General features: G+C 66.9%; 60 protein-coding genes, 1 tRNA gene and 1 riboswitch (2 of these 62 running past the window's edge). Of the genes, 25 read left to right on the top strand and 36 right to left on the bottom strand.

Features of this window, described 5'->3' with window-relative positions:
- On the top strand, positions 1–559 hold the 3' portion of the coding sequence (locus LGM56_RS10435) for a LysR family transcriptional regulator (protein WP_011351110.1). The gene continues 389 nt to the left of window position 1, outside the view; 559 of the gene's 948 nt are visible here — the last part of the coding sequence; its start codon lies beyond the left edge, outside the window; it ends in the stop codon at positions 557–559.
- A 34-nt stretch (positions 560–593) separates the two neighbouring features.
- Here the strand turns inward: LGM56_RS10435 and LGM56_RS10430 are convergent, their stop codons facing one another.
- The 4 genes from LGM56_RS10430 to xdhA form a co-directional block, all read right to left on the bottom strand.
- On the bottom strand, positions 594–995 hold the full coding sequence (locus LGM56_RS10430; protein ID WP_226204470.1) for a polyketide cyclase: 402 nt from the start codon (positions 993–995) through the stop codon (positions 594–596).
- A gap of 88 nt (positions 996–1,083) precedes the next feature.
- Positions 1,084–1,701 (bottom strand): xanthine dehydrogenase accessory protein XdhC, encoded by a 618-nt coding sequence (gene xdhC, locus LGM56_RS10425; RefSeq protein ID WP_226204468.1) that lies wholly within the window; start codon positions 1,699–1,701, stop codon positions 1,084–1,086.
- Between the two features lie 84 nt (positions 1,702–1,785).
- Positions 1,786–4,149 carry a xanthine dehydrogenase molybdopterin binding subunit gene (gene xdhB / locus LGM56_RS10420; protein ID WP_226204466.1) on the bottom strand — a complete coding sequence of 788 codons (2,364 nt, stop codon included), beginning with the start codon at positions 4,147–4,149 and terminating at the stop codon, positions 1,786–1,788.
- Between the two features lie 18 nt (positions 4,150–4,167).
- Positions 4,168–5,718 carry a xanthine dehydrogenase small subunit gene (gene xdhA / locus LGM56_RS10415; protein WP_226204464.1) on the bottom strand — a complete coding sequence of 517 codons (1,551 nt, stop codon included), beginning with the start codon at positions 5,716–5,718 and terminating at the stop codon, positions 4,168–4,170.
- A gap of 338 nt (positions 5,719–6,056) precedes the next feature.
- Between xdhA and LGM56_RS10410 the strand changes: the two genes are divergently transcribed.
- Positions 6,057–7,271 carry an MFS transporter gene (locus LGM56_RS10410; protein WP_226204462.1) on the top strand — a complete coding sequence of 405 codons (1,215 nt, stop codon included), beginning with the start codon at positions 6,057–6,059 and terminating at the stop codon, positions 7,269–7,271.
- A gap of 100 nt (positions 7,272–7,371) precedes the next feature.
- Here LGM56_RS10410 and LGM56_RS10405 read toward each other — a convergent pair whose 3' ends face one another.
- From LGM56_RS10405 to LGM56_RS10385, 5 genes are all read right to left on the bottom strand, one after another.
- Positions 7,372–7,863, bottom strand: a complete 492-nt coding sequence (locus tag LGM56_RS10405; protein ID WP_144023037.1) for a hypothetical protein — start codon at positions 7,861–7,863, stop codon at positions 7,372–7,374.
- Positions 7,860–8,570 carry a M35 family metallo-endopeptidase gene (locus LGM56_RS10400; RefSeq protein WP_089494187.1) on the bottom strand — a complete coding sequence of 237 codons (711 nt, stop codon included), beginning with the start codon at positions 8,568–8,570 and terminating at the stop codon, positions 7,860–7,862. The genes LGM56_RS10405 and LGM56_RS10400 overlap by 4 nt, the downstream gene beginning before the upstream one ends.
- A 4-nt stretch (positions 8,571–8,574) precedes the next feature.
- Entirely contained in the window at positions 8,575–9,120 is a 546-nt protein-coding gene (locus LGM56_RS10395; RefSeq protein ID WP_089494186.1) for a hypothetical protein, read from the bottom strand.
- 10 nt (positions 9,121–9,130) lie between these two features.
- Complete coding sequence (locus LGM56_RS10390) at positions 9,131–9,790, bottom strand: PAAR domain-containing protein (protein ID WP_226204460.1); 660 nt, start codon at positions 9,788–9,790, stop codon at positions 9,131–9,133.
- 368 nt (positions 9,791–10,158) lie between these two features.
- A complete protein-coding gene (locus LGM56_RS10385; RefSeq protein ID WP_174946126.1) occupies positions 10,159–11,049 on the bottom strand; it encodes a DMT family transporter in 891 nt (296 codons plus the stop codon).
- A 135-nt stretch (positions 11,050–11,184) separates the two neighbouring features.
- On the opposite strand from LGM56_RS10385, the gene LGM56_RS10380 reads away from it, so the two are divergent.
- Positions 11,185–12,120 (top strand): helix-turn-helix domain-containing protein, encoded by a 936-nt coding sequence (locus LGM56_RS10380; RefSeq protein WP_089439334.1) that lies wholly within the window; start codon positions 11,185–11,187, stop codon positions 12,118–12,120.
- Between the two features lie 28 nt (positions 12,121–12,148).
- Here LGM56_RS10380 and LGM56_RS10375 read toward each other — a convergent pair whose 3' ends face one another.
- Positions 12,149–13,360 (bottom strand): pyridoxal-phosphate-dependent aminotransferase family protein, encoded by a 1,212-nt coding sequence (locus LGM56_RS10375; RefSeq protein WP_226204458.1) that lies wholly within the window; start codon positions 13,358–13,360, stop codon positions 12,149–12,151.
- 57 nt (positions 13,361–13,417) lie between these two features.
- Positions 13,418–13,696 (bottom strand): hypothetical protein, encoded by a 279-nt coding sequence (locus LGM56_RS10370; RefSeq protein ID WP_179254797.1) that lies wholly within the window; start codon positions 13,694–13,696, stop codon positions 13,418–13,420.
- Positions 13,697–14,113: 417 nt separating this feature from the next.
- On the opposite strand from LGM56_RS10370, the gene LGM56_RS10365 reads away from it, so the two are divergent.
- From LGM56_RS10365 to LGM56_RS10345, 5 genes are all read left to right on the top strand, one after another.
- Positions 14,114–15,097: a LysR family transcriptional regulator gene (locus LGM56_RS10365; protein ID WP_089494183.1), complete on the top strand. Its 984-nt coding sequence runs from the start codon at positions 14,114–14,116 to the stop codon at positions 15,095–15,097.
- Positions 15,098–15,127: 30 nt separating this feature from the next.
- Entirely contained in the window at positions 15,128–16,126 is a 999-nt protein-coding gene (locus LGM56_RS10360; protein ID WP_089430677.1) for a 2-hydroxyacid dehydrogenase, read from the top strand.
- Between the two features lie 180 nt (positions 16,127–16,306).
- Entirely contained in the window at positions 16,307–17,071 is a 765-nt protein-coding gene (bluB, locus tag LGM56_RS10355) for a 5,6-dimethylbenzimidazole synthase (RefSeq protein ID WP_226204456.1), read from the top strand.
- A 234-nt stretch (positions 17,072–17,305) separates the two neighbouring features.
- Positions 17,306–18,475, top strand: coding sequence for an MFS transporter (locus LGM56_RS10350; RefSeq protein ID WP_226204454.1), 1,170 nt, complete (start codon positions 17,306–17,308; stop codon positions 18,473–18,475).
- Positions 18,476–18,568: 93 nt separating this feature from the next.
- Entirely contained in the window at positions 18,569–19,729 is a 1,161-nt protein-coding gene (locus tag LGM56_RS10345) for an MFS transporter (RefSeq protein WP_089455672.1), read from the top strand.
- Between the two features lie 225 nt (positions 19,730–19,954).
- Here the strand turns inward: LGM56_RS10345 and fahA are convergent, their stop codons facing one another.
- The 5 genes from fahA to LGM56_RS10320 are packed head-to-tail and all read right to left on the bottom strand — an operon-like array spanning position 19,955 to position 25,884.
- Entirely contained in the window at positions 19,955–21,259 is a 1,305-nt protein-coding gene (gene fahA / locus LGM56_RS10340) for a fumarylacetoacetase (RefSeq protein WP_226204452.1), read from the bottom strand.
- Complete coding sequence (hmgA, locus tag LGM56_RS10335) at positions 21,256–22,590, bottom strand: homogentisate 1,2-dioxygenase (protein ID WP_226204450.1); 1,335 nt, start codon at positions 22,588–22,590, stop codon at positions 21,256–21,258. The genes fahA and hmgA overlap by 4 nt, the downstream gene beginning before the upstream one ends.
- Before the next feature lie 15 nt (positions 22,591–22,605).
- Positions 22,606–23,967, bottom strand: a complete 1,362-nt coding sequence (locus LGM56_RS10330) for an MFS transporter (protein ID WP_226204448.1) — start codon at positions 23,965–23,967, stop codon at positions 22,606–22,608.
- Positions 23,964–24,194, bottom strand: a complete 231-nt coding sequence (locus LGM56_RS10325) for a DUF2783 domain-containing protein (RefSeq protein ID WP_069247256.1) — start codon at positions 24,192–24,194, stop codon at positions 23,964–23,966. Before LGM56_RS10325 ends, LGM56_RS10330 begins: the two co-directional genes overlap by 4 nt.
- A 28-nt stretch (positions 24,195–24,222) precedes the next feature.
- Positions 24,223–25,884 (bottom strand): FAD-dependent oxidoreductase, encoded by a 1,662-nt coding sequence (locus LGM56_RS10320; RefSeq protein ID WP_226204446.1) that lies wholly within the window; start codon positions 25,882–25,884, stop codon positions 24,223–24,225.
- A 364-nt stretch (positions 25,885–26,248) separates the two neighbouring features.
- Between LGM56_RS10320 and LGM56_RS10315 the strand changes: the two genes are divergently transcribed.
- Positions 26,249–27,052 (top strand): EAL domain-containing protein, encoded by an 804-nt coding sequence (locus tag LGM56_RS10315; RefSeq protein WP_089424610.1) that lies wholly within the window; start codon positions 26,249–26,251, stop codon positions 27,050–27,052.
- Positions 27,053–27,257: 205 nt separating this feature from the next.
- Here LGM56_RS10315 and LGM56_RS10310 read toward each other — a convergent pair whose 3' ends face one another.
- Positions 27,258–27,668 carry a GFA family protein gene (locus tag LGM56_RS10310; RefSeq protein WP_089494175.1) on the bottom strand — a complete coding sequence of 137 codons (411 nt, stop codon included), beginning with the start codon at positions 27,666–27,668 and terminating at the stop codon, positions 27,258–27,260.
- Positions 27,669–27,800: 132 nt separating this feature from the next.
- Positions 27,801–28,592 carry an IclR family transcriptional regulator gene (locus tag LGM56_RS10305; protein ID WP_089494174.1) on the bottom strand — a complete coding sequence of 264 codons (792 nt, stop codon included), beginning with the start codon at positions 28,590–28,592 and terminating at the stop codon, positions 27,801–27,803.
- A gap of 360 nt (positions 28,593–28,952) precedes the next feature.
- Between LGM56_RS10305 and LGM56_RS10300 the strand changes: the two genes are divergently transcribed.
- The gene (locus tag LGM56_RS10300; protein WP_226204444.1) at positions 28,953–30,140 is read left to right on the top strand and encodes an acyl-CoA dehydrogenase; all 1,188 of its coding nucleotides are present in this window, start codon (positions 28,953–28,955) and stop codon (positions 30,138–30,140) included.
- A gap of 150 nt (positions 30,141–30,290) precedes the next feature.
- Here LGM56_RS10300 and LGM56_RS10295 read toward each other — a convergent pair whose 3' ends face one another.
- Complete coding sequence (locus tag LGM56_RS10295) at positions 30,291–30,929, bottom strand: peroxiredoxin (protein WP_069247250.1); 639 nt, start codon at positions 30,927–30,929, stop codon at positions 30,291–30,293.
- Between LGM56_RS10295 and LGM56_RS10290 the strand changes: the two genes are divergently transcribed.
- From LGM56_RS10290 to LGM56_RS10275, 4 genes are all read left to right on the top strand, one after another.
- A complete protein-coding gene (locus LGM56_RS10290) occupies positions 30,928–31,227 on the top strand; it encodes a hypothetical protein (protein ID WP_226204761.1) in 300 nt (99 codons plus the stop codon). The two genes, LGM56_RS10295 and LGM56_RS10290, sit on opposite strands and share 2 nt — an antisense overlap.
- 19 nt (positions 31,228–31,246) lie before the next feature.
- Positions 31,247–31,549 carry a DUF883 family protein gene (locus tag LGM56_RS10285; RefSeq protein WP_006494044.1) on the top strand — a complete coding sequence of 101 codons (303 nt, stop codon included), beginning with the start codon at positions 31,247–31,249 and terminating at the stop codon, positions 31,547–31,549.
- Between the two features lie 123 nt (positions 31,550–31,672).
- Positions 31,673–32,062, top strand: coding sequence for a phage holin family protein (locus LGM56_RS10280; protein WP_089494173.1), 390 nt, complete (start codon positions 31,673–31,675; stop codon positions 32,060–32,062).
- A gap of 43 nt (positions 32,063–32,105) precedes the next feature.
- Positions 32,106–32,549 (top strand): DUF3318 domain-containing protein, encoded by a 444-nt coding sequence (locus LGM56_RS10275; RefSeq protein WP_089494172.1) that lies wholly within the window; start codon positions 32,106–32,108, stop codon positions 32,547–32,549.
- Positions 32,550–32,603: 54 nt separating this feature from the next.
- On the opposite strand, the gene LGM56_RS10270 is transcribed toward LGM56_RS10275, so the two are convergent.
- The 7 genes from LGM56_RS10270 to glyA all read right to left on the bottom strand — a co-directional run bounded on the left by LGM56_RS10270 (position 32,604) and on the right by glyA (position 37,392).
- The gene (locus LGM56_RS10270; protein ID WP_089494171.1) at positions 32,604–33,050 is read right to left on the bottom strand and encodes a type IV pilin protein; all 447 of its coding nucleotides are present in this window, start codon (positions 33,048–33,050) and stop codon (positions 32,604–32,606) included.
- Positions 33,047–33,508, bottom strand: coding sequence for a pilus assembly protein (locus tag LGM56_RS10265; protein WP_226204758.1), 462 nt, complete (start codon positions 33,506–33,508; stop codon positions 33,047–33,049). Before LGM56_RS10265 ends, LGM56_RS10270 begins: the two co-directional genes overlap by 4 nt.
- 203 nt (positions 33,509–33,711) lie before the next feature.
- Complete coding sequence (locus LGM56_RS10260; protein ID WP_226204441.1) at positions 33,712–34,545, bottom strand: PilW family protein; 834 nt, start codon at positions 34,543–34,545, stop codon at positions 33,712–33,714.
- On the bottom strand, positions 34,535–34,945 hold the full coding sequence (locus LGM56_RS10255) for a type IV pilus modification PilV family protein (RefSeq protein ID WP_413226770.1): 411 nt from the start codon (positions 34,943–34,945) through the stop codon (positions 34,535–34,537). The genes LGM56_RS10260 and LGM56_RS10255 overlap by 11 nt, the downstream gene beginning before the upstream one ends.
- A complete protein-coding gene (locus LGM56_RS10250; RefSeq protein WP_226204439.1) occupies positions 34,942–35,505 on the bottom strand; it encodes a GspH/FimT family pseudopilin in 564 nt (187 codons plus the stop codon). The genes LGM56_RS10255 and LGM56_RS10250 overlap by 4 nt, the downstream gene beginning before the upstream one ends.
- Before the next feature lie 153 nt (positions 35,506–35,658).
- Positions 35,659–36,138 (bottom strand): transcriptional regulator NrdR, encoded by a 480-nt coding sequence (gene nrdR / locus LGM56_RS10245; protein ID WP_089424602.1) that lies wholly within the window; start codon positions 36,136–36,138, stop codon positions 35,659–35,661.
- 6 nt (positions 36,139–36,144) lie between these two features.
- Positions 36,145–37,392 carry a serine hydroxymethyltransferase gene (gene glyA / locus LGM56_RS10240; RefSeq protein ID WP_021157166.1) on the bottom strand — a complete coding sequence of 416 codons (1,248 nt, stop codon included), beginning with the start codon at positions 37,390–37,392 and terminating at the stop codon, positions 36,145–36,147.
- Positions 37,393–37,529: 137 nt separating this feature from the next.
- Positions 37,530–37,630, bottom strand: a riboswitch (ZMP/ZTP riboswitch).
- 180 nt (positions 37,631–37,810) lie between these two features.
- On the opposite strand from glyA, the gene LGM56_RS10235 reads away from it, so the two are divergent.
- The 9 genes from LGM56_RS10235 to LGM56_RS10195 all read left to right on the top strand — a co-directional run bounded on the left by LGM56_RS10235 (position 37,811) and on the right by LGM56_RS10195 (position 44,351).
- On the top strand, positions 37,811–38,557 hold the full coding sequence (locus tag LGM56_RS10235; protein WP_089445009.1) for an SDR family NAD(P)-dependent oxidoreductase: 747 nt from the start codon (positions 37,811–37,813) through the stop codon (positions 38,555–38,557).
- A 102-nt stretch (positions 38,558–38,659) separates the two neighbouring features.
- On the top strand, positions 38,660–39,145 hold the full coding sequence (gene ybgC, locus LGM56_RS10230) for a tol-pal system-associated acyl-CoA thioesterase (protein WP_089439317.1): 486 nt from the start codon (positions 38,660–38,662) through the stop codon (positions 39,143–39,145).
- Between the two features lie 130 nt (positions 39,146–39,275).
- On the top strand, positions 39,276–39,953 hold the full coding sequence (tolQ, locus tag LGM56_RS10225) for a protein TolQ (protein WP_021157170.1): 678 nt from the start codon (positions 39,276–39,278) through the stop codon (positions 39,951–39,953).
- A gap of 10 nt (positions 39,954–39,963) precedes the next feature.
- Positions 39,964–40,413, top strand: a complete 450-nt coding sequence (gene tolR, locus LGM56_RS10220) for a protein TolR (protein ID WP_011351075.1) — start codon at positions 39,964–39,966, stop codon at positions 40,411–40,413.
- Positions 40,410–41,462, top strand: coding sequence for a cell envelope integrity protein TolA (tolA, locus tag LGM56_RS10215; protein WP_089494168.1), 1,053 nt, complete (start codon positions 40,410–40,412; stop codon positions 41,460–41,462). Before tolR ends, tolA begins: the two co-directional genes overlap by 4 nt.
- 109 nt (positions 41,463–41,571) lie before the next feature.
- On the top strand, positions 41,572–42,867 hold the full coding sequence (tolB, locus tag LGM56_RS10210; RefSeq protein ID WP_043189432.1) for a Tol-Pal system beta propeller repeat protein TolB: 1,296 nt from the start codon (positions 41,572–41,574) through the stop codon (positions 42,865–42,867).
- 17 nt (positions 42,868–42,884) lie between these two features.
- Positions 42,885–43,397 carry a peptidoglycan-associated lipoprotein Pal gene (gene pal / locus LGM56_RS10205; protein ID WP_089424598.1) on the top strand — a complete coding sequence of 171 codons (513 nt, stop codon included), beginning with the start codon at positions 42,885–42,887 and terminating at the stop codon, positions 43,395–43,397.
- Between the two features lie 19 nt (positions 43,398–43,416).
- Positions 43,417–44,166, top strand: coding sequence for a tol-pal system protein YbgF (ybgF, locus tag LGM56_RS10200; protein WP_071333989.1), 750 nt, complete (start codon positions 43,417–43,419; stop codon positions 44,164–44,166).
- Between the two features lie 108 nt (positions 44,167–44,274).
- A tRNA-Lys gene (locus LGM56_RS10195) sits at positions 44,275–44,351 on the top strand.
- Between the two features lie 147 nt (positions 44,352–44,498).
- Here LGM56_RS10195 and LGM56_RS10190 read toward each other — a convergent pair.
- The 8 genes from LGM56_RS10190 to LGM56_RS10155 all read right to left on the bottom strand — a co-directional run bounded on the left by LGM56_RS10190 (position 44,499) and on the right by LGM56_RS10155 (position 51,737).
- Positions 44,499–45,446 (bottom strand): fatty acid desaturase family protein, encoded by a 948-nt coding sequence (locus LGM56_RS10190; RefSeq protein WP_226204437.1) that lies wholly within the window; start codon positions 45,444–45,446, stop codon positions 44,499–44,501.
- Positions 45,443–46,081, bottom strand: coding sequence for a phosphatase PAP2 family protein (locus LGM56_RS10185; RefSeq protein ID WP_226204435.1), 639 nt, complete (start codon positions 46,079–46,081; stop codon positions 45,443–45,445). The genes LGM56_RS10190 and LGM56_RS10185 overlap by 4 nt, the downstream gene beginning before the upstream one ends.
- Positions 46,057–47,214: a hypothetical protein gene (locus LGM56_RS10180; RefSeq protein ID WP_226204432.1), complete on the bottom strand. Its 1,158-nt coding sequence runs from the start codon at positions 47,212–47,214 to the stop codon at positions 46,057–46,059. The genes LGM56_RS10185 and LGM56_RS10180 overlap by 25 nt, the downstream gene beginning before the upstream one ends.
- Complete coding sequence (locus LGM56_RS10175; RefSeq protein ID WP_226204430.1) at positions 47,211–47,960, bottom strand: hypothetical protein; 750 nt, start codon at positions 47,958–47,960, stop codon at positions 47,211–47,213. Before LGM56_RS10175 ends, LGM56_RS10180 begins: the two co-directional genes overlap by 4 nt.
- Positions 47,957–48,973 (bottom strand): hypothetical protein, encoded by a 1,017-nt coding sequence (locus tag LGM56_RS10170; protein ID WP_226204428.1) that lies wholly within the window; start codon positions 48,971–48,973, stop codon positions 47,957–47,959. The genes LGM56_RS10175 and LGM56_RS10170 overlap by 4 nt, the downstream gene beginning before the upstream one ends.
- A 65-nt stretch (positions 48,974–49,038) precedes the next feature.
- Positions 49,039–50,103: a glycosyltransferase gene (locus LGM56_RS10165; protein ID WP_226204426.1), complete on the bottom strand. Its 1,065-nt coding sequence runs from the start codon at positions 50,101–50,103 to the stop codon at positions 49,039–49,041.
- A 139-nt stretch (positions 50,104–50,242) separates the two neighbouring features.
- Complete coding sequence (gene yiaA / locus LGM56_RS10160; RefSeq protein ID WP_069249222.1) at positions 50,243–50,686, bottom strand: inner membrane protein YiaA; 444 nt, start codon at positions 50,684–50,686, stop codon at positions 50,243–50,245.
- Between the two features lie 103 nt (positions 50,687–50,789).
- Positions 50,790–51,737, bottom strand: a complete 948-nt coding sequence (locus tag LGM56_RS10155) for a cupin domain-containing protein (protein WP_226204424.1) — start codon at positions 51,735–51,737, stop codon at positions 50,790–50,792.
- A 129-nt stretch (positions 51,738–51,866) separates the two neighbouring features.
- Here LGM56_RS10155 and LGM56_RS10150 point away from each other — a divergent pair, with 129 nt between their 5' ends.
- Complete coding sequence (locus tag LGM56_RS10150; RefSeq protein WP_011351062.1) at positions 51,867–52,196, top strand: carboxymuconolactone decarboxylase family protein; 330 nt, start codon at positions 51,867–51,869, stop codon at positions 52,194–52,196.
- A gap of 221 nt (positions 52,197–52,417) precedes the next feature.
- The gene (locus tag LGM56_RS10145; RefSeq protein WP_226204422.1) at positions 52,418–53,251 is read left to right on the top strand and encodes a class II glutamine amidotransferase; all 834 of its coding nucleotides are present in this window, start codon (positions 52,418–52,420) and stop codon (positions 53,249–53,251) included.
- Between the two features lie 24 nt (positions 53,252–53,275).
- On the opposite strand, the gene LGM56_RS10140 is transcribed toward LGM56_RS10145, so the two are convergent.
- The gene (locus LGM56_RS10140) at positions 53,276–53,956 is read right to left on the bottom strand and encodes a GNAT family N-acetyltransferase (protein WP_089494159.1); all 681 of its coding nucleotides are present in this window, start codon (positions 53,954–53,956) and stop codon (positions 53,276–53,278) included.
- A protein-coding gene (locus LGM56_RS10135) for an aminotransferase class I/II-fold pyridoxal phosphate-dependent enzyme (RefSeq protein WP_226204419.1) crosses the window boundary here: on the bottom strand, positions 53,953–54,598 show its end. The gene runs 683 nt beyond the window's last position; 646 of the gene's 1,329 nt are visible here — the last part of the coding sequence; the start codon falls outside the window, past its right edge — the gene reads right to left on this strand; the stop codon is at positions 53,953–53,955. The genes LGM56_RS10140 and LGM56_RS10135 overlap by 4 nt, the downstream gene beginning before the upstream one ends.

The raw sequence follows: 54,598 nt of genomic DNA, 5'->3' as shown, positions 1-54,598 counted from the left end.
GCATCTGGAAATCGATTCGCTGAATCCCGCGCTCGATCACGCGGGCGCGCTCGAATCGGGCGCGCTCGATCTCGTGATCGGCAACTGGCCGAAGCCCGACCCGCAGTTCGCACGCCAGGACCTGTTCTCCGACACGATCGTGTGCCTGATGCGCGATGCGCACCCGCTCGCACGCGTGCCGCTCACGCGCGAAGCGTACGCATCGGCCGCGCACGTCGCGCCGACGCCGTACACCGGCGACAAGCGCAACGCGATCGAGATCGGCCTGGCACGCGCGCGTCTCACGCGGCGCATCGTGACGACGCTGCCCTACTTCGGCATCGTGCCGCAGGTGCTGCTGCAGTCGGACCTGATCTTCACGACGACGCGCCGCTTCGCGACGCACTATGCGCAGTTGCTGCCGCTCGTGGTCGTCACGCCGCCCGTGCCGTTCCCGCGCATCAAGAGCTACCTGCTCACGCATCCGCAGCCCGACCGCCCGACCGACATCGCGTGGCTGTGCGCGCTGATGCAGAGCGTGTCCGACGAGCTGACGGTTCCTCGCAGCCGCAAGCGCTGAGCCGCGGCACAAAACGGGGCGCGGCCGCTCGGGTTCAGCCCGTGCAGAAGGTTTCCTGCAGATGGGTCCAGCGCACGACGCCCGCCGCGTCGCGCTCGAACACGGCGGTTGCACGCCGCGCGGGCAGCTCACCCGACGCCGCGTGCTGCGCTTCGAGATAGGTGACGGTCGCATGCGACGCATCGGCCGCGAGCACCCGGGTGTCCGACAGCGTGATGCGCAGCCCCGGCTTCGCGCCGGCGAGCTTGTCGAACAGCACGCGCGTACCGTCGTGATCGACCTCGCGGCCGTCGGTCAGGACCATCGTGAATTCGGTGGAAAACGCGGCGAGCAGCGCGTCGAGCGCCTCGGGCGCGGTATCGACGCCGGACAGCCAGCGCTCGATGGCGACGAGGCTCGCATCGAGCGTGTCGAGATAAACCTGATGATCGGACATGGCACGTGCACGGTAAGGCGCGGCCCGATGCCGCGCGTCGTCGTGCAGTGTATGCAAAATCGCGCGGCCCTGCGCCGGCCGCGCGTGACTACCGCGCGCAGGACACGTCGTCGCGCGCACGCCCCGAAGCAGCGGCCTTCGCGTCGGCCACCGGCATGCCCGAGCGCGCCTGCAGCAGCTCCGCGCACACGGCCACCGCGATCGCGCCCGGCGCCTTGTCGACGATGCCCGCGACACCGATCGGGCACACCATCTCCACGAGCCGCGCCGGATCGACGCCGCGCGCGGCAAGCCGGCGCTCGAACTTCACGCGCTTGGTGCGCGAGCCGATCATCCCGAAGTACGCGTAGTCGCGCCGCCGCATGATCTGCGCGGCGAGCGAGAAGTCGAGCGCGTGGTTGTGCGTCATCACGAGGAAGTACGCGCCGGGCGGCGCCGCGTCGACGACGGCCTCCGGCGTGTCGGTCGGCTCCGGCTGCACGTTCGGCGGACATTCGTCCGGGAACAGCTCGTCGCGCGTGTCGACCCACTGCACGACGCACGGCAGCGCACCGAGCAGCGTGACGAGCGCGTGACCGACGTGCCCGGCGCCGAACAGCACGATGTGCATCGGCGCCGGCGTGCCGGTCGCGCGATTGCGCTGGCCGGTGCCCGGCGCGAACGCCGGGTCCGACGCGGTGCGGCGCGAGCGGGCGGGGCCGTTCATGTCGGCCTCCGCCGGGCCGCCCCAAGGGGGCTGACCACTCCCTCGGGGGGCAATGAACGAAGAGAACGGGGGGGCCGTTTCATCTCAGCCTGCCTGACCGGCGCGTGCCGCACGCACCGCGCTGACCGCACGCAGGATCGACTCGCCGGTCGCCGGCGCATCGAGCGGCGGGTTCACCTGGTAATCGCCGACCGCGGCCACCGCATCGCGTACCGCGAAGAACACCGAGAACGGCAGCAGCAGCGGCGGCTCGCCGACGGCCTTCGACCGGTGAATGCTGTCCTCGACGTTGCGGTTGTTGAACAGCTTCACGTTGAATTCGGGCGGCGTGTCGTTCACCGTCGGGATCTTGTACGTGGACGGCGCATGCGTCATCAGCTTGCCGCCCTTGTTCCACCACAGCTCCTCGGTCGTGAGCCAGCCCATCCCCTGGATGAACGCGCCTTCGACCTGACCGATGTCGAGCGCCGGGTTCAGCGACGCACCCACGTCGTGCAGCGCATCGACGCGCAGCGTGCGCATCTCGCCCGTCAGCGTGTCGATCACGACTTCCGACACGGCCGCGCCGTACGAGTAGTAGTAGAACGGCCGGCCCTGCAGCTTCGACTGATCCCAGTACAGCTTCGGTGTCGCGTAGAAACCGTCGGACCACAGCTGCACGCGCGCGAGGTACGCCTTCGCGATCACTTCGCCGAACGGCACGCCGTTGCCGCCCACCCACACGATGTCGTTGGCGAACTTCACGTCGGCCGCATCGACCGTGCCGTCGCCGAACTGCTTCGCCGCGAACACCGCGAGCCGCTCGCGCAACTGGCGCGCCGCATCCTGCGCGGCCTTGCCGTTCAGGTCCGAGCCCGTCGACGCAGCGGTCGCGGACGTGTTCGCGACCTTGCTGGTGTCGGTCGCCGTCACGCGGATCCGGCCGAAGCGGATGCCGAGCTCGTGCGCGACGACCTGCGCGACCTTCGTGTTGAGCCCCTGCCCCATCTCCGTGCCGCCGTGGTTCACGAGCACCGAGCCGTCGGTGTAGATGTGCACCAGCGCGCCGGCCTGGTTGAAATGCGTGACGTTGAACGCGATGCCGAACTTCACCGGCGTGATCGCGATGCCCTTCTTCAGCACCGTGTTGCGTGCGTTGAATTCGCGCACGCCCGCACGCCGCGCGCGGTAGTCGCTCGTCGCTTCGAGTTCGCCGAGCAGCTCCTGCAGCACGTTGTCCTCGACCGTCTGCCCGTACGGCGTGACGTTGCGTTCGGTCTTGCCGTACAGGTTCGCATAGCGGACGTCGAGCGGATCGCGATCGAGCGCGCGCGCGATGTCGTCGAGGATGTACTCGATCGCGAACGCGCCCTGCGGGCCGCCGAACCCGCGGAATGCGGTATTCGACTGCGTGTTGGTCTTGCCGCAGTAGCCGGCGATGTTCACGTCGCCCAGCCAGTACGCGTTGTCGAAGTGGCACACCGCGCGCGTCATCACCGGGCCCGACAGGTCGGCCGAGAAACCGCAGCGCGACGTCATGTCGAGCGCGACGCCGTCGATGCGGCCGTCGTCGTCGTAGCCGACGTCGAAGCGGTAATGGAAGTCGTGCCGCTTGCCGGTGATCATCATGTCGTCGTCACGGTCCGGACGCAGCTTCACCGGGCACAGCAGCTTCCACGCCGCGAGCGCCGCGCAGCACGCGAACAGGCCCGACTGCGATTCCTTGCCGCCGAACCCGCCGCCCATCCGGCGGCATTCGACCAGCACGTTGTGCGACGCGACGCCGAGCACATGCGCGACGAGGTGCTGCATCTCGCTCGGGTGCTGCGTCGAGCAGTACACGTGCATCCCGTCGTCGTCCTTCGGCACCGCGTAAGCGATCTGCCCTTCGAGGTAGAACTGCTCCTGGCCGCCGAGCAGCATTTCGCCCGACTCGCGGTGCGGCGCGACGGCGAGCCGCGCGGCCGCGTCGCCGCGCGCGAGCTTCAGCGGCGGGATCACGTAGGTTTCGGCCGCGCGCGCCTCCTGCGCGGTGAGGATCGCCGGCAGCTCCTCGTAGTCGACCTGGGCGCGGCGCGCGGCGAGCCGCGCGGTTTCATGCGACGTCGCGACGACGATGAACATCGGCTGGCCGACGAACTGCACGATGCCCTTCGCGAGCACCGGATCGTCGTGGATGATCGGGCCGCAATCGTTGACGCCCGGGATGTCGTCGGCCGTGAACACGGCGACCACGCCCGGCGTCGCGCGCACCGCGTCGAAGTTCATCGACACGATCTTCGCGTGCGGTTTCGCCGACAGGCCGAGCGCCGCGTGCAGCGTGCCCGCGACGACCGGGATGTCGTCGGTGTAGGTGGCACGCCCGCTGACGTGCAGGTGCGCGGATTCGTGCGCGCGCGATACGTGGACCTGCGCGGCGTCGGCTTGCGGGTCGAGGGTGCTCAGGAACGGTTCTGCTTGCTGGTTCATGTTCTGTGTTCTCCGTCTTCAGACGCGCGCCGCGTCGGTGCCGAGTTCGGCGGCCACTTCGCGCACATTCAGGGCTTGCGGCGGCAGCGGGTCGTGCGGGCGCGTCTCCAGCCAGAATCGGTACATCAGGTTCTTCGCGGTATCGAGGCGGTACGTGCTCGTCGCGCGCATGTCGGACAGCGGCTGGTAGTCGCGCTCGAGCGCCTGCATCGCGGCCTGCGCGGTGGCTTCGTGCCACTGCGCGCCGTCGAGCACGGCTTCCGTCTGGGTCGCGCGCTTCGGCGTCGCGGCCATCCCGCCGAACGCGATGCGCGGCTCGCGGATCGTGTCGCCGTCCGCGATGAACGCGAACGCCGCGCACACGGCCGAGATGTCGGAGTCGAACCGCTTCGACAGCTTGTACGTGCGGAACCGCAGCTTCTCGCGCGCGCCGGTGCGGGTCGGCACCTTCAGGCCGACGACGAATTCGTGCGGCGCCATGTCCTTCTGCTGATAGCCCGTGTACAGCGCCTCGAGCGGCAGCTCGCGCACCGTGTCGCCGCCGCGCAGCACCACGCGCGCGCCGAGCGCGATCAGGCCCGGCATCGAATCGCCGATCGGCGAGCCGTTCGCGACGTTGCCGCCGATCGTGCCCGCGTTGCGGATCGGCAGCGACGCGAAGCGCTTCCACATCTCGGTCAGTTCCGGATACTGGCCAGCCAGCGCCGCATACCCTTTCTCGACCGTCACGCCCGCACCGATTTCGATCCAGTCGTCGCCGTGCACGATGTTCTGCAGTTCGGCGATCTGGCCGACGTAGATCAGGTCGTCGAGCCGGCGCATCTGCTTGGTGACCCACAGGCCGATGTCGGTGCTGCCTGCCAGGATGCGTGCGTCGGGCCGCTCGACCTTCAGCGCGGCCAGCGCGTCGAGCGTGCGCGGCGCCGCGAAGCGCGCGCCGTTGATCGTCGTGTAGTCGAACGTCTCGTCGCGCTTGAGCGACGCGAGCGTGCGGGCCAGCGCGGCCGTGTCGATCGGCACAGACGGTGCCGGCGCGTCGAACATCTGCACGGCCGCATCGACGATCGGACGATAGCCGGTGCAGCGGCACAGGTTGCCTGTCAGCGCATCGGCGATCTCGGTGCGCGTCGGCACGTCCTTCGCCTTCGCGCACGTGCCGGCACGGCCGCAGCCCTCGTGGCCGTGCTTCTCGTACAGCGCCCACATCGACATCACGAAGCCGGGCGTGCAGAACCCGCATTGCGAACCGTGGCAGTCGACCATCGCCTGCTGCACCGGATGCAGCGCACCGTCCGGCTGACGCAGGTCCTCGACCGTCAGCAGCGCCTTGCCGTCCAGCGTCGGCAGGAACTGGATGCATGCGTTGACGGCCTTGAACTCGACCGCGCCGGCATCGGTCAGCTCGCCGACGACGACCGTGCACGCGCCGCAGTCGCCTTCCGCGCAGCCTTCCTTGGTGCCGGTGCAATGCGCGTCCTCGCGCAGGTATTGCAGCACGGTGCGGGTCACGTCCGCGCCGCTGACTTCGCGGATCGCGTGACGATGGTAGAAGCGGATCGGCTCACTCATGTCTCGATGGTTCTTCAAATGGGGGGCAAGGCGGCCCGCGCTGTGCGCTCGACCGACGTTTTTCTGACAGTTTGCACGCTATCACCATCAAATTTCGCAACCCATAGCCCATCACGCATGGGGCCCATATAACTGCCGCGATATGAGCGCCGGGCCGGCCCGACGGCCTTTCCACACGGCGCTCCCAGCCCCTTCTCTGCTTCCCCGCAACCGCCCGGGATCCTGGAAAACAGGTCGCGATTAACTAAATGGTACCTGCGTGAAAACCGGTTCCATGGGAAAATCCCGATTCCCTTTTTCGCCGTCCTCTGCCCGTTTCGTTCATTCGTTCCGACCCCATGTCAACCGATTCCGCCACACCGCCGCGCAGCGGGTTCGCGGTCACGCTGCAAATCGTGTCCGTCGTCTGCTTCACGTTCATCTGCTACCTGACTATCGGGCTGCCGCTCGCGGTGCTGCCGGGCTTCGTCCATGACGACCTCGGCTTTTCCGCGATCGTCGCGGGCGGCGCGATCAGCGTCCAGTATTTCGCGACGCTCGCGTCGCGGCCGCTCGCCGGGCGCCTGGCCGATACGCTCGGCCCGAAGCAGACGGTGTTGCGCGGGCTGGTCGGTTGCGGCGTGTCGGGGGTGCTGCTGCTCGTCGCGCTGCTGCTCGCGCACTGGCCGGTCGCGAGCCTCGTGCTACTGGTCGCGAGCCGGCTCGTACTCGGCATCGGCGAGAGCCTGTGCGGCACCGGCGCGATCCTGTGGGGCATCGGCCGGGTCGGCGTCACGCACAACGCGAAGGTGATCTCGTGGAACGGCATCGCGACCTACGGTGCGCTCGCGCTCGGCGCGCCGGTCGGCGTCGCGATCGCGAATACGCTGAATCCGGCGCTGATCGGCGTGCTCGTAATCGCGCTGGCCGCAATCGGCTTCTACCTCGCGCGCCTGATCGCTTCGGTGCCGCTCGTGCACGGCGAACGGATGTCGTATGCGAGCGTGTTTACGCGGGTACTGCCGCACGGCCTCGGCCTCGCGCTCGGCTCGGCCGGCTTCGGCTCGATCGCGACCTTCGTCACGCTGTACTACGCGGCGCGCCACTGGCCGAACGCCGCCCTGTCACTGACCGTGTTCGGCACGCTGTTCATCGGCGCGCGCCTGCTGTTCGCGAACACGATCAAGACCTACGGCGGCTTCCGCGTCGCGATCGTGTCGTTCGCATTCGAATGTTCGGGCCTGCTGCTGCTGTGGCTCGCGCCGGTGCCGCACATCGCCCTCGTCGGCGCCGCGCTGACCGGCTTCGGCTTCGCGCTGATCTTCCCGGCGCTCGGCGTCGAGGCCGTCGCGCTCGTGCCGCCCGCGAGCCGCGGCGCGGCGCTGTCCGCGTACTCGGTGTTCCTCGACCTGTCGCTCGGCATCACGGGCCCGCTCGCCGGCTATGTCGCGGGCGCGTTCGGCTATCCGCAGGTGTTCCTGTTCGCGGCGGTGGCGGCTGCCGCGGGCGTCGCGCTGTCGATGGTGCTGTACCAGCGGCAGGCGCGGGTCGAAGGTAGCGGCGCGACGGCATAAGGACAGAAGAGGGTAATGATCGGCGAACGCTGTGCGGAACGCGTTCGCGAACCATCGCCCGCGAGTCAATGACGCCCGCTCTTTGCGGGCGTCATTGGCCTCACTGGATCGCCCGGCTTCGGGGCGTTACACGAGGGTCGTCACAAAGCTTTTGACATCCGCCCCGACACAGGGGAACCAGTTCGATATCAATCTGATACAAGTCTAGCGTTCCGTCGCTCTTTCGCACCATCTCATCGGTGAATGTCTTTTTTTCGACGACGATGTTTTCACTCTTGATTCCCAGTTGTTTTAGATATGCGCCAATTCCCATGGCGCGCTCATCTTTAAGCCGTTCACCGCTCCGTTCTTTCGTATAAGCGCCGGATATTATGACGGCTTGAATTTCGACGCCTGGCCAATTTTTTGCCTCGATTACTGCGTCGGCGATTCTTAGCCTGTCGGCATTGGAAACGGCAATGCCGTTTAGCGGCAACGAGATTCGAACCGACTCGCCTATGGTGCATGCGTGTGCAGGCGTGATGCCAAGGTATGCGAATAATGCCAGCATCGCTGATGCGCTCCGGATGGCATCTTGGATGTGAGTCTTCATTTCATGACCGTCCTGTCGAAGGTAGCAATGTATCCCGTAATGCTATCCGCGTTTCGGATCGCGCCATCGGGATTGCTCATTGCAAAAATTCTCAATCCGGATTCCGTATCGGAATACGCAATGTCATCCGAATCGAAAGTGTCGATATAGTGCGTGCATTCGTGAATGAGTGTCTTGACCTTCGCCGCCGTCCACAAGTCGCCGTTTGAAATCGTACAGAACTTCGAATAGATAGCAATAATTCGTTTTTCGGAGTCTGGCTTGCATACTCCAGCCGTGTTGCTGCCATTGTCGGGTATCACACCGCAGGTGAGTTGCTTGTTCATCGCGTCATCCCATCGAACAATTCTCTCCGGAACAAGCTCTTGCATCGCGTTGAGCAGCTTCGGAAGCCCGATCGCCAGGGCTGTTCGGATGTCGTCGTCGGCACGGCCGAAGTAGAGGCGGGCACGCGCCTGTTCCGCTACGTTCCACGTAGTCACACCCGCGATACGCTGTTGTATCAACGAAATCGCCGCATCGCGGGCCTTCATGACTAATTCCCTGAACGCCTTGTTGGTCATGTTCGCGCATATGGGTGTCGTGTTGATGGACACATAGACCATCGACCCCGGATTGGTATTGGTGACGGCCCCCGAATGGACGAGGACCCATTCTTCGTTTTCCTGAACTTCGAAGTCGTATTTATTTCCCGAAAAACCGCTCATTGCGTCAATGCCTCTTCGTATGGATTTTCAAAGATGCTGCGGCATCGGTGGCAATTCGCTCTGTTTGCCCGGCCGCGTCCGTGGTGCCTGCGAAGATCTGCCCGGTGTCGGTGACGATTCGATAGCGAACGTTGGCGAGCGGGCGGTGTGCATCATCGAGCAAGGTAAATTGCTCGTCATGTACGGCATCCGACGAGGCAAACGGCAGATGGGCTGCACCAGGTTTGCGCCCATTCAGCGTCGCAATTTCGCCCGCAGTAAAAGTCATCCGCATGCCGCGCTCAGCGTAGAAGATCGGCGGTGGGTTGCATCCGCAGACATTGATATCCCCGCTCAATGCCCACTGTTTGCCGTTCGGGCCGGTGCCTGGCCAGCGCGGCCCTTGCGGTGCGATATACCCTTCACGCTTGCAGGCCGAACAGTAGGTCTTCATATCCAGCGTGGCGATATGAACCATCGGCGGCGGATTGGAACAGGTCACGCGGTCGAGGCCTTCGACAATCACGGCTTCCCCGGCGCGGTCGCCTTTGGCAAGAAAGTAGCGAATCATGGACGCTACCTCAGCGGGGCATGGACGAGCGGGTGACGACGCTAAATACAACGGACGACGCCATGCCTTGTCGGTCGGGACTATCGGTGATCGTGTCGCCGTTATCGAGTTCGCTGCCAACGAAGGCGAGCGGCGCGAAGTCGGCCCGGTCGGCCAAACCCAGACCGGTCGTAACGCGCGCGGTTGAGCCGTCGGGATAGCGGATCAGGTCGCCCATCGTGGCAGCTTTGCCCAAGTGTGGCGCTACTTCCCATGTGCCGGACGGCTCGCGTAATGCACCGCCGCGCGCTGTTGTCGCGCCACGTACCGCCAATCTATAGGCATGCGGTGCGGGTGGCGGCACATAGGTGGGATCGAACAGGCCCGCAACGCTTTGCCCCTCCCGCACGTGAATGCCCCACGAAGTGCGCAGCGTTTCGGTAATGCGGTCGCCGTTGCTCAACCGGCTGCCCACTAACGCGAATGGCTTGCCTCCGCTATGGTTGTCTCCCGCGCCGTCGATAATCGCGGCCTCGCTACCGTCGTCGTAGGTCACTACATCGCCGACGCAGGCGACTTCCAATCCGGCCAATGTCAGGCCGCCGGTTGCGGTGGTGACACGTCCACCGCGTTCCGTGAGCGCGCCAACGGTGGCGAAAAGATGGGTCGGTGCTTTGAGTTCGTTTTTCATCCGGCTTCCCTGTCTCAGTAAATGGAATGGCTGCCTAGAGACGCTATTCCAGATCAGAAACGTCGATCAATCGGACGAATATGATTCGGCACCCATAACAGATGTGAATTGTTCTGTTTTACCGTTTGAATCGACCTAGCGCGGGAATACGCCGGGGGGATCGGTGCGATAGCTTGATTTCTTCGGGGTTGCTTTCCATCCGGCAGCCAACTTGCTCATCCCGGCCGGGTGCGCTTGCCGGTGATTCGGTCTCAAGTCGAAAACCAATCATTCACACGTGAGGGAACACCTTCCCCATCGGAGGGTCGTCCTCCGGATAGAACGTCGGATAACCGCGCTCTTGCGCGTCGCGGTACCCGGCACGCCGATCACGCCGCCCGCAGAAACAACCGCCGCGTCAGGTCGAACGCGACCAGGTTGCCGGCCACCACCAGCAGCAGCCCGACCACCGCGAGCGGCGACCACTGGTAGCCCTCGAACACCGTCGACACGGCCAGCGCGACGATCGGGAACAGCACCGTGCAGTACGCGGCGCGCTCCGGCCCGATCCGGCCGACGAGGGTCAGATACGCGGTGAAGCCGATCACCGAGCCCGGCACGGCGAGATACACGAGCGCACCGAGATAACGCGGGCTCGTGTCGAGCGTGAACGGCATCCCGGCCACCACGCTGCCGACGGTCAGGATTGCCGCGCCGATCAGCATCGCCCAGCCGTTGGTCGCGAGCGGGTGCAGCCCCATCGACTGCATCCGGCTCGACAGCAGGTTGCCGATCGAGAAGCACATCGTGCCCGCGAACGCGATCGCGAGCCCCGTCCACGTCGCGTGGTCGTCGAGATGGCCGGCCATCTGCTGCCAGAACAGGCACGCGATGCCGGCCAGCCCGAGCAGCGCACCGGCAATCGCCGACGGCCGCAGCGGACGGCCCATGAACAGCCGTCCGTTGATCGAGTTCAGCAGCGGCGCGGTCGAGAAGATCACCGCGACGAGGCCGCTCGGCACGACCTGCTCCGCATAGTAGAAGCACAGGAAGTTCAGGCAGAACAGCGCGAAGCCCTGCGCGAGGAGAAAACGCCACGCTTCGCGCGGCGGGCGCACCGGCCGGCGCATCACGCGCAGCAGCGCGAACAGCACGGCGGCCGCGAGCCAGAAGCGCCAGGCGATCGACACGGGCGGCGGCACGGCGCCGAGCTGCCATTTGATCGCGATCCAGGTGGTGCCCCAGATCAGCACGGTGACGAAATAAAGCGACAGGTTCATGGCGGCAACGATCCAAAAGGCAGGTGAAACGGATCCCGACTATGCCGCCGCCCGGCGTGCGCCGATTGTCCGGAATTGCGGTCTTTTTCGGGCCGCCGCACGCGGCGCCGCGCGCCCGCTTATACTCGGCCCATCATGAGCCTCTCCCTTTCCGCGCCCCCCGTCGACCACCCTACCGCCCTGGCTGGCGGCGATCTGCCGTTCGGCCTGCAGTCGGTCTGCCGCACGCTCGCGGACGCGAACGCGACGCTCGAGCGCTTCGCGTGGCTCGGCGACCATCTGGCGATCGCCGAATGGACGCGGATCACCGACGAAAGCGAGACGGTCTACGAGCAGCCGGGCCACCACACGCTGTCGTGCTACCTCGACGGCGGTTACCGGACGGAACGCCAGCGCGTGCCGCGCTACGGCGCGCCGAGCCTGCTGTGCGCGCTGCCGGGCGACCACGAATCGCGCTGGTGGGTGCGCGGCGAGATGCACTTCATCCACCTGTATTTCCTGCCCGAACACTTCACGCAGCGCGCGATCCGCGAACTCGACCGCGAGCCGCGCGAGCTGAAGCTCGCCGACCGCACTTACTTCGAGGATGCGCGCGTCGCCGCGCTGCTGCGCTCGCTCGCGCTGGACGGCTGGGACGATGCCGACGAACGGCTGCGCGTGAACGAGACCGCGCACGAGGTGCTGAGCCTGCTGCTGCGCGGGCAGAGCACGACCCGCACCGACACGTCGTTCCGCGGCGGGCTCGCACCGGCCGTGCGCCGCCGCGTGCGCGACTACATCGATACGTACCTGACGCAACCACTAACGCTCGGCGAACTCGCCGACGTCGCCGCGCTGTCCGAGTACCACTTCTCGCGGATGTTCCGGCTGTCGTTCGGCCGCGCGCCGCACGCGTGGGTGGCCGAGCAGCGCCTCGCGCGGGCCCGCGAGCTGCTGCGCACGACGGCGCTGCCGCTCGCGCAGATCGCGGCCGACTGCGGCTATGCGAACGCCGGCCACTTCAGCCATCGCTTTCGCGACGCACATGGCACGACGCCGAATACGTACCGGCGCGCGATGCAGGGCCGCTGAGCGCGGCCCCTTTTTCCCGTTTCCCCGCTTACGCGCCGCGCCGCGACAGTTCCTGTTCGAGCGCCGCGACGCCGGCCGGCAGGTCGACCGGCACCTTCAGGTCGACCATCGTGCGGCCGAACGCATGCAGCGTGCGGAACAGGTTGTGTTCGCGGCACTGCTCGCCCATCTGCCCGATCCGTACGATCGGCAAGCCGAACGAGCCCGAAATCTCGACCTGGTACTGCTTCGAGATATGGCCGCAGACCATTCCCGGCGTAAGCCCTTCCGGCGTCTCGATCCCGACCACTGAATTGAGCCGGCAGTCCTTCGGCGCATAGAGCTTGAGCCCCATCGACTCGACGCCCGCCTGCAGCGCGAGCGAGCAGCGCAGGTGGCGCGCGAAGCGGCTTTCGAGCGTCTCCGCGCAGACGAGCCGCAGCGCTTCGTGCAGCGCGAGCACGCCGGACACGGGCGCCGTGTAGTGATAGCCGGCGTTGTGCCAGAAGTTCTCCGCGAGCGCCATGTCGAGGCACCAGTGCGCGTTCGGTTCGGGGCGATGCTTCATGCGCTCCCATGCGGCGTCGGAGAACGCGATCAGCGACACGCCCGGGATCGACGACAGCCCCTTCTGGCCGCCGGTGATCACCGCGTCGATGCCCCACGCGTCCATCTCGAGCGGCATCGTCGACAGCGTGCACACCGCGTCGACCACGACCAGCGCGCCGGCCGCCTTCGCGAGCGCCGCGATGTCGCGCAGGTCGCGATTCCACACGGTGTTCGACGTCTCGCCCTGCACGATCGTGACGATCTCGGGCCGCTCGCGCGCGATTGCGTCCGCGATCTCGTCGAGGCTGGCGACCGCGCGGTCGGCCACTTCGAGCGTCGCGACGTCGGCGCCGACGCGCGTGGCCATCTCGGCCATCCGCGCGCTGAAGAAACCGTTGCGGATCGACAGCACGCGCGTGCCGCGCCACGCGAGGTTCGAGATCGCCATTTCCATCGCGGCCGAACCGGGGCCCGCGACGCCGAGCACCCACTTCGTGCGGGTCTGGAACACGTAGCGCGCCATCTCCTTCACCTGCTCGACGATCTTCGCCATCGTCGCGCCGAGGTGGTTGATCACGACCGTGTTCGCCTTCGCGACGGCGGCCGGGATCGGGACCGGGCCGGCCCCCATCATCAGCAGCGGTTCTTCGGGCAGGATCGCGTCGAGCGGCACGACGACGGGACAGGGAATCGGCGAGTAATCGATGGACATGGCTGGTAAAAGGTGAGGAAAGGAAGGGCACGGACGCCCGCCGCGCTGCATGGCGAACTAATCGATCATTCCGCGTTCCGCCGCCTCGCGCAAGAGGCACGCGCGGCCGGACAGCGCGATGGTGGCCCGGTCGCCGAACCGGGCCAGCCGGCCGTGCGCGGGTCGCACACCGGTCATCCGGATTGAAAACGGATTGCCGGCCAGGGTGTGAAACGGTTCCACTCGAGCGCCAAGCGCACGATTTTCTCCGCCAATAACACCGCACTCCGTCAACGTCGCCGCTTCAGCGCGACTTCCGTATCGATTGAAATAGACCAGATCCGTGATGAAAATCATCACGCGGAATCCGATACGCAAAACCCTCGCACAATCCAAAACATCCATTATTGCGGCATGAATTGGGGCGCGCTTCCTTCCAATACCTGAAGAAACTCACACAAATAGCTCACAACTCGTTGAATTAAATAGACAATATTTGCATCCAACATGCTTGCCGAATATCGTGCCACCTTTGAACGGCAGGCATGCCAGACAGCACTACGTTTAACGCGTTACTCCCGATTTCGATTTTCCGCAACCCGCCGCTTTTCTCAGGTTGACGGATATCGCGCTGTATTGAACAATCATCTGCGGAATCGAAGAAAACGATTTTTCGATACGACGGAAAACTGAGGGCCGCGCGATGCGCTTTCGATGTCGCGCGGCGTAAAGCCACAACCATAATCAATCAACCGGGCCAGAAATACGCAAGCCATGAACCAGATTCAGACCATGCGTGTATTCGTCTGCGTCGCCGAGCAACAGAGCTTCCGGCGCGCGGCGCACCATCTCGGCGTGTCCAATGCACTCGTCACGCGTTCGATCGCGATGCTCGAGGGCCACCTGAACACCCGGCTGATCCACCGCACTACGCGGAACCTGTCGCTCACCGAGGCCGGCGTGCGCTACCTCGACGGGTGCCGGGCGCTGCTCGAGGAATTCGATCACCTCGAATCGTCCGTCGCGCATGCCGTGCGCGAACCGGCCGGCACGCTGCGCGTCGTCGCGTCGGGCCTGCTGTCGCCGCTTGCGCTGACGCCGCTCGTCAGCAGCTTCCGGCGCCGCTACCCCGAGTTGCGCGTGCAGCTGACCGTCGCCGAGGGGCCGCTCGACGTGCTCGATTCCGGGTACGACGTCGGCATCGTCACGGGCAACCGGCTCGACGGCAACCCGACGCTGATCGGCCACGCCCTTTCGCCCAACCCGTTCGTTGCGGTCGCGGCGCCGGCCTATCTCGAGCGACGCGGCGAGCCGCGCCTGCCCGACGACCTGCCGGGCCACGACTGGGTCACGCTCGCGCCGCACCAGCATGCGCCCGCGTGGCAACTGGTCGGCCACGACGGCGTCGCGCATTCCGTCACGGTGCGCCCGGCCTGCACGGTCAACCAGCTCGCGCTCGTCCACGCGGCCGCCGTGGCCGGCGCGGGCATCGCGGTGCTGCCCGAGCCGTGCGTCGCCAGCGCGCTCGCCAGCGGCACGCTCGTGCGGCTGATGGCCGGCTACCGGATCGACGATCCCGACACGCAACTGTCGCTCGTCTACCCGAATCGCCAGTACGTGCCGGCGCGCACGCGCAGCTTCGTCGAGCACGCGCTCGATCACTTCAGCGCGCAGCCCGCCCGCGAACGCAGCGATTACGGCTTCCTGCGGCCGTCGCGCGGGCCCGACCGCTCCGACATCGTCACGGGGCTGCAGTAAACTGCGCGCGTCAGCCTTCGGAGGTGCAGCGTGCGCGTGATCCTGTTCAGCAGCCGGCAGTACGACGACGATTCGTTTGCTGCCGCCAACCGGCGGTTCGGCTATCGGCTGCACTTCCAGCCGTCGCACCTCGACGCGGAAACCGCGATCCTCGCGCATGGCTATGACGTCGTCTGCCCGTTCGTCAACGACACCGTCGACGCGGCCGTCCTCGAACGGCTGGCGGACGGCGGCACGCGCCTGATCGCGCTGCGCTCGGCGGGCTTCAACCACGTCGACCTGGCCGCCGCCGAGCGGCTCGGCATCACGGTCGTGCGCGTGCCCGCCTATTCACCGCACGCGGTTGCCGAGCACGCGGTCGCGCTGATCCTCGCCCTCAACCGCCGCCTGCCGCGCGCCGTCGCGCGCACCCGCGAAGGCGACTTCTCGCTGAACGGCCTGCTCGGCTTCGACCTGCACGGCAAGACCGTCGGCGTGATCGGCACCGGCATCATCGGCAGCGTGTTCGCGAAGATCATGATGGGCTTCGGGATGCATGTGCTCGCGCACTCGGTGCCGCCGTACAACGACGAGCTGATCGCGTTCGGCGCGCGCTATGTCGCGCTCGACGAATTGCTGCACCACGCCGACATCGTCAGCCTGCACTGCCCGCTGCTGCCGTCGACGCACCATCTGATCAACGAGCGGACGCTCGCGCGGATGAAGCACGGCGCGATGCTGATCAACACCGGGCGCGGCGGCCTCGTCGATGCGCAGGCGCTGGTCGACGCGCTCAAGAGCGGCCAGCTCGGCCATCTCGGGCTCGACGTGTACGAAGAGGAAAGCGGGCTCTTCTTCGAGGATCACTCCGACCTGCCGCTGCAGGACGACGTGCTCGCGCGGCTGCTGACGTTCCCGAACGTGATCGTCACGTCGCACCAGGCATTCTTCACGCGCGAGGCGCTCGCCGAGATCGCGCACACCACACTGTTGAACATCGAGGCGTGGCATGCCGGCACGCCGCAGAACGTCGTGACCGCGAATCGCTGAGAAATCGACGAAACCGGCTCGTTTCATGGCTGCAAGCGATACCGCAATCGTTTGCTTTTGATCGCCGCTGAAAACACGACCTTTTGCATCAACAATTTCGCGCTTTGTTTCAAATGATGTAACGCGGTGCGTGCGCCGTCTGCTATCGTTGCGCCGACGTTATCCCGCCTCCTCCCGTCCATGCGTTTCGACGATTCCGACATCGCCGCCGTCTACCGCGCCATTTTCGAACGGCGCGACATGCGCCACTTCACGCCGGCACCCGTCGATCCCGCCGTGCTCGCGCGCCTGCTGCGCGCGGCGCATCACGCACCGAGCGTCGGCTTCATGCAGCCGTGGCGCTTCATCCGCATCACCGATCCGGCGCTGCGCACCGCGATCCATGCGCTGGTCGAGGCCGAGCGCCGTGCGACCGCCGACGCGCTCGGCGAGCGCCAGGACGAATTCATGCGGCTGAAGGTCGAAGGCGTGCGCGAATGCGGCGAGCTGCTGGTCGTCGCGCTCGCCGACGGCCGCGAGCGCCACGTGTTCGGCCGTCGCACGCTGCCGGAGATGGATCTCGCGTCCGCGGCTTGCGCGATCCAGAACATGTGGCTCGCGGCCCGCGCCGAAGGGCTCGGGATGGGCTGGGTTTCGCTGTTCGACGTCGATGCGCTGCGCACGCTGCTGCGGATGCCCGACGGCGCCAAGCCGATCGCGGTGCTGTGCGTCGGACACGTCGACGCGTTCTATGCGAAGCCGATGCTCGAGCAGGAGCGTTGGGCCGCGCGGATGCCGATCGAGGCGTGCCTGTTCGAAAACGGCTGGGACGATCCGGCCGCGATCGATGCCGCAAGGTCGCCTTCGTCACCTGCGGACAGGGCGGATGCGGCAACGGAAACGGGCACCGACCTGGCAAGCGCATCGACCGAAAGCGTCGACGGCTCCCGCGAACGCATCGCCTGACGAGCCTCCCGCCGTCATCGTTCCGCCCCCGCCATTCCCCCGCCGCAAAGCCCGCCGAATCCCACACTGTGAGCGCGACGCGGGCAATCCCGTCGCTCGCCGGCAACAACCGTTTTGGCCCCAAGCATAGGGGTTTTCACTGAAGTAGAATCGCGGCTGTCGTTCGCCTTACCGCCCGCCCGTCCCGCGCATCCTGCGCCAGCCCGAGCGGCGGCTTTTCCCGAGCCCACCGCGATGCCCTTACCTCTTTTCGCCCTCGCCGTCGCCGCATTTGGAATCGGTACCACCGAGTTCGTGATCATGGGGCTGCTGCCCAATGTCGCGCGCGATCTCGGCGTGTCGATCCCGGCCGCCGGCATGCTCGTGTCGGGCTATGCGCTCGGCGTGACGATCGGTGCGCCGATCCTCGCGATCGTCACCGCGAAGATGCCGCGCAAGCGTGCGCTGATGGGCCTGATCGGGCTGTTCATCGCGGGCAACCTGTTCTGCGCGACCGCCCCGGGCTATGCGGTGCTGATGGCCGCGCGCGTCGTCACCGCGTTCTGCCACGGCGCGTTCTTCGGGATCGGCTCGGTGGTCGCGAGCAACCTCGTCGCGCCGAACCGTCGCGCGCAGGCGATCGCGCTGATGTTCACCGGCCTCACGCTCGCGAACGTGCTCGGTGTGCCGCTCGGCACCGCGCTCGGCCAGGCATACGGCTGGCGCGCGACGTTCTGGGCCGTCACCGGCATCGGCATTGCCGCGGCCGCCGCGCTTGCCGTCTGCCTGCCGAAGCATCTCGCGATGCCCGACACCAGCATCACGCGCGAATTCAGCGTGCTGAAGCATCCACAGGTGCTGATGGTGCTCGGCATCAGCGTGCTCGCCTCGGCCAGCCTGTTCAGCGTGTTCACGTACATCACGCCGATCCTCGAGGACGTGACGGGCTTCTCGCCGCGCCAGGTCACTTACGTGCTGCTGCTGTTCGGCCTCGGGCTGACGGTGGGCGGCACGCTCGGCGGCAAGCTCGCCGACTGGCGCCGGATGCCGTCGCTGATCGCGACGCTCGCGCTGATCGGCGTGGTCCTCGCGCTGTTCGCGGGCACGATGCACCTGCCGTTCGCCGCACTCGCGACGATCTTCGTGTGGGGCATCCTCGCGTTCGCGATCGTGCCGCCACTGCAGATCCTGATCGTCGACCGCGCCAGCGACGCGCCGAACCTCGCGTCGACGCTGAACCAGGGCGCGTTCAACCTCGGCAACGCGACCGGCGCATGGCTCGGCGGGATGGCGATCGGCTCCGGCGTGTCGCTCGTGAACCTGCCGTGGGTCGGCGTCGCGATGGCCGTCGCGGCGCTCGCGCTCACGCTATGGTCGGCGTCGCTCGAACGTCGACCGGTGGCCGTACCGACCGAGTATGTATGACGCAACCCTGCTGAAATCGTTGCGAGCACAACTCCACTCAAAGCTGATGGCCTTCATGGACCTTTCAAGGTCCGCGGTGTAGCATCCCCGCCGATGAAAGCCATTCTTAATCGCGATTTCCTCGCACTCATCCTGAGCGTCGCGGTCGTCGGTCTCGGCACCGGCGCCACGCTGCCGCTCACCGCACTCGCACTGACCGAAGCCGGGCACGGCACCAACGTCGTCGGCATGCTGACGGCCGCGCAGGCCCTCGGCGGCCTCGCGATCGTCCCGTTCGTCACCGCGCTCGCGCGGCATATCGGCTCGCGCCGCGCGATCGTCGTGTCGGTCGTGCTGCTCGCGGCGGCCACCGCGCTGATGCAGTTCACGTCGAACCTGATCCTGTGGGGCGCGCTGCGCGTGCTGTGCGGCGCCGCGCTGATGCTGCTGTTCACGATCGGCGAGGCATGGGTCAACCAGCTCGCCGACGATTCGACGCGCGGCCGCGTCGTCGCGATCTACGCGACCAATTTCACGCTGTTCCAGATGGCGGGCCCCGTGCTCGTGAGCCAGATCGCGGGCGCGACGAGCATCCGCTTCGCGCTGTGCGGCGCGCTGTTCCTGCTCGCGCTGCCGACGCTTGCGACGATCCGGCGCGCGCCGCTCGCCGGCGACGACGCGCATCACGAAGCGCACGGCCGCTGGCTCGACATCCTGCCGCGCATGCCCGCGCTGATCATCGGCACCGGCTTCTTCGCGCTGTTCGATACGCTCGCGCTGTCGCTGCTGCCGCTCTATGCGATGGATCACGGCGTCGCGAGCGCCACCGCCGTGCTGCTCGCGTCGATCATGCTGTTCGGCGATACCGCGATGCAGTTCCCGATCGGCTGGCTCGCGGACAAGCTCGGCCGCGAACGCGTGCACCTCGGCGCAGGCTGGATCGTGCTCGCCGGCCTGCCGCTGCTGCCGTTCGTGATCGCCAATCCGTGGCTGTGCTGGCCGTTGCTGTTCGTGCTCGGCGCGGCAGCCGGCAGCATCTACACGCTGTCGCTCGTCGCGTGCGGCGAACGCTTCCGCGGTGCGGCGCTCGTCACCGCGAGTTCGCTCGTGTCGGCGTCGTGGAGCGCCGCGAGCTTCGGCGGCCCGCTGGTCGCCGGCGCGTTGATGGAACAACTGGGCAGCCACGCGCTGGTCGGCGTGCTGGTCGTCTGCGTCGCGGCGTTCGTCGCGGCCGCGCTGTGGGAGCGCCGCGTCGCGCTGCAGCGCGCGGTTTGATGCAGATTGGCGTTGGCGTTGGCGTTGGCGTTGGCGTTGGCGTTGGCGTTGGCGTTGGCGTTGGCGTTGGCGTTGGCGCGCAGCATCATGCCCCGATACGCGTCAGCCCGCTCGCGTCCCTCCCGCGGTAAACGAAAACGGCCCGCGCAACGCGGGCCATCCTGTCCTTCCGGACTACGCGCGATCGACACGTGACCTACGCGTAACGTTTCGCGCTGCGATCCGTCACGCGCTATGCGCCGGCAAAATCTTCCCCGCACACGTGCCGAAGCCGACCCGATAACCGTCGCCCTGGCACCACCCGGCGAGCGTCAGCTCGTCGCCGTCCTCGATGAACGTGCGGCTGCCGCCACCGTTCAGCGCGACCGGCTCCTTGCCGTTCCACGTCAGTTCGAGCAGGCTGCCGAACGAATCCTTCGTCGGCCCGCTGATCGTGCCCGAACCCATCAGGTCACCCACGCGCGTGTTGCAGCCGGCAACCGTGTGATGCGCGAGCTGCTGCGCCATCGTCCAGTACATGTGCTTGAAGTTCGTGCGGCTGATCGACGTGGCTTCGGCCGCCCCTTCCGCGCGCAGCGTCACTTCCAGCGCGATGTCGAACCCATGCTTGCCCGCGTGCTGCAGATACGCGAGCGGCTGCGGCGACTGCTCCGGCTGCGCGACGCGGAACGGTTCGAGCGCGTCGAGCGTGACGATCCACGGCGAGATCGTCGTCGCGAAGCCCTTCGAATTGAACGGCCCGAGCGGCACGTATTCCCACTGCTGGATGTCGCGCGCGCTCCAGTCGTTCAGCAGCACCATCCCGAAGATATGCGCTTGCGCGTCCTCGCACGCGATCGGCTCGCCGAGCGCGTTGCCCTTCCCGACGATGAAACCCGTCTCCAGCTCGATGTCGAGCTTGCGGCACGCACCGAACACCGGGCGATCCTGGTCGGGCAACTTCAGTTGCCCGTTCGGGCGCCGCACCGGCGTGCCGCTCACGACCACCGACGACGCGCGGCCGTTGTAGCCGATCGGCATCTCCGACCAGTTCGGCAGCAGCGCATTCTTCGGATCACGGAACATCGAGCCGACGTTGGTCGCGTGCTCCTTCGACGAATAGAAATCGGTATAGCCGGGAATGTCGACCGGCAGATGCAGCGTCGCGTCGCGCTGCGCGACGAGCACCTGTGCGCGCAGCGCCGTATCGTCGCGCAACCGCGCGTTGTCGCGCGAGAACAGGTCGGACAGCTGCACGCGCACGCTACGCCATGCGTCGCGGCCGAGCGCGATGAATGCATTGAGCGCCGGCGCGGCGAACACGTCGGCGCCGGCCGGCAGCGTCACGAGGCCCGCACGCGCGAGCGCAGCGAGATCGACGATCTGATCGCCGAGCGCCACACCCGCACGGCGCGACGCTTGCTTCGCATCGCTGAAGATCCCGAACGGCAGGTTCTGGATCGGGAAATCGCAGGCGGCGTCGTTCGCCGTCTCGACCCAGCTCTTGCGGGCCGGGTCGAGCGTCGCGCGCCAGTCTTGGGTATCGCTCATTTTTGCTCCGGATTGAAATGTTTCTTGATGCCTTGCCAGCATTCGAAGTAGTCGGCCTGCAGCTGCGCGGTGTCGAGCGCGTAGCGCGTCGGCCGGATCAGCGTGCGGGTTTCGAACATGAACGCCATCGTCGCGTCGACCTTGTGCGGCTTCGTCGTGTCGCTCGCGGACGCCTTCTCGAACGTATCCGCGTCGGGCCCGTGGCCCGACATGCAGTTGTGCAGGCTCGCGCCGCCCGGCACGAAACCTTCGGCCTTCGCGTCATAAGCGCCGTGCACGAGCCCCATGAACTCGCTCGCGACGTTGCGGTGGAACCAGGGCGGGCGGAACGTATCCTCGGCCGCGAGCCAGCGCGGCGGGAAGATCACGAAGTCGATCGTGTCGACGCCCGGCGTGTCGCTCTGCGACTGCAGCACCAGGAAGATCGACGGATCGGGATGGTCGTAGCTGATCGAGCCGATCGTGTTGAACAGGCGCAGGTCGTACTTGTAGGGCGCGTAGTTGCCGTGCCACGCGACGACGTCGAGCGGCGAATGGCCGATGTCCGCGCGCCACAGCCGGCCGTTCAGCTTCGCGATCAGCTCGAACGCGCCTTCGCGGTCTTCGTAAGCGGCGTGCGGCGTCAGGAAGTCGCGCGGGTTCGCGAGACCGTTCGAACCGATCGGGCCGAGATCCGGCAGGCGCAGCTGGGCGCCGAAGTTCTCGCAGATATAGCCGCGCGCATCGCCGTCCGGCAGCGTGACGGCAAAACGCACGCCGCGCGGGATCACCGCGATCTCGAACGGTTCGACGTCGACCCGGCCGAATTCGGTCGCGATGAACAAGCGCCCCTGCTGCGGCACGATCAGCAGTTCGCCGTCCGCGCTGTAGAAGAAGCGGTCCTGCATCGAGCGGTTCGCCGCGTACAGGTGGATCGCGCAGCCGTTCATCGCGGCGGCCGAACCGTTGCCGGCCATCGTCACGAGCCCGTCGACGAAATCGGTCGGCTCGACCGGCATCGGCAGCGGATCCCAGCGCAGCTGGTTCGGCGGTGTCGGCGGCACGTCGGCCGAATCAGCGAATTCCGACACGAGCCGCTGCGGGCCCGCATACGGCTCGAACGGCCGGTGCACGGCCGCCGGGCGGATGCGGTACAGCCACGAGCGGCGGTTGTGGCCGCGCGGCGCGGTGAACGCCGTGCCCGACAGCTGCTCCGCATACAGCCCGTACGGCGCGCGCTGCGGCGAGTTGCGGCCATGCGGCAGCGCGCCGGGCAATGCCTCGGTCGCGAATTCGTTCGCGAAACCGCTCTGGTAGCCGGCGGTTGCCGGTTTCGACAGGTCAAGCGTCATCGTTTCCTTTCTCCCTCAATTCATCGCGGCGTTCGGCGCCTGCGCACCGCTTCGCCGCGTCACACCGGCAAGCCCCAGGACGAACAGCGCCGAGCACAGCACCGGCACCGCGGCCGCATGGAACAGCGCACCGTTCGACCAGTTGAGCGCAATCAGTTGTCCGCCGACGAGCGGCCCGAGCACCGAGCCGATCCGGCCGATGCCGAGGCTCCAACCGATGCCCGTCGAGCGCAGCGACGTCGGGTAATACTGGCCCGCGAGCGCGTTCACGGCCGGCTGCCCGCCGACCACGCAGAACCCGCCCGCGAACACCACCACCAGCAGCCACGGCAGCGCATGCGCGACCGAGCCGATCAGTCCCACCGACACGGCCGCGCACGCGAAGCAGGCGAACAGCACGCGCACGAAGCCGTAGCGTTCGATGAACCAGCCGAGCGACAGCGTGCCGATCACGCCGCCCGTCTGCAGCACCGTGCCGACGATCACGGCCGTGCCCGGCGAATAGCCCGCGTCGCGCATCACGGTCGGCAGCCAGTTCGACAGGAAGTACAGATCGATCAGGTTCATGAAGCTGATCGCCCACAGCAGCAGCGTGACCGGAAGGCGGCCGTGGCTGAACAGCTCGGCGACCGGCGCGCCGGTCGCGGCGCGCTCGCGCACGACGATCCGCGTGTTCGCATCGATGCCGGCCTGCGGCGCGAAACGCGCGAGCCACGCGCATGCCTGCGCGACGTGCCCTTTCAGCACCAGGAACTGCAGCGACTCCGGCAGCCGCGCGACCATCGCGATCGTCAGCACGAGCGGCACCGCGCCGCCGACGAAGAACACCGACCGCCAGCCGAGCGCCGGAATCAGCGCGGCGCTGATGAAGCCGCCGATCGCCGCGCCGAGCGTGAAGCCGCACGACACGATCATCATCCGCTTCACGCGATGCGCGGCCGGGCTGAACTCGCCGACCAGCGCCATCGCGTTCGGCATGATGCAGCCGAGGCCGAGGCCCGTGACGAAGCGCAGCGCCATCAGCACCGGGATCGAACCTGCGAACGGCGTCGCGAGCATCGTCACCGCGAAGAACAGCGTCGAGCCGATCAGCACCGGGCGCCGCCCGATCCGGTCGGCCAGCACCGACAGCCCGAGCGCGCCGAGCAGCATCCCGAACAGGCTCGCGCTGAACACGGGCCCCAGCGCCTGCTTCGGCACGCCCCATTCGGCGATCACGCTCGGTGCGACGTAGCCCATCGCCTGCGCATCGAACCCGTCGATCACGAGGCACAGCCCGCACAACACGAGCAGCATCCAGTGGAAGCCCGGGCGATGGGTCTCGTCGATCACGCGCTCGACTTCGAGCACGCGCGCGTCGGCCGGCGCCGCGCTCATTGCGTCACCTCGGCAGCCGGATGCACGGGCGGCGTCACGCCCTGGCGCGCGAGCGCCATCGCTTCGCGCAGCACGTCGGCGTCGCCGATCTGGTTCGCGAGCAGCAGGATCAACTTCGCGTTGACGAGCTGGCTGTCGGCGTCGGACAGGTCGCGATGCATGTCGATCAGCGCTTCGTAGAACGCGTCCGGATCAGCCAGGCGCGGGCGGGTGTCGAGTGGGGGCATGACGGAGTCTCCGGTGTCTTTATCGTTTTCAGCGTGCGCAGGTCGCGCGCGCCAGTGCGTCGGCCAGCGACTGACGGTCGAGCGTGCGCGTGCGCGCGCACACGTGCTGGTCGGGACGCAGCAGGTAGAACGTGCCGGGCTTCGCGTCGTAGCGTTGCGCGGCGAAGCCGTCGACGTCCTCCACGACGACGACACCCGCGACCGCTTGTGCGTGCCCGGCCGGCACGACGAGCACGGGCCGCACCGGCAGCGCGAGGCCGTCGAGCGCATGCGCAAGCGCGGCCGCATCGCCCGGCAACCCGAACAGCATGCCAGTGAAGCCGCTGCCCAGATGCTGCAGCAGCCAGCCCGACGCGCCTTGCGTACGCACCGGCGCATCGGCCGCCGCCGCGCCAGGCCGCATTGCGCCCGCGAAGGCGTCGCCGTTGCGGTCCGGCGTGTTCAGCGGCGAATCGGCGAGCACCGCCGGCACCGACAGGCGGCCGCTGTTCACGAGCTTGCGCGCGAATTCGCAGTCGCGTGCAAGCTTCAGCGTCGCGTCGCGGAACACGCGCGACACCGGGCTCTTCGGCGTGATGAAGTCGGTCGAGCGCGTCGAGTTGCGGATGTTCTCGTCGGCTGCGAATTCACGCTCGCTCGCATACGTGTCGAGCAGGCTGTCGGCCGACCGGCCGTCGAGCACGAGCTTCAGTTTCCACGCGAGGTTGTCGGCATCCTGCACGCCGCTGTTCGCGCCGCGCGCGCCGAACGGCGACACGCCGTGCGCGGAATCGCCCGCGAACAGCACACGGCCGTGCCGGAACGTGTCCATCCGCTGGCAGCGGAACGTATAGACGCTCACCCATTCGAGCTCGAACTCGACGTCCGGCCCGAGCAGTGCACGCACGCGCGGGATCACGCGCTCCGGCTGCTTCTCGGCGACCGGGTCGGCATCCCAGCCCAGCTGGAAGTCGATGCGCCATACGTTGTCGGGCTGGCGATGCAGCAGCACCGACTGATTCGGGTGAAACGGCGGGTCGAACCAGAACCAGCGCTCGGTCGGAAACTCGGCCTTCATCTTCACGTCGGCGATCAGGAAACGGTCCTTGAACGTGCGGCCGTGGCTTTCGAGGCCCATCATCGTGCGGATCGGGCTGCGCGAGCCGTCGGCCGCGATCACGTACTGCGCGCGCAGCGTCGTGACGCCCTCCGGCGTTTCGATCGTCAGCACCGCGTGTTCGGCCGACTGGTCGATGCCCGTGACCTTGTGCTTCCAGCGGATGTCGATGTTCGGCAGCGCGAACGCGCGGTCGGCCAGGTAGCCTTCGACGTAGTACTGCTGCAGGTTGATGAACGCGGGGCGCGCATGCCCTTCCTCGGGCAGCAGGTCGAACGCGTACAGCTGCTCGTCCTGCAGGAACACCTTGCCGACGTGCCAGCTCACGCCCTTGTCGACGAAGCGCTCGCCGCAGCCGAGCCGGTCGAAGATCTCGAGCGTGCGCTTCGCGAAGCAGATCGCGCGCGAGCCGGTCGACAGCGTGTCGTCGTCGTCGAGCAGCACGACGCTCACGCCCTGCTGCGCGAGGTCGATCGCGGCCGCGAGGCCCACCGGGCCCGCGCCGACGACGATCACCGGGTGAACGGTCGTGTCCTGCGCACGCGGGCGGTAGTCGAACTTCAGCGTCTGGTAATCGATGCTCATGGTCGCCATCCGCTCCTCAACCCTGCCGGGCGCGGGCCGGCACGCCCGTCATCCCGCCCGTCGCCTGCCGGCGCGCCGCGCCGCTCTCCCGCGTGCCATTCCTGTCAACCGCCACGTCTCGCTCCTTGCTTCCTGTTGATTCGTGAACGGCGCCGTTTCGCGGCGCCCGCATGCCGCATTTCTTGATCGGCGACAAATCCTGGATTTACGAATAGTAAAACCAATTACGAATAGTGAAATCAACGTAAACCCTAGGCGAAGCGTCGACGACGGGATAACCATATGAACGAAACGCCGAGCCGAGCTTGGCCGGCGCTGCTAATATCAAGCTACGAGGCGGCCCGTTCGGCCGCCGTTTTTCCTTCTTACGCCGATGATTCCGCCCACCATTCCCGAGCTGGTCGCCCGTGCCGGGCAACTGCCGTATCTGCGGGATCACCTCGCGCTCGCCGATGGCGGCACCGCAAGCGCGAACCTGCCCGAGCGCACGCTCGGCAGCGCCTACGAACCGATCTACGACGTGACGATGCCGGGCGCACCGCAATCGACGTCGTTCGCCGACGCGATCGAGCGCTACGGCGACGAGCTCGGCTTCCAGGCCGTGACGGTCGTCACGGGCGCGCCGCACGATCCGGTCGACTCGGCCGTCGACGACCAGACGCTCGTCGCGATCGACCGCCTGTCGCGCGCGCTGCACGCGATCAATTTCTTTGGCGCGCAGCGCCATGGGCTGCTGTTCCTGCGCGTGCACGAACGGCTGCTGAAAAGCGTGAAGTACGACCACGGCAAGCACTTCTCGTCGGTGCTGCAGCGCTTCGGGCTGCCGGCCGAGCGGATCGTGATCGAGCTACCGGCGGTCGCGGTCGCGCACAAGACCTTCCTCGGCTACCTGACGCGCAGCTATCAGCATCACGGCTTCAAGGTCGCCGACAAGCTGCCGGACCCGGGCCGCATCCTCGCGGTCGAATCGGAGATGGCGCGCCCGGACTACATCAAGATGGATGCGGGCATCGCGTTGCGCGACGGAATGGTCAAGGCGCTCGTCGCCTATGCGCAGCGCGTGCGGATTCCGCTGATCTTCGACGGTGTCGTCGACGAAACGCAGTGCGAGCTGCTGCGCCAGTACGACGTCCGGTTCATGCAGGGGCCCGTGTTTGCGAAGGTCGTGACGGCCTGAGCCTCGGTGGATGAGGGGGTTCGCACACGCGGGGCGTCGCGTGCCGACAGTGGAATGCAGGTGATGTAACGTGGGGATCGGGCCGCCTGGCTCGCCCCGTCGTCCAAGGTTCGGCGGGCGGTTGCCGGCCTCGTGGAAAGACCGGCTTAGCGGGAACGCGCGCGCCTCGTTGCCGGCACGGTCGATGGCGGCGGTGACCTACCGCTTACGCCCTTCCACCGTCATCGTACTTGGGCAGATCGTCGTCGATCTCGATGCCCGGGAAGCGATCCCCATACCAGACATGCCAGGCCGGACGTAGCCGCGACGGCTCGTCGAGCGTCGCGTAATTGATCTCGACCGTCCTGGGTGCATCACTGAGCCGGTAGTCGAGCTGCGCGCCGCAACGGCCGCAAAAGCGCCGCTCGCCCCACGCGCTCGACGCATATACGGTCGGCTCGCCTTGCAGGTATTCGAACGCGTCGATCGGCACCGATGCCGACGCGACCACCGCCGCGCCGGTCGTGCGCTGACAGAGCCGGCAGTGGCAAAAACCGGCGTCGGCCGGAACACGGGTGATCCGGTACCGGATCGCGCCACATGCGCATCCGCCTTCCATCGATTCTGCGTGAGACATGGCAAACCTCTTCGTCGGTGAGCTGGCGAACGATCATGCGCGCGGTTCGTTCGTGGCACAACCGGCGGCGGTGTCACGCCCGGGCGCTGCCGACCGTACCGGCGACGGCACCCCACCGCGCGCGCCCGTCGCTCAGGCCGTCTGCCCGAGCCGCTGCGCGAGCGCCTTCAACTTCGGCCCGACCTGCGTACGGAACACGTCCTCGTCCATCGACGATGCAGGGCCGCTGCAGCTCAGGATCAGCCAGCGCCCCTCGCGCGGTTCGCGAAACGGGACGGCCGCCGCGTTGACGTCCATGTGCCACGCCCGGAACGAATAGCAGCAGCCCCCCGCCGAGAACTCGGCCACCGCCTGCTGCGCGGCGGCGACGAGCGCATCGGCGTCGGCCCCGCCGCCGGCCGCACGATGCAGCTCCGCATAAAGCGCGCGGCGCACGTCTTCCGGCTGCACGGCCAGGTACGCGCGCCCCATCGAGCTCGTCAGCATCGACAGCCGCGAACCGGGCGCAAGCCCGAGCGTCAGCGCCGTCTCGCTGCGGATCGTCTCCAGGTAGATCATGTCGAGCCCGTCGCGGCAGCCAAGCGACACGGCCGCGCCGATGTCGCGCGCGAGCGCCTGCATGTGCGGCCGCGCGAGGTCGATCGTGCCCGAGCCCGACAGCAGCGCGTAGCCGAGCGACAGCACGCCGGCGTCGAGCGCATACTTTCCGAGCGTCTCGTCGTAACGCAGGTAGCCGAGCACGGTCAGCGTGTAAGCGAGCCGGTTCACCGTCGCCTTCGGCAGCCCCGTGCGCTCCGCGAAGTCGCGGTTGCCGAGCATCGTCTCCCCGGGCCGGAATGCGCGCAGCAGGTCGAGCCCGCGCGCGAGCGCGACGACGAACTTGCGTTCGTCGATCGTGGTTTCGTCGATGGTTGAAAGTGTCATCTGGTGCTACACTGGGTTCGATTTGCAAAACATTGTTCCGCACAGCGGAACTTCCGTCAAGCAAACTCTCAGGTAACAAACCCGGCTGAATCAGGGACCGACCGTACAGCGTGGGATCCGGGGAAGCGCTGAAGTGCCAACCCGGGTCGACCGCAAAGCATGGGACCCGGGGAAGCGCTGAAGTGCCAACTCGGGTCGACCGCAAAGCATGGGACCCGGGGAAGCGCTGAAGCGCTAACTCGGGTCGACCGCAAAGCATGGGACCCGAGTAAGCGCTAAAGCACTAACTCGGGTCGACCGCAAAGCATGGGACCCGAGTAAGCGCTAAAGCACTAACTCGGGTCGACAGGAGATGAGACGATGAGTGCTGCAACTTTTCATTGGGACGACCCGCTGCTGCTCGACCAGCAACTGACCGAAGAAGAGCGGATGGTGCGTGACGCCGCGCAAGCGTACGCGCAGGACAAGCTCGCACCGCGCGTCACCGAAGCGTTCCGCCACGAACGCACCGACGCCGAAATCTTCCGCGAAATGGGCGAAGTAGGCCTGCTCGGCCCGACGATTCCCGAGGAATACGGCGGCCCCGGCCTCAATTACGTGAGCTACGGCCTGATCGCCCGCGAAGTCGAGCGCGTCGACTCGGGCTACCGGTCGATGATGTCCGTGCAATCGTCGCTCGTGATGGTCCCGATCCACGAATTCGGCTCCGACGCGCAGAAGCAGAAATACCTGCCGAAACTCGCCACCGGCAAATGGATCGGCTGCTTCGGGCTGACCGAGCCGAACCACGGCTCCGATCCGGGCAGCATGGTCACCCGCGCGAAGAAAGTGCCCGGCGGCTACTCGCTGTCCGGCGCGAAGATGTGGATCACGAACTCCCCGATCGCCGACGTGTTCGTCGTGTGGGCGAAGCTCGAAGAGAACGGCAAGGACGCGATCCGCGGTTTCATCCTCGAGAAAGGCTGGAAAGGCCTGTCGGCGCCCGCGATCCACGGCAAGGTCGGGCTGCGCGCGTCGATCACCGGCGAGATCGTCCTCGACGAGGTGTTCGTGCCGGAAGAGAACCTGATGCCGAACGTGAGCGGCCTGCGCGGCCCGTTCACGTGCCTGAACTCGGCGCGCTACGGGATCGCATGGGGCGCGCTCGGCGCCGCCGAGTCCTGCTGGCACACCGCGCGCCAGTACGTGCTCGACCGCCAGCAGTTCGGCCGGCCGCTCGCCGCGAACCAGCTGATCCAGAAGAAGCTCGCCGACATGCAGACCGAAATCACGCTCGGCCTGCAAGGCGTGCTGCGCCTCGGCCGGATGAAGGACGAAGGCACGGCGGCCGTCGAGATCACGTCGATCATGAAGCGCAACTCGTGCGGCAAGGCGCTCGACATCGCACGACTCGCGCGCGACATGCTCGGCGGCAACGGTATCTCCGACGAATTCGGCGTCGCGCGCCACCTCGTGAACCTCGAAGTGGTCAACACGTACGAAGGCACGCACGACATCCACGCACTGATCCTCGGCCGCGCGCAAACGGGCATCCAGGCATTCTTCTGATCGTCCGGATGCGGCGAGCGCGGCAACCGCGCCGCGCCGTGCTCGCGCAAAAGACACGGCCCGCCCGGCAGTCATGCCGGACGGGCCGTTTTTCATCGGATCCGCGCACCGTGCCGCCGGCCCGGTAGCGCGTTCCTCTGCAGCCGATGCTTACTTGTTCGGCTGGGGCGTGAGGCGCAGATACGGACGCACCGCGTTGAAGCCCTTCGGGAAGCGCTTCTTCAGCTCTTCCGGATCCTGCAGCGACGGGACGATCACGACGTCGTCGCCGTCCTTCCAGTTGCCGGGCGTCGCGACCTTGTAGTTGTCGGTCAGCTGCAGCGAGTCGATCACGCGCAGCACTTCGTCGAAGTTGCGCCCCGTGCTGGCCGGGTACGTGATGGTGAGCCGCACCTTCTTGTTCGGGTCGATCACGAACAGCGAACGCACCGTCAGCGTTTCGTTCGCGTTCGGGTGGATCATGTCGTACAGCTGCGAAACCTTGCGGTCCGCATCGGCGATGATCGGGAAGCCGACGACCGTCGACTGCGTGTCGTTGATGTCGTTGATCCAGCCCTTGTGCGACTCGACACCGTCGACCGACAGCGCGATCACTTTTACATTGCGTTTCTCGAATTCGCCCTTCAGCTTCGAGGTCAGCCCGAGTTCGGTCGTGCACACCGGCGTGTAGTCGGCCGGATGGGAGAACAGGACGCCCCAGCTGTTGCCGAGCCATTCGTGAAACTTGATCGGGCCCAGGCTCGATTCCTGCTCGAAATCCGGTGCGATGTCGCCAAGACGCAGACTCATGATGTTCCCTCCTCGAACGATGCTGGTTGAAACCGCGCCCGGATCGGCGCGGGAAAGTCTGTCAGCTTACGGGAAGCAATGGGGCGTGCGAACGATTATTCCGTTTGATATTCATACTTTTTTGTCATTTTTGCCTGGTGCCGGTGCCGGACAGGCGGCCGCAGGGAAACTTTTCACCTCGTTTGCCGCTCTGTTCATGATTACAAGTCGTTTACCATGCGGTCTTGCACTGCCGTTGTGTGTCTTCCCGGCTCGCCAGCAGGCAGGCGTTTCGCTACGATGTGAACCTGCAGCATGACAGCACGAAGGGAGTTGCAATGTCGGAAATCAACAAGGAGAAACTGATGTCGGATATCAAAACCGTTCTCTCGGACGCCGAAGACCTGCTCAAGCAAGCTGCGAGCAGCACGGGCGACCGTGCGGCCGAGCTGCGCGAGAAAGCCATGTCGCGCCTCAAGCAGGCCAAGGAAAAGGCGGCCGACGTCCAGGTCGTGGTGGTCGAGAAGGGCAAGAAGGCCGCACGCGCGACCGACGACTACGTGCACGAGCATCCGTGGACGTCGATCGGCGTCGCCGCCGGCGTTGGCGTGCTGATCGGCCTGCTGATCAACCGCAAGTAACGCGCTCTGCGCTGTTTCGTCCCGTGGGCCGCGTTGTGCGGCTTGCGGGCGTCGAGGCCAGCCGGCGGTTTCCGCCTGCCGGCTTTGTCCTGGCTGCACACTGCACGCGCACGCACCTTACCCATGACGACAGACACCCCCTCGCAGCCGTCCGGCCAAGGACCGCTGCGCCGCCTCGTCGGCTCCGCGATCGGCCTTCTGCAAACGCGCCTCGAACTGGTGGGCATCGAGCTTGCCGAGGAGAAGGAGCGCCTGATGGGCGTGCTGTTCCTCGGGCTCGCCGCGATGATGCTCGCCACGATGGCGCTCATCAGCCTGACCGTGCTCATCGCGATCGCGTTCTGGGATACCTACCGATGGCAGTCGCTCGCGGCGATCACCGCGCTGTATGCCGCAAGCGGGATCGCATGCGCATTGAAGGCCCGCTCGGGCCTGCGCGACGCGCCGACCGTATTCGAGGCGACGCTCGCCGAACTCGAGAAAGACCGCGAACTGTTCCGCGGCAAGCCGTGAACGCAATCGCGCTCACCCCTCCCACCTACTTCGCCGACGCGCCATGAGCCAGAACGTCACGGGCAATCCACCCCGCTCCCATTCGTCGCGATCGAACTGGAGCGCGTCGCAGCATCGCGCGCTCCGCAAGGAACTGCTGATCCTGCGATCCGAAGTCGAGCGGCTCGAACTCGCGGAAGCCGCCGGCGACATGCGCCGCGCGGTGACGCGCTTCAGCTGGCTCAAGGTGTTCATCCCCGGCCTGTCCAGCAACAAGTTCAGCCAGTCTGCCAAGAACCTGAACGCGAACCTCGGACAGCTCGTCAACCAGTATCCGATGCTGAGCTCGCTCGCATCGCTCGTGCTCGCCAAACCCGTTCGCTCGCTGCTGCGCGCGAGTGCGGGCCCCGCGCTGAAGTGGGGCACCCTCGGTTTCGCTGCATGGGAGGTCTACCGGATCTGGAAGCAGTCCCGCGACGAGCGTGGTCTCGACACGCACGACGACTGACCGTCGTCGGCATCCCGCGCGCACGGCCAAGCGCAGTGGCGCGCCTTGCCGCACTCAACGCACGCCCCAGCACGCCGCGATCTGTCCGTCGGCGCCGCCACTTCGCACATTGCCTTTCGTCCCGTCCGAACGCAGCGTGAATGCACCGCACGCGTCGTCGTGCATCGGGCCCGTGTCGAGCGGGATGGCCTCCAGGTCATAGCTCACCGGCGAATCGTCGCGGTCCGGCCGCCTGATCGCTAGTCGATAGACTGCGCGCCCGTCCGGCGGCGCTTGCGTGAGCGCCATCGGCAATGCCGATGGCGGCACACCGTCCAGTGTTTCGAGATATTGGGCCGCGCGGTACAACGCGGCGACCGCCGACGCGCGATGAACTCGCACGACATGCTCGCGATACGACGGGACGCCCCATCCGGCCAACACTGCAACGATCGCGAGCACGATCATCAGTTCGATCAGCGTGAATCCCGCCGAGCGGTACACGGACGCGCGACCATTCATCGAAGTACCGTCGCGACGCGACGCCAGTGCAGGGCGACGATGTGTCCATCACGGATCGCGACCTGGTGCTGCAGCCAGACTGCGCTCGATGCATGCGCACCGACGCCACGCGCGGTGACGACGTAAGCGCGGCCGCCGGCCGGCCCCGCCCCGCGCCACGCTTCGATCAGGCATCGCGGCGGTTGAACGGTCATCGGCCATCCGGCGAACGGCGCGAACGCTTCGGCGGCCACCAGCGCCGGCATGCGCCGCCACGCGTCGGGCTCCTCGTGCGACTCGCCTGCGCTCACGTACGGCGCCGCGCCACGGCGCAATCGCGCGGTGCACGCTGCCAGCGCGGCATCGGCTGCGTGGAATGCGACCAGCCGATCGGATAATGCGCGCGTGCGGCGCGATTCCGTCAGTGCTGCTTCGAACCACGTGCCGGTCAGCGCCGCCACCGCCGCGCCAACCGCGATCACCGCAGGCAATGCGAGGCCCGCGTCGCGACGCCACTCGCGGCTGGCTGACCGCAAATGTCTGTACGGCGCTTGCTGGCTCGCTGTTTGGACTTTCGCACCTGCAGCCTGCCGCGGACCGTCACAGCGTGTATCGATTCGCTCATGCATGTTGCGTGTCGCAACGCACCGCGACCTCTTGCGCGCATATTGCCTCGCTCCGTTCATCGCGGTACCTCGCGTTCATCCGTGGCATCACGCGACGTATCGTCGAATGTGCGCGCGGCATTGCGCAACGCGACGATGCGATCGAGCGTCAGACGCACGCGGCCGTCTTGCGCAACGACCGTGCGGCCGTCGCAGTCGACGTGCCGCACCGGCTCGCCCGTCGGTTCGCCGCGCGCCCGCACGCAGACATGCACGGCCACGACATCGCGCCAGTCGTCGCCGTGCAATGCGTCGGCCTCGACGAACTGCGTGCCGCCGCGGCGAAGATAGCGCACCCGTAACTGATCGATTCCCGACACGACCGGCTGCGGCGTGCCCGGACGGCCGCTTCCTTCGCAATACAGTTCAGGCTCGCCCGTCGACGGACTGGTGTGCACATCGAAGCGGTTCTCCACCGGCGCACGTTCGCCGGACACGCCGACACCCTGCCCGAGGCAATCCGACACCTGGCCGCTCACGGTGAGCCACGTCGACACGGCATCGCCGACATAGCGGATCAGCAACGCGTCCGACGCACCGCGCACGGGCTCGCACCGTACCTGCGCGCCCGCTCCCCTCACGCGCGCCATCGAACAGCCGAACACGGGCGGCAACGACGTGACACCTTCCAAATCGAGCGGCCGAAATCCGGCCATCTGGATCTGCTGGCCGATCAGCATCAGTGCGGCGCCAGCCGCATCGCGCATCCGGAATCCGTCGTCCGCGCGCCGCTGTGCGACGCGCTGCGCGTGGTACAGCGCACCGGCCGCCGCGAGCACGAGCAGACCGACGGTCATCGCAATCAACACTTCAAGCAACGTATGTGCACGCATGCGGCGATCAGCGTTCATCGGATTCCGCCTCCCGATACGGAATCCGGACGCACGACGGCGGCTGCGCCGAGCTTCCCGCCGCTTCGCATCGCGGCCCGGTGGCCGCATTGCCACCGCGCCAGCCGACAACCGTGTAGCGAACGCCGTCCGGCCCATCACCGCGCGTCATCGCGCCGCCGGGCAGCGACGCCGTGGCCCACGCCGCGAGGTCATCACCGGCCTCCGCAGCAACGTGCAAGCGCTCGATACGTGCATCGGCCAGCCACAGCGCGCGTTCACGCCAGATCGTCGCGCGCTGCGCACGCGCCATCGCAAGCTGGCTGCCCGCTACAGCCAGCATAACGGTCGCGAGCAGCGCGATGGCCAGCATCGCTTCGATCAGCGACGTGCCGCGCATGGCGTTGCGCAGGACGCTCACGCCGCGCCGCAACGGCCGGCGACAACCCGGGCCCGCCCGCCTGCCGCGATCCGCACGCAACGCGATGCATGCGCATCGTCCGCACCCGGCACGTCGCGTCGCGGACGCAATTCGAAGCGCCGGATACCACCGATTGCCTGACCGACCGGCGGTGCGAACGCGAGATCGTGCGCGGCACCCGCGACGGCCACTTCGGCATCGCGCGGATAGCGCCGCAGCACGCGCGACTGCCCGTCGACCTGCCCGCTGACGATCCAGTCACACGACCATTCAGCCGGATCACACCGTTCACCCGCACGCAGACAGGTGCCGGCGCTACCCGCCCGGCACAGCGTGACGCGCACGCCGAGACGCGTCGCCTCGGTACGTGCAAACGACAGCGCGCCGAGCAACGCGCGCGAGCGTGCATCCACGCGTTCGCGCATGCGCCACTGGTCGAACGCAGGCGCAGCATAAAGCGCGAGCCCGGCCGCCAGCGAGATGGCAACCATCAGTTCGACGAGCGTGAATCCGCCCGCACGTCGCAATACATTTTTCAGGGGTTGAGCGTGCAGTCCCATCGCAGTCGTCCTTCACCAAGATGATGCGACGACTGTAGCGACACGTGCGGACACGCACCATTTGCCGAATGGCTGACTGGCGGCATGCGATCGCGACCGACACAATCGGCGTGAACTGACCCAACGGAGAAGACGATGAACGAACGCAGCGCGTCAGCGCTTACGGGGAGTCTTGGCGGGAGAGGCGCGACGGAACTCTTCGATCACGTCGGCAAATTCGGAAACGTCCTCGAACCGGCGATACACCGATGCGAAGCGGACATAAGCGATCGTATCGAGCCCGCGCAACTCGTTCATCACGAGTTCGCCGAGTTTCTCGCTACGCACTTCGCGCTCGCCTGTCGCGAGCAGTTGATATTCGATGCGGGCGACCGCCGCGTCGATCGCGTCGGCAGCGACCGGCCGCTTGCGCAGCGCGAGTTGCATGCTGGCGACGAGCTTGCGACGGTCGAATTCCGTGCGGCTGCCGTCCTTCTTCACGACGAACGGCAGGGACAGCTCGACCCGCTCGTACGTCGTGAAGCGCTTGTCGCAAGCCGAGCAGCGACGGCGCCGCCGGATCGCGGCGCCATCTTCGGACACGCGGGAATCCACGACCTGCGTGTCGTCATGCCGGCAGAACGGGCAGCGCATCGTCGATCAGCGATAGACCGGGAAACGCTTGGTCAGCTCGGCGACCTGCGCGCGCACGCGCTCGATCGTCGCTGCATCTTCCGGATTGTCCAGCACGTCCGCGATCAGGTTGCCCACCTGCTCCGCTTCCGCCGGACCGAAGCCGCGCGTCGTCATCGCCGGCGAACCCAGGCGCACGCCGCTCGTCACGAACGGCTTTTCCGGATCGTTCGGGATCGCGTTCTTGTTCACCGTGATGTGCGCCGCGCCCAGTGCCGCTTCCGCTGCCTTGCCCGTGATGTTCTTCGCACGCAGGTCCACCAGCATCACGTGGCTTTCCGTGCGGCCCGACACGATCCGCAGGCCGCGCTTCACCAGCGTTTCAGCCAGCACGCGGGCGTTCTCGACCACCTTCTCCTGGTACGCCTTGAACTCCGGCGACAGCGCTTCCTTGAACGCCACCGCCTTGCCCGCGATCACGTGCATCAGCGGGCCGCCCTGGATCCCCGGGAAGATCGCCGAGTTGATCGGCTTCTCGTACTCGGCCTTCATCAGGATCACGCCGCCGCGCGGGCCGCGCAGGCTCTTGTGCGTCGTCGTCGTCACGAAATCCGCGTGCGGCACCGGGTTCGGGTACACGCCCGCCGCGATCAGGCCGGCGTAGTGGGCCATGTCGACCATCAGGTACGCACCGACCGACTTCGCGATCTTCGCCAGACGCTCGAAATCGATCTTCAGCGAGAACGCCGACGCACCCGCGACGATCAGCTTCGGCTTGTGTTCCTGCGCGAGCTTCTCGGCGGCTTCGTAGTCGATGTCTTCGTTTTCGTTCAGGCCGTAGCTCACCACGTTGAACCACTTGCCCGACATGTTCACCGGCGAGCCGTGCGTCAGGTGGCCGCCGTGCGCGAGGCTCATGCCCATGATCGTGTCGCCCGGCTTGAGCATCGCGAAGAACACGCCCTGGTTCGCCTGCGAACCCGAGTTCGGCTGCACGTTCGCGGCTTCCGCGCCGAACAGCTGCTTCACGCGGTCGATCGCCAGCTGCTCGACCACATCCACGTATTCGCAGCCGCCGTAGTAGCGCTTGCCCGGATACCCTTCGGCGTACTTGTTCGTGAGTTGCGAACCCTGCGCGGCCATCACGGCCGGGCTCGTGTAGTTTTCCGACGCGATCAGCTCGATGTGATCTTCCTGGCGGCGGTTTTCCTGCTCGATCGCGGCAAAGATTTCGGGATCGACGTTCGCAATGGTGCTTTGGGCTCTGTCAAACATACGGTTTCCGTTAAGTGTGTACAGGTTGACCGGAGCGGCCGAGTACGGTGCGCTGCTGGCGGGACCAGCTCGACGTGGCGGAAGAATCCGTATGACGCGAGGCAGGACAGCCACCGGCGATGCACGCGACGGCGCACAACGGCTGCCCAGGCGAACGGCAAAAACGGCGCCCCGCGCTTCACGGTGGGATGCTCCACCTTGAACCCGAAGGGTTCTATCGCCAGTCACGCAGGGGTGATGAGCGCGTTAGTGTATTGGATGCGTCATGAATAGGCAACCGCACGGCGGTGCGCCGGAAGCAATTGGGGCCAGACTCTACGCGCCCGTGCGGGAACGCTGTGCCGCCTTGCCGCGGTGCGGCAATCTCAGTAGGCTTGCGGGATACCACTCGCTATTTTGTCATTCACCAGGAGCAGCAATGATCGTGTTCGTCACAGGCGCGTCCGCCGGCTTCGGCGCCGCCATCGCCCGTGCCTTCGTCAAGGGAGGCCACCGCGTCGTCGCGACCGCGCGCCGCAAGGATCGTCTCGATGCGCTCGCCGCCGAACTCGGCGATTCCCTTCTGCCGCTCGAGCTCGACGTACGCGATCGCGCGGCCGTCGAGGCCGTGCCGGCCGCCCTTCCCGCCGAATTCGCGGCGCTCGACGTGCTCGTCAACAACGCCGGCCTCGCGCTCGGCGTCGAGCCGGCCCAAAAGGCCAGTCTCGACGAATGGCACACGATGATCGACACGAACTGCACGGGCCTCGTCACGGTCACGCACGCGCTGCTGCCCGGCATGATCGATCGCGGCCGCGGCCACATCTTCAATCTCGGCTCGGTCGCGGGTTCGTACCCTTATGCGGGCGGCAACGTCTACGGCGCGACCAAGGCTTTCGTCAGACAATTCAGCCTGAACCTGCGCGCCGACCTGCTCGGCACGCCGCTGCGCGTCACCGACATCGAGCCTGGCCTGTGCGGCGGCACCGAATTCTCGAACGTCCGCTATCGCGGCGACGACGCCAAAGCGGCGAACGTCTACAACAATGTCCAGCCGCTGATGCCCGAGGACATCGCCGACACGATCTACTGGATCGCGACCCGCCCGGCGCATGTCAACGTCAACACGATCGAGCTGATGCCGATCGCGCAAGCTCCCGGCGGCCCGACCGTCCACCGCGGCTGAAGCCACGCGGGCCAGCCCCCTCCGGGCCGGCCCGCGGTGTGCTACGACATACTACATTCCGTTACGAATCGGTTACGAATCAGGCCCTTGCCTTCCGGTAGAATGCGCGCCATGACCCAGCCTACCCGCTCCCCGGAAGCGCCGTCCGGCTTCATCTGGCCGGTGCGCGTGTACTACGAGGATACCGACGCAGGCGGCATCGTCTTCTATGCCAACTACCTGAAGTTCTTCGAACGCGCCCGCACCGAGTGGCTGCGCGCATGCGGCATCGACCAGCGCCAGCTCGCCGACGACACCGACGCGATCTTCGTCGTCCGCAGCACGTCGCTCGACTACCGCGCCCCGGCGCGACTCGACGACACGCTGGCGATCACGAGCCGGCCCGGCCGCATCGGCCGCGCGTCGGTGGAATTCGCGCAGGAAGCCTGGTGCGGAGACACGCTGCTCGTGGCCGGGCACATCCGTCTCGGCTGCGTCGACCGTACCGGCATCCGGCCAGCGGCCATCCCGCCGGCCGTGCTCGACGCGCTGCAGCGCGGGCCCGTCATCGACGACGGGCAGACTGCACTGTCAACGAAGCTCGCATGAGCGCCGTTTAGACAAAGCCTATGAACTTGCCTTTCTGATTCGATACTAAGCAAGGTTCGGCGCCAGGCATGGCCGGCGCGCCGCGCCACACGCATACCGGGCGCCCCGAAGGGACGTTACTCAAACCTCTATGAACACTTCTCAAGACCTGTCGATCATTTCCCTCGTCCTCAACGCGAGCGTGCTGGCCCAGGCCGTGATGGGGCTGCTGTTGCTGCTGTCGCTGATGTCGTGGACCTTCATCTTCCGCAAGTGGTTTGCGATCCGCCGCGCGCGCGCGCAGACCGAACGCTTCGAGAAGGATTTCTGGTCGGGCGGCGACCTGCAGGCGCTGTACCAGAGCGCAGCCAACAACCGCCACACGATCGGCGCACTCGAGCGGATCTTCGAATCGGGCATGCGCGAATTCCTGAAGGCGAAGGAAAAACGCATCAGCGATCCGGGCCTCGTGCTCGACGGTGCGCGCCGCGCGATGCGCGCGTCGTTCCAGCGTGAAATGGACGTGCTCGAAGCGAACCTCGCGTTCCTCGCATCGGTCGGCTCGGTCAGCCCGTACATCGGTCTGTTCGGCACGGTCTGGGGGATCATGAACTCGTTCCGCGGCCTCGCGAACGTGCAGCAGGCCACGCTCGCCAACGTCGCACCTGGCATCGCCGAGGCGCTCGTCGCCACCGCGATCGGCCTGTTCGCCGCGATTCCGGCGGTGGTCGCGTACAACCGCTACGCGCACGACATCGACCGCCTCGCGATCCGCTTCGAGACCTTCATCGAAGAGTTCTCGAACATCCTGCAGCGTCAGGCCCAGTAAGGAGCGCGCCATGGCAGGAAGCCCCATCCGATCCAGCATGCGCGGCGGCCGCTCGCGCCGCGCAATGGCCGACATCAACGTCGTGCCGTACATCGACGTGATGCTGGTGCTGCTCGTGATCTTCATGGTCACCGCACCGCTCGTCGCCCCGTCGATCATCAACCTGCCGACCGTCGGCAACGCCGCGCCGCAGGAGCAGACGCCGCCCGTCGTCGTCAACATCAAGGCCGATCGCACGATGAGCGTCAAGTACAAGGGCGACTCGGGCGCGACCCAAGAAGACACGATGACGAAGGCCGAGCTCGACAGCTTCATCGTGGCCCGGCAGGCTGACCATCCCGACCAGCCGGTCGTGATCGCGGCCGACAAGACGGTGCAGTACGATGCCGTCATGACCGTGATGTCCGATCTGAAGGCGCGCGGCGTCAAGCGCGTCGGCCTCCTCGTCAAATCGCAATGAACCGGCAGCAATCCACGCGCAGCTCCGCCTACCCGCCTCAGCCTCCCCGCGAGCGCGGCACCTGGCGCGCATTCGCGCTCGCCGCGCTGATGCACGTGCTGCTCGCGCTGTTCCTGTATCACGGCGTGCAGTGGCAGAACAGCACGCCGGCCGGCGCCGAAGCCGAGCTGTGGACCGAGGTGCCCGATGTCCCGGCTCCGCGGCCCGTTGTCACACCCGCACCGCCCGTGAAGGTCGCGCCGCCCCCTCCCCCGGTGCGCGACGAGCAGGCCGACATCGCGCTGCAGCAGAAGAAGCGGCAGCAGGAAGCGGCCGCGCGTGAAGCACTGCTCGAGCAGCAGCGCCGCGCGCAGCAACTGAAGGCCCAGCAGGAAGAGGAAGCCCGGCGCGCACAGCTCGCGGCGCAGGCAGCCGCACTCGCCGCGCAGAAGGCCGCGGAACGCGACAAGCAAAAGCAGGCCGACAAGCTCAAGCAACAGCAGCTCGCCGAGCAGCAGAAGCTCGAACAGCAGAAACTCCAGCAGCAGAAGCAGGCGCAACTCGAAGCGCAGCAGGCGGCGAAGGCGAAGGCCGACGCGGCCGCGAAGGCAAAGGCGGAAGCCCAGGCCAAGGCGAAGGCCGAAGCCACGGCGCGCGCGAAGGCCAATGCGGCAGCGAACGCGAAGCTCGACCGCGAGCGCAGCGCACGCCTGGCACAGATGCAGGGCCTGTCCGGCGCCGGTGAAGGCGGCGGCGAAGGCCTCGCGAAAAGCGGCACGGGCACGGGCTCAGGCGGCAATGCCGCGACGCCCGGCTATGCCGACAAGGTGCGCCGCCGCGTCAAACCGAACATCGTTTGGGGCGGTGAGCGTGCAGGCCTGACCACCGTCGTCAAGATTCGGTGCACGCCGTCCGGTGACGTATTGAGCGCATCGGTTTCCCGCTCCAGCGGGAATTCGGGGTGGGATCAAGCCGTGGTGAGTGCAATCCACGCGTCGGTCCCGTTGCCGCCCGATTCTAACGGTCGTACCCCGTCGGACATTACGATTACCTTCAAGGCGGCGGAGTGAAAAGAATTGCGCTTACACTCCGGGCGTCGCTGTCGGACGGGAACGAATCGGGTATTTTTACTGTCTCTGCCGTTGCGCAGCGATCCAAGCCATACGGGAAGCAAGAAGCATGAGTTTGATGACAAAGCTAGGTTTCAGGGCACTCGTGGCCTCGTGTCTGATTACGGCGGGCAGCGCCGCTAACGCCCAGGTCAACGTGCTGATCACCGGTGTCGGGTCGACCCAGTTCCCCATCGCCACGGCGAATTTCGCGAATGAGGCGAACCTGCCGCAGCAGGTCACGTCGATCGTCCGCGCCGACCTCGCCCGCAGCGGCAAATTCACCAACATCGACGCCGGCAGCACGCCCGTGCCGGAGAGCGCATCGGTCGATCTCGGCGCATGGAAGGCCAAGGGCGCGAATGCGTTCGTCGCCGGCAGCGTGAACCGCGAGGCGAACGGCCAGTACAAGGTCAACTTCATCCTGTACGACACCGTGAAGCAGCAAAGCCTCGGCGGCCTGTCCCTGACGGCCACCGACACCACGCTGCGCACGGCCGGCCACAAGATCGCCGACTACATCTACCAGAAGCTGCTCGGCGTGCGCGGCGTGTTCGCCACGCGCCTGTCGTACGTGATCAAGACCGGTAACCGCTACCAGTTGCAGATCTCGGATTCGGACGGCCAGAACGCGCGCATCGCGCTGTCGAGCACCGAACCGATCATCTCGCCGTCCTGGTCGCCGAGCGGCACGAAGGTCGCGTATGTCTCGTTCGAGCGCAAGAAGCCGATCGTCTACATCCACGACCTGCCGACCGGCCGTCGCTATATCGTCTCCGACCAGAAGGGCAACAACAGCGCACCGGCCTGGTCGCCGGACAGCAACACGCTGGCCGTCGCGCTGTCGCTGACGGGTAACACGCAAATCTATACGGTCAACTCGACGGGCGGCGGCCTGCGCCGCCTCACGCAGAGCAGCTCGATCGACACCGAGCCGTTCTACTCGCCGGACGGCCGCTGGATCTACTTCACGAGCGATCGCGGCGGCGCGCCGCAGATCTACCGGATGCCGGCACAGGGCGAAAGCGCCGGCGCCGCGCAGCGCGTGACTTTCACCGGCAGCTACAACACGAGTCCGCGCATCAGCCCGGACGGCAAGCTGCTCGCTTACATCTCCCGCACGGGCGGGGGCTTCAAGCTGTACGTTCAGGATCTGCAGTCCGGCGCGGCGAACGCCATCACGAATACGAATCGCGACGAATCGCCGAGCTTCGCGGCAAACGGCCAGTACCTTCTGTACGCTACCCAGTCGGGTGGTCGCAATGTTCTGGCAGCAGTGCCCTCGGACGGCAGCGCGCCGCCGCAAATCCTGTCCGTCCAGGGCGGCTCCGTACGTGAGCCGTCGTGGGGGCCCTTCATGCAATGACCACAAGGAGAGTAAACATGATGTCGAATAAAGCTCGTCTGGCCCTGGCCGTGATGATGATCAGCGCGCTCGCAGCGTGCAAGTCGGGCGTGAAGCTCGACGACAAGGCGAATGCCGGCGGTGCGGTCAGCACGCAGCCGAGCGCCGACAACGTCGCGCAAGTGAACGTCGATCCGCTGAACGACCCGAACAGCCCGCTCGCGAAGCGCAGCATCTACTTCGACTTCGACAGCTATTCGGTGAAGGACGAGTACCAGCCGCTGATGCAGCAGCACGCTCAGTACCTGAAGAGCCACCCGCAGCGCCACGTGCTGATCCAGGGCAACACCGACGAACGCGGCACGAGCGAGTACAACCTCGCGCTGGGCCAGAAGCGTGCGGAAGCGGTCCGTCGTGCGATGGCACTGCTCGGCGTGAACGATTCGCAAATGGAAGCCGTGAGCCTCGGCAAGGAAAAGCCGCAGGCAGCGGGTCACGACGAAGCATCGTGGGCGCAGAACCGTCGCGCCGACCTCGTCTACCAACAGTAAGTAACGGAAGAATCGCCGTATGACGCACCGTGTATCCCTGCTGCGCGTTGCCGCAGCATTCTGCGTCGCCGGCGCGGCGTGGTCGGCCGCGCCGGCGCACGCCGGCGTGTTCGACGACAACGAAGCGCGCCGCGCCGTGCTCGATCTGCGCAGCAAAACCGACAATCTGGCGAGCCAGTTGTCCGCCGCCCAGCGTACGATCCTCGATCAATCCGGCCGTCTCGACCAGCTGAACCAGCAGGTCGCGACGCTGCGCGGCGAGAACGAGGACCTGACGAACCGGCTGACGACGCTCGAGCGGCAGCAGAAGGAGTACTACCAGGATCTCGACACGCGGCTCAAGAAGTTCGAGCCGCAGCAGGCGACGATCGATGGTGTCGAAGGCACCGTGCAGCCGGGTGAAACGGATGCGCTCAATGCGGCGCAGCAGCAGTTCCGCAACGGCAACTTCAAGGCGGCCGCGGCTTCGTTCCGCGCGTTCATCGCGAAGTATCCGCAGAGCCCCTACCAGCCGACCGCGCAGTACTGGTATGGCAATGCGCAATACGCGCTGCGCGACTACCGCGGTTCGACTGCAACGTGGCAAGGGATCGTCAGCAAGTTCCCGCAGCATCCGCGCGCAGCCGACGCGCTGGTGGCAATCGGCACGAACCAGCTCGAACAAGGCCAGAAGGCGGCCGCGAAGAAGACGTTCGAGCAGGTCGTGTCGCAGTACGCCGGGTCGAATGCAGCGCAGACCGCGCAGGGCAAGATCGAGTCGATCAAATAGTTATCGCGGCGGGTTGTTGACAGCCTGACAATCCGTCGCTATAATCTTTTGCTCTTTGGGTCGTTGCCCAAGTTGTTGAAGCAACGAACCAACAGGTTTCAAGAACGTGGGGTGGTAACTCAGTTGGTTAGAGTATCTGACTTTTAATCAGAGAGTCGAGGGTTCGAGTCCCTCCCACCCTACCAACTATCTTCGATAGTGCAAATCAAAGCCTCCCAAGTGGAGGCTTTTTTGCGTCTGTCGCATCCGTATCGAAGCGCGGCATCCCGGTGATGTCTGCGACACACTCAGCCGCACTCTCCCTACTCCGCCACCGGACACCCGCCCGTGCGTCAGCGCACGCTCACGTCGCGCAGCACGCCACCATATCCCGTGTACAGATTGCTCTCGGGCAGCAACTGCCGCTGCACAAGCTGCCGATGCACGACCGGCAGGTGATGGAACGGCATCCGCGCGAACAGGTGATGTTCGATATGAAAATGAATCGCGTGCGGTCCGAACAGGAACGTCTGCCACGAACGCCGGACGATCGTGCGCGCGTTGCGGCTCTGGTCGGCACCGGCCGGCAGCCCCGCATGCTCGAAGATCGCGCGCACCTGCCCGGCGAGCGGCAGCAGTGTGACGGACGGCACGATCCACAACGTGACGTACAGCAGCGGATGTCCGGCCCATGCGAGCGCGCCGAACAGCACACCGTTGCCGGCCAGCATCGACGCGACTTCCCACGCGACATACGCGCGCGACTTCCCGACCTTCGGCAACGCATGCGCAAACTCGCCGCGGGCGAGCTTCACGACGCTCGTCACGTAGCCGATCCCGCATGCGTATGCGAGCAGGCGGCCGATCAGCCGCCCGCGCGTCACCGGATAGTCGTGCACGCCGAACAGCAGCGCGACGGGATCGTCCGCCTCCATCGGTGCGCGATGGTGCTTCAGATGGCCGGCACGATACGTTCGCAGCGACAGCCACAGCGGGCCGGCCGCGAACAGTTGGCCCAGCGCGTCGTTGACGCGCCGGGTCCGCGCCAGCAAACCGTGCGCGCCTTCGTGCATCATGACCGCGAGCGCAAGCTGGCTGCGCGCGATCACGATCGCGGCCAACGCGTACACGAGCGGATGCGCAAACGCGATTGCAACCGCGAACGCGACGGCAATCATCAGCCAGTCGCCTGCCAACGCCGCACCCACACGCAATGCGCTCACGCGAAACAGCGCGGGATCGGGCACGAACCGAGCAAGCTCGGCATTCGGCCCGGCATGATGAACAAGGGCATCCGTCACACGAACCTCCCGCCCAGCGATCGCCGCTCGACCCACAGCGCACTGACCATCGCGAGCGCCACGCCGCCCAGCACATCGACGACCGTATGCTGCTTGAGCGTCAGCGTCGACGCGCAGATCAGCAGGCCGACCGCCGCGGTCACGAGCCGTCGACGGTCCGTCAGCATCCGGCAGGCGAGGCAGGTCACCGCGACATGCAGGCTCGGAAAACCATTGGCCGCGAGATCGAGCTGCCACATGCGTGCGAGACGGTGACGCACGAACGTATTGCCGATCTCCGCGACGTCGGGCCGCGGCACCGCTTCGGGAAACAGCAGGAAGCACACGACACCGAGCACGAACGCGATCAGCACGGCCTCCTTGAACGCGGCGAACGCGGGCGGCCGCGCATATGCGGCAAGCGCGATCACGAACGGAAAGAAGCCGACATAGACGAACCACGACCATGCGGTGAACGGAATCCGCGCATCGATCGACGAGGCAAACACGAAGCGCGGCGTGACGCTGCGCTCCAGCAGAAAGAAGATCGCGAGGCCGGCTGCCATGCCGAACGTCGCGGCCAGCATCTGCCGGATATCCGGCCGGCGATCGTCACGAAACGACAGCGAACTCATCGTGGTGCCGGCGCCTCGCATCGCGTCTCCGTATCGGCCACCTTCGCATGCGGACGCAACGCGAGGAGGCGCGACGTCCATGCGTCGACGCGCGCACGCGCATGCTCGCGGCCGGCGATCGTTCCTGCCTGCGTACCGGGATGGCGCATCAGCTCGGCGGCAGCCTGCCCGACGTCCCGCTGGAACACGGCCGCGTCGCCGCGCCACGTGACGACGCGATGCAGGAGTTGCAGTTGCGCGGCGCGCGCGGCGTTGCTCGCCTGCTCGGGCTGGTCGGACTGCACGAGCAGGATCGGGCGCTGATACACGCGTGCGATCGACAGCGCGGCCATGCCGGGCGCCGACACGATCAGCGGCGCATGGGCGGCGCGCGTCACCCAGTCGGCGTCGACCCCGGTCCAGCCGTCGTGTCCGGCGTAGCCCTCGCCCACGCGATGGATGGCGAGCCCCGCGTCGCGCAGGCCGACCGACAATGCATCGGCGAGCGCGATATCGCGAAAGTGCGGGTTCAGATAAATGGCGGCTGCAGCCGGTTCCGAAGCGGGTTGCCCGGCGACGATCGGCACTGGCGTCGGCAGTCGATAATGCGCGCACGACCGCCGGACGTCATCGGCGGCATCGTACGCAAAATCGTGTTCGATGCAGCACCGCGCCGAATCGATCTGCCAGTCGACGATCCGTGCAAATGCACGCGCCAGTGCGCGCGGCAGCCGTGCATCGAAATTCGCGGTCAACGCGCGGCGCAGGCTGCCGCCATACACGTGGACGATGCGGCGCCGCCAGCCCGGCATCGCCCCCATGAACAGCAGCGCCGGATGAAACGAGTCGTTGATCACGAGATCGGCATCGCGGACGATCGCACGCAACCGCGCGATGTCTCGCAGCATGCGCGTCGGTCTGAACACGTAGTGCGCGACATTGCGATCGGTCGCGTCGCGCAGCATGTTCTGGCGTTCGTCGAACTGCACCGCGTAGTGATGGGACAGCATGGCCGCGTCGATGTCGAATGCAGCCAGGAACGCCTGCCCCGCCTCGGACGTCGTCAGCACGTCGACCTGCGCGCCGGCCGCACGCAGCGCATGTACAAGCAGTTGCGCGCGCATCAGGTGGCCGCGTGCGTCGGCCGTCGCGAGATAGACGATGCGCGGCATCATGCGCGCGGACGAAGCGACTGGAACCAGCCGGCCGCGACCATCGCCAGCGCGCCCGTCACGCCGAAACCGGCCTCGATCGCGCGGATCTCGTTCAGCAACGCGGCGAGATGCGCCGCCTCGGACGGTGCAACCAGACGGCGCAGCGTGTCCGAGCAGAGCCGGACATGCCGTGTCTCGTCGGCGAGCACGCGCGAGAGCAGCGGATACAACGGATGGGCATCGCCGATCGTCGCGCAGTGACGCGCGAGCACGCGCATCGCCATCTGTTCCGCGCAAAGGCCCGTCGCATAGGCCGGCACGAGTACGCCTTGCGAGAAATGCGGCGCATGGCGCTGCGCGAGCCGACGCCATCGCATGATCTTGCGCCGGCTCAACCAGTCAGGCTCATGCGATGCAGTCGACGGCGCGACGCCGCGCTCGCGCAGCGCATCGGCGAATGCAGCCGCGTGGCGACGCTCGTCCGCGAGGTGCTGCTCGATCCGCGGCGCAAGCCAATCCGGCGGCTGTCCGGTCCAGTCCTCGTGCAATGCGCACTCGGTCGCTTCCTCGCCGATCAGGTACATGCGCAGCACCCAGCGCTCGCCATGTACGCTGCGATGCAACCGCCGGATCGCCGCCCGCTTGAGGCGATCGACGAGGTACGCGCGCACCCGCGCCGCGCCGCGCGGCACCGGCGCCTCGATACATTCGAAGCGTGCATCGTGCGCTGCCTGCGGCGACGCCGGCAGTTCGCCTGCCGCGCTCATGCCGGCTCGCCTCGTGCAGACGCGGATTTCGTCGCAGCCGCCGCAGCGCCAGCCGGATCGCGACGCCATCCGAGGATCAGGCCGATGAAACTTTCCTGCATGAATGCGTGCGCGGATGCGGCTGCCCCCGCAAATGCTTCCTCGCGGCCGTTGACGCGCAGATAGCCGTTGCCGTCATGCGCGCCGAATTCGATCCGGTCGTTCTTCCTGAAGCCGCGCGTGAGCACGTCCTTCACCAGCGCACTGCCGTCGAGGCCGAACAGGAACAGCTCGCGCCGGGCGACCCACACCGGGATGTGATTGCTCAGCGCATCGAAGCGAATCGTCCACGTGCCGGTTGCGAGTGCGCGATCGACGTCGGCATCGTGCGGCGCGTTCGATGCAAAGCTCGCACGCGCGACCGACTTCGTCAGGCCGCCGACGCCGAGCCCAATCGTGATGTCGTCCGCGAACGGCTGCTTCGGATCGGTCGCACTCACCTTCACGAGATGCCGCGCGAGCCGCGATGCAAGCGACGGATGCGCGAACAGCGCCAGCGTTTCGTCTGGCGTGAGTACGTCACGCTCGCCCTCGCCTTCCTTCACACGCACGCGATACGGATCGATCCGAACGTCGGTGAACGTGCCGTGCACGGGCGCATGAACGTACACGTCGCGGTCCCATTTCGCGCCGTCGCGACGCAGCAGCACGTGCACGCTCAGCGGCACGCGCCGGCCTTCGCCGTCGACGCCCGTGCCCTGCAGCAGCACGTCGCCGAGCACGTCCTTCGTGCGGCGCGTCGCATCGCTCGAGAAGACGATCGCGTGCGCATCGGTATCGATGCTCGCGTGAACGTCCGGCGCATCGAGCGCGACGCGATTGCAGTCCGCGGCGGCCGCGTTCGCGAACGGGCAGCCGCTTTGCGATGCGAAGTGGTAGATCCCGCGCCCCGCATGGTCGACCGGCGCGGCATGGGCGCCAGCGCTGGCGACAAACAGGGCGAGGCAGGCAACACGGGTGGCGAGCGTGGACATGGTCGTTGTCAGGATGGGTGCAGGGGGTCGGCGTGTCGTGGCCGCGCGTGATGCGCGGCGCCGGTTCAATGACGGTGATAGGACAGCGCGTCGAGATCGCGCCGGGCCGATGCATGCCCGGTGAGACCGAAACCGCGTGCGAGCGCGCCGAGCGTATCGATGGCGGACGCCGCGATCGTGACGCCGACGGCCGCGAGATAGCGGACGACGCCTAGCTGCGGCAACTGCTGATGATTCAGCGCGCGCAGGCTGTAGCCGAGCCGCATCGCCATCACGCAGAACGGGCCGAGCGGGCCGCTGCGGCCGAGCCACTGCCAGCCGCGCGGCAGGTACGCGTTCACGAGATACGGCGTCAGGCCGACGCTGTCCTCGCCGCGCATCCAGCGCAGCTTCAGCGATTCGCGTTGCGTGTCCGGCAGCCGATGTTCGGTGTGCGCGGCCGGTGCGAACTCGACGGCCACGCCGGCTGCCTGCATCCGCAGCCCCATCACCTGGCAATGCGCGCGATAGACGCCGTCCAGCGGCTCGTAGCGGAATTGCGCGAACACGTCGCGCCGGAACGCAACGTTGTTCGCGTAGAAATTGCGCGTCGCACCGTCACGCAGCGGGCTCGGGAAATACATGAAATCGATCGACGTCAGCGCGACGCCGAGCACGTTCGGCGCATAGCTGGTACGCCCCGCCACCGCCGCAGGCGCGTCGCCGGCGTCGCGCGCGAACGGCGCGAGCAGATGCTCGAGCCAGTCGTCGGCCGGCCGGCAATCGGCATCGCCGAACACGACGATGTCGCAGCGGGCCGCGTCGACCCGGTCGAACCCGTCGTTCTTCGCATCGTAGTAGCCGGTGCTCGCGCCGATCTCGACGAAGTCGATCGGGCGGCCGGCCAGCGCGGCGATCTCCTGGCACGCATCGGCCGGCAGCCCGTCGTGCGTGATGATCCATTGCGCGAGCGCCGCAGGCGGCACGGTCTGCTTCGACAGCGCCGAGACGAGACGCTTCAGGCTGTCGACGGCCTGCACGAGCCCCGCGCCGCCGCGCAGGTTGTTCGTCTCGAGCACGAGCGCTGCCCGCGCCGCCACGGCGCGAGCAGCCGCGCGGGTGTGCCGCGTGGTTTCTGTGAAGTCTGGCATCCGGAATATCTCCATCGTCATGCGCACCGGCATGGATGAAACGAATGGGCGGGAAGCCCGCGGCGCATCGGCGAATGCGGGTCGCCCGCGCCCGTCGTCGCAAAACGGGCGGCCTGGACGGCGCCCGCTTCGCGTGCCGTCACTCCTGGACGGACGGCGCCGATTCGGCGTCGGGATAGCGCGGCTTCGCGTTCTGCAAGTCACGCGTGTTCTTCTGCACGGCCACGGAACCGAACAGCGCGAGCACGAACGACATCGCGTAGAAGCCCTTCTCGCTCAACTGCAGCGTTGCGTTGAAGAGGCCGACGACCAGCAGCGCGATCGACAGCAGCAGCGCGATCCAGCTGAGGCCGTAGTAGATGCCGGTGACGGGAATGCCTTCCGCGCGGTCGCGGACGCTCTTCTGCAGCGAGATGGCCGCATACAGACCGAACACCAGCACGGTGAAGTAATAGCCCTTCTCGTTGAGCTGCATGCCGGCGTTCCACAGACCGATCAGGAATGCCGCGAAACCGGCGAGCAGCGCGGCCCACGACGCGGCCACGAACGCGAACGACGGCTGCTGGATGGTGGTCTGGTTCATTGCTTTGCCCTCTCTTTCTTTTTGTTCGAAATCGTTTTCGTTGAACTGCGTTTCGCGCATGGTAGCAGCTTTGGCGCGTGCCACGACAGCGTCGCTTGCAGTCTTACATGCCGCGCTGCGCCCGCCGCCAGCGTCCCGGCGTCGTGCCGAGCACGGCTCGAAACGCCTTGCCGAAGGCGGCCTCGGACTGGTAGCCGACCGCCTGGCCGATTTCCGCCTGCCCGCGCTGCGTATCCTGCAGCAGCGCGCACGCGTGCATCATCCGGATCTGCGCGACGAACGCGCCGACGCTCATCCCGGCCCGCTCGCGGAAATGGCGTGCGTATGTCGCGCGCGACATCGCGGAGGCGTCGCCGAGCGACTCGACCGTCCACGGTTTTTCCGGCGCCTGCAGCACGGCCTGGATCGACGGGCCGAGCCGCGCGTCGGCCGCCAGCGCCAGCCAGCCGGACGGCACGCGCGCACCGCGACCGTAGGCGCGCAGGGCGTACGCGAGCAGCGCCTGGCCGAGCGCGTTCACGATCGCGCCGGCGCCTGGCTGCCCGTTCGACGCCTCGGTGCGCAGCACGCTCGTCAGCAGTTGCAGCGGCGCGAACCCCGACGCCTCGCGCAACCCGACATGCAGCACGTGCGGCAGCGTGCGCATCAGCAATTCGCCTGCGCCGCGCGCATAGACGAACCGCCCGCACAGCAGGTCCACGCTCGCGCCGCCTGGTTCGGCCGGATCGAGATTCGACTTGACCGGCAATACCGCGCCGCCGCCGGCGCCCTGTTCCCGCAGCGCCGTAGCCGGGCGCGACCGGCTGGCCCCTGCGTCGAGCAGATCGTGCGCGCCACCCGCGGGCAGCAGCACGAAATCGCCGTCGGCGAGCTGCAGCGTGCGCCCGTCCGCCGTACGCAGCCGGCAGGTTCCGGCCAGCACCAGGTGAAACGCCGCCTCGCCGGACGGCAGCGGGTCGTGCGGCATCGCGAACGGCCCGTCGAGCAGGCATCGCACGTCGAGCTCGACATGGCTGCGGCCCAGCGACAGGAGTTGACTCAACGCATCCATGAGACGATCGCGCTAAAAATTGACACTCTAGCGTATCGAAACCCTCAGCGCGAGCGATCAGAATAGCCCTGCATCGCCCGAGATCGCGGCCCCCGCCGCCCTCCTCACCCCAACTCGAAAGGACGCATCATGCTGAACTGGAACGAATACCGGAAGGAACTCTCGACGCGCATCGGCGAGATCGCCAAGCTGTCGCCCGATACGCTGGCCGGCTACAAGGCGCTGTCAGGCGCCGGCGCCAAGACGGGCCATCTCGACGCGAAGACGCGCGAACTGATCGCGCTCGCGGTCGCCGTCACGACGCGCTGCGACGGCTGTATCGCCGTGCACACCGCGGAAGCGGCCAAGCATGGCGCGACCAAGGAGGAAGTGGCGGAAGCGCTCGGCGTCGCGATTGCGCTGAACGCGGGTGCGGCGCTCGTCTATTCAGCGCGTGTGATGGACGCGCTCGGCGAGTGAACCTGGCGGCCGCAGCGCCGCCGTCAGGCGGTGGCGCCCGGCCGCATTGGCCGCATGGGCTGCATGGCCGCCCGGTTGCGCATCGCGCATCCGGAGGGGCGCCCGATGTATGAAGATTGGCCAGCTTACCTGCCCGAATGACTGGCCGCGTGCGCCCAGGCACGGATGCGCCGCGAAGTCGGCTACCATGCTGCGAACGATCCATCGTGAAGGAGCGCTCCATGTGCCGCTGGCTCGCCTATACGGGTAATCCGATTCATCTCGAGACTGTCCTGTTCCGCGCGAAGCATTCGCTGATCGACCAGAGCCTGCATTCGGAGCTGGGGGCGACGACCACCAACGGCGACGGCTTCGGCATCGGCTGGTACGGGCGCCCCGACGAACTCCCGTTCCGCTACCGCTCCGTGCATCCCGCGTGGAACGACCGCAACCTGCGCGAAGCCGCACGCGCGATCCGCTCGCGGATGTTCATCGCGCACATCCGCGCGGCCACCGACACCCCCGTGCAGGAAACCAACTGCCACCCGTTCCGCCACGGCCGCTGGCTGTTCGCGCACAACGGGCTGATCCGCGATTTTCACAAGCTGCGCCGCGACCTGACGATGAAGGTCGATCCCGCGCTGTTCCCGACGCTCGAAGGCTCGACCGACTCCGAACTGATGTTCCGCCTCGCGCTGACCTACGGCCTCGAGCAGACGCCGCTGCCGGCGCTCGAGCGGATGGTCGGCGTGGTCGAGGAAAGCGCCGCGCGGCATCGCGTGGCCGACCCGCTCAACATGACGATCTGCGCGACCGACGGCGAACGGATCATCGCGGTGCGCTATTCGAGCGAACGGCAGTCGCGCTCGCTGTTCCACAGTACGTCGTTCAAGCACCTGCACGAGCTGTATCCGCACAACCCGCGCATCGCCGAAGCCGGCGACGACGCGTTCATGGTCGTGTCCGAGCCACTCGTCGACTTGCGGGGCGCGTGGGAGGAAGTGCCGGAGAGCATGGCGATCGTCGCGCAGGGCGGCGATGTGCAGCAGCGGCCGTTCGGGCCGCGGCACAAGTAGCGCGGCGGGCTGTCACTCGCGCCGTCAGGCGCGGCGCGACAACCGCATCCGGACCGAATCCAGTTCGGCGGGCAGCCGACGCGACCGTGCACGCGGCCGCGGCAGCGAGGTGAACCCGAGCCGTTCATACAGCGCGCGGGCCCGCACGTTGCGCGTCAGCACGTCGAGCACGACGTCGCGGCTGCCGTCGGTGGGCAATGCGCCGGTGTCCAGCGCATCGCGAAACAGTGCGCTGAAGATCCCCGTGCCGCGTTGCCGTTGGTCGGTCGCGCAATGCGCGACGAGGATCTGCGAACGCTTCGGTGCCGGAATTTCCGTTTCGAGGATCAGCCCGCGCAACAACTGGCCGATCGTGCGGCGCACACCGAAGAAGCGCGCCAGTGCCCACACGATATGCACATCGTCGAACATCGTCCGCTGTCCGTCGTGGATCGCCATTACGGCGAGCACGGTGCCATTGTCATCGTCGGCGACTGCGACACGATGCCGGCGCCATGAAAAGCGCCCGTATCGCGACCGAAACGCCTGCTGCAGGAAAGCAATACAGCGTGCGTCGCTTTCACCGAGAAAGAACCCGAATTCGGCCACGCCGGACGCAAACACGAGCGACGCGCATGCCGCCGCGTCGCCCGCATGCGCCGCACGAAACCGCACGCGCTCACCAGTGCGCGGCACCGCTTGCGCGAACGCACCGGCCAGCGTCATGCGCTGCGCCCCGCGAGACGCGACAACACGGCGACCGTCCGGCTGATCTGCTCCGGCTCATGCGTCGAGCAGATGAAGAAGCGCAGGCGCGCGGCCTTTTCCTCGACGGCCGGATAGAAGATCGGCTGCACGTTGATCCCTTCGTCGAACATCGCATTGGCCCATTGCGCGGCCTTCAGCGAACTGCCCGTGATCACCGGCACCACCGCGAACCCCGCGCTCGTGCCGGTATTCAGCCCGGCGGCGCGCGCCTCGGTCAGGAACTGCCGCCCGCGCGCCTGCAATTGCGCGACGCGCTCCGGCTCGGCCTGCAGGCGCTCGAGCGCGGCCAGCGACGCTGCGGCGAGCGTCGGCGCGAGCCCGACGCTGTACAGAAAGCCCGGCGCCAGATGCCGCAGCATGTCGACCAGCGGCTGGCAGCCGGCAATGAAACCGCCGCAGCCGGCCAGCGTCTTGCTCATCGTGCCCATCCACATGTCGACCTGGTCGGGCGCGACGCCGCAATGCTCGCGGATGCCCTTGCCGGTCGCGCCGAGCACACCGAGCGAATGCGCCTCGTCGACCAGCAGGAATGCACCGTGGCGCGTCTTCACGTCGACGAAGCGCTGCAGGTCGGGGAAATCGCCGTCCATGCTGTACAGC

It is taken from the genome of Burkholderia sp. AU38729, from assembly GCF_020419725.1.
Lineage (GTDB): Bacteria > Pseudomonadota > Gammaproteobacteria > Burkholderiales > Burkholderiaceae > Burkholderia.
This window is presented reverse-complemented; position numbering and strand designations above follow the sequence as displayed.

Coding starts and splice junctions, on each gene's coding strand:
- tolA (WP_089494168.1), top strand. CDS start 40,410: ATGAACCGGCAGCAATCCACGCGCAGCTCCGCCTACCCGCCTCAGCCT.
- fahA (WP_226204452.1), bottom strand. CDS start 21,259: ATGAGCGATACCCAAGACTGGCGCGCGACGCTCGACCCGGCCCGCAAG.
- xdhC (WP_226204468.1), bottom strand. CDS start 1,701: ATGAACGGCCCCGCCCGCTCGCGCCGCACCGCGTCGGACCCGGCGTTC.
- LGM56_RS10395 (WP_089494186.1), bottom strand. CDS start 9,120: ATGATTCGCTACTTTCTTGCCAAAGGCGACCGCGCCGGGGAAGCCGTG.
- LGM56_RS10310 (WP_089494175.1), bottom strand. CDS start 27,668: ATGTCTCACGCAGAATCGATGGAAGGCGGATGCGCATGTGGCGCGATC.
- LGM56_RS10175 (WP_226204430.1), bottom strand. CDS start 47,960: ATGAGCGCGGCAGGCGAACTGCCGGCGTCGCCGCAGGCAGCGCACGAT.
- LGM56_RS10145 (WP_226204422.1), top strand. CDS start 52,418: ATGTGCCGCTGGCTCGCCTATACGGGTAATCCGATTCATCTCGAGACT.
- LGM56_RS10385 (WP_174946126.1), bottom strand. CDS start 11,049: ATGAACCTGTCGCTTTATTTCGTCACCGTGCTGATCTGGGGCACCACC.
- LGM56_RS10330 (WP_226204448.1), bottom strand. CDS start 23,967: ATGAGCGCGGCGCCGGCCGACGCGCGCGTGCTCGAAGTCGAGCGCGTG.
- LGM56_RS10180 (WP_226204432.1), bottom strand. CDS start 47,214: ATGATGCCGCGCATCGTCTATCTCGCGACGGCCGACGCACGCGGCCAC.
- LGM56_RS10285 (WP_006494044.1), top strand. CDS start 31,247: ATGTCGGAAATCAACAAGGAGAAACTGATGTCGGATATCAAAACCGTT.
- LGM56_RS10275 (WP_089494172.1), top strand. CDS start 32,106: ATGAGCCAGAACGTCACGGGCAATCCACCCCGCTCCCATTCGTCGCGA.
- LGM56_RS10400 (WP_089494187.1), bottom strand. CDS start 8,570: ATGAGCGGTTTTTCGGGAAATAAATACGACTTCGAAGTTCAGGAAAAC.
- LGM56_RS10375 (WP_226204458.1), bottom strand. CDS start 13,360: ATGTCCATCGATTACTCGCCGATTCCCTGTCCCGTCGTCGTGCCGCTC.
- LGM56_RS10140 (WP_089494159.1), bottom strand. CDS start 53,956: ATGACGCTGGCCGGTGCGTTCGCGCAAGCGGTGCCGCGCACTGGTGAG.
- glyA (WP_021157166.1), bottom strand. CDS start 37,392: ATGTTTGACAGAGCCCAAAGCACCATTGCGAACGTCGATCCCGAAATC.
- pal (WP_089424598.1), top strand. CDS start 42,885: ATGATGTCGAATAAAGCTCGTCTGGCCCTGGCCGTGATGATGATCAGC.
- LGM56_RS10345 (WP_089455672.1), top strand. CDS start 18,569: ATGAAAGCCATTCTTAATCGCGATTTCCTCGCACTCATCCTGAGCGTC.
- LGM56_RS10370 (WP_179254797.1), bottom strand. CDS start 13,696: ATGATTTTCATCACGGATCTGGTCTATTTCAATCGATACGGAAGTCGC.
- bluB (WP_226204456.1), top strand. CDS start 16,307: ATGCGTTTCGACGATTCCGACATCGCCGCCGTCTACCGCGCCATTTTC.
- ybgC (WP_089439317.1), top strand. CDS start 38,660: ATGCGCGCCATGACCCAGCCTACCCGCTCCCCGGAAGCGCCGTCCGGC.
- LGM56_RS10280 (WP_089494173.1), top strand. CDS start 31,673: ATGACGACAGACACCCCCTCGCAGCCGTCCGGCCAAGGACCGCTGCGC.
- LGM56_RS10235 (WP_089445009.1), top strand. CDS start 37,811: ATGATCGTGTTCGTCACAGGCGCGTCCGCCGGCTTCGGCGCCGCCATC.
- LGM56_RS10430 (WP_226204470.1), bottom strand. CDS start 995: ATGTCCGATCATCAGGTTTATCTCGACACGCTCGATGCGAGCCTCGTC.
- nrdR (WP_089424602.1), bottom strand. CDS start 36,138: ATGCGCTGCCCGTTCTGCCGGCATGACGACACGCAGGTCGTGGATTCC.
- tolR (WP_011351075.1), top strand. CDS start 39,964: ATGGCAGGAAGCCCCATCCGATCCAGCATGCGCGGCGGCCGCTCGCGC.
- LGM56_RS10270 (WP_089494171.1), bottom strand. CDS start 33,050: ATGAATGGTCGCGCGTCCGTGTACCGCTCGGCGGGATTCACGCTGATC.
- LGM56_RS10155 (WP_226204424.1), bottom strand. CDS start 51,737: ATGGATGCGTTGAGTCAACTCCTGTCGCTGGGCCGCAGCCATGTCGAG.
- LGM56_RS10290 (WP_226204761.1), top strand. CDS start 30,928: ATGATGTTCCCTCCTCGAACGATGCTGGTTGAAACCGCGCCCGGATCG.
- LGM56_RS10315 (WP_089424610.1), top strand. CDS start 26,249: ATGATTCCGCCCACCATTCCCGAGCTGGTCGCCCGTGCCGGGCAACTG.
- ybgF (WP_071333989.1), top strand. CDS start 43,417: ATGACGCACCGTGTATCCCTGCTGCGCGTTGCCGCAGCATTCTGCGTC.
- LGM56_RS10295 (WP_069247250.1), bottom strand. CDS start 30,929: ATGAGTCTGCGTCTTGGCGACATCGCACCGGATTTCGAGCAGGAATCG.
- xdhA (WP_226204464.1), bottom strand. CDS start 5,718: ATGAGTGAGCCGATCCGCTTCTACCATCGTCACGCGATCCGCGAAGTC.
- LGM56_RS10380 (WP_089439334.1), top strand. CDS start 11,185: ATGAGCCTCTCCCTTTCCGCGCCCCCCGTCGACCACCCTACCGCCCTG.
- LGM56_RS10405 (WP_144023037.1), bottom strand. CDS start 7,863: ATGAAGACTCACATCCAAGATGCCATCCGGAGCGCATCAGCGATGCTG.
- tolQ (WP_021157170.1), top strand. CDS start 39,276: ATGAACACTTCTCAAGACCTGTCGATCATTTCCCTCGTCCTCAACGCG.
- LGM56_RS10305 (WP_089494174.1), bottom strand. CDS start 28,592: ATGACACTTTCAACCATCGACGAAACCACGATCGACGAACGCAAGTTC.
- LGM56_RS10170 (WP_226204428.1), bottom strand. CDS start 48,973: ATGTCCACGCTCGCCACCCGTGTTGCCTGCCTCGCCCTGTTTGTCGCC.
- LGM56_RS10365 (WP_089494183.1), top strand. CDS start 14,114: ATGAACCAGATTCAGACCATGCGTGTATTCGTCTGCGTCGCCGAGCAA.
- tolB (WP_043189432.1), top strand. CDS start 41,572: ATGAGTTTGATGACAAAGCTAGGTTTCAGGGCACTCGTGGCCTCGTGT.
- LGM56_RS10390 (WP_226204460.1), bottom strand. CDS start 9,790: ATGAAAAACGAACTCAAAGCACCGACCCATCTTTTCGCCACCGTTGGC.
- LGM56_RS10165 (WP_226204426.1), bottom strand. CDS start 50,103: ATGCCAGACTTCACAGAAACCACGCGGCACACCCGCGCGGCTGCTCGC.
- LGM56_RS10300 (WP_226204444.1), top strand. CDS start 28,953: ATGAGTGCTGCAACTTTTCATTGGGACGACCCGCTGCTGCTCGACCAG.
- xdhB (WP_226204466.1), bottom strand. CDS start 4,149: ATGAACCAGCAAGCAGAACCGTTCCTGAGCACCCTCGACCCGCAAGCC.
- hmgA (WP_226204450.1), bottom strand. CDS start 22,590: ATGACGCTTGACCTGTCGAAACCGGCAACCGCCGGCTACCAGAGCGGT.
- LGM56_RS10260 (WP_226204441.1), bottom strand. CDS start 34,545: ATGAACGCTGATCGCCGCATGCGTGCACATACGTTGCTTGAAGTGTTG.
- LGM56_RS10325 (WP_069247256.1), bottom strand. CDS start 24,194: ATGCCCCCACTCGACACCCGCCCGCGCCTGGCTGATCCGGACGCGTTC.
- LGM56_RS10250 (WP_226204439.1), bottom strand. CDS start 35,505: ATGGGACTGCACGCTCAACCCCTGAAAAATGTATTGCGACGTGCGGGC.
- LGM56_RS10350 (WP_226204454.1), top strand. CDS start 17,306: ATGCCCTTACCTCTTTTCGCCCTCGCCGTCGCCGCATTTGGAATCGGT.
- yiaA (WP_069249222.1), bottom strand. CDS start 50,686: ATGAACCAGACCACCATCCAGCAGCCGTCGTTCGCGTTCGTGGCCGCG.
- LGM56_RS10320 (WP_226204446.1), bottom strand. CDS start 25,884: ATGGCGACCATGAGCATCGATTACCAGACGCTGAAGTTCGACTACCGC.
- LGM56_RS10185 (WP_226204435.1), bottom strand. CDS start 46,081: ATGCGAGGCGCCGGCACCACGATGAGTTCGCTGTCGTTTCGTGACGAT.
- LGM56_RS10410 (WP_226204462.1), top strand. CDS start 6,057: ATGTCAACCGATTCCGCCACACCGCCGCGCAGCGGGTTCGCGGTCACG.
- LGM56_RS10150 (WP_011351062.1), top strand. CDS start 51,867: ATGCTGAACTGGAACGAATACCGGAAGGAACTCTCGACGCGCATCGGC.